Annotated in this window: 55 protein-coding genes and 3 tRNA genes (2 of these 58 cut by a window edge); 34 read left to right on the forward strand and 24 right to left on the reverse strand. The window is 69.3% G+C overall.

Going from position 1 to position 56,166, the window contains the following annotated elements; all coding sequences use genetic code 11:
• The 4 genes in view from yidC to rpmH are tightly spaced (at most 18 nt apart) and all read right to left on the reverse strand, a layout consistent with a single transcriptional unit that may run on beyond the window.
• Positions 1 to 422, reverse strand: the start of a protein-coding gene (yidC, locus tag ABZ622_RS07375) for a membrane protein insertase YidC (RefSeq protein ID WP_360541282.1). 841 nt of this gene lie to the left of the window's left edge; 422 of the gene's 1,263 nt are visible here — the first part of the coding sequence; it begins with the start codon at positions 420 to 422; its stop codon lies beyond the left edge, outside the window.
• Between the two features lie 3 nt (positions 423 to 425).
• A complete protein-coding gene (gene yidD, locus ABZ622_RS07380; RefSeq protein ID WP_124719872.1) occupies positions 426 to 785 on the reverse strand; it encodes a membrane protein insertion efficiency factor YidD in 360 nt (119 codons plus the stop codon).
• Positions 782 to 1,153, reverse strand: a complete 372-nt coding sequence (gene rnpA, locus ABZ622_RS07385; RefSeq protein WP_360541284.1) for a ribonuclease P protein component — start codon at positions 1,151 to 1,153, stop codon at positions 782 to 784. The genes yidD and rnpA overlap by 4 nt, the downstream gene beginning before the upstream one ends.
• An 18-nt stretch (positions 1,154 to 1,171) precedes the next feature.
• Positions 1,172 to 1,309 carry a 50S ribosomal protein L34 gene (gene rpmH / locus ABZ622_RS07390; protein WP_030930485.1) on the reverse strand — a complete coding sequence of 46 codons (138 nt, stop codon included), beginning with the start codon at positions 1,307 to 1,309 and terminating at the stop codon, positions 1,172 to 1,174.
• Between the two features lie 380 nt (positions 1,310 to 1,689).
• Here rpmH and dnaA point away from each other — a divergent pair, with 380 nt between their 5' ends.
• From dnaA to ABZ622_RS07440, 10 genes are all read left to right on the forward strand, one after another.
• Positions 1,690 to 3,489 (forward strand): chromosomal replication initiator protein DnaA, encoded by a 1,800-nt coding sequence (gene dnaA / locus ABZ622_RS07395; RefSeq protein ID WP_360541286.1) that lies wholly within the window; start codon positions 1,690 to 1,692, stop codon positions 3,487 to 3,489.
• A gap of 1,067 nt (positions 3,490 to 4,556) precedes the next feature.
• Positions 4,557 to 5,687 (forward strand): DNA polymerase III subunit beta, encoded by a 1,131-nt coding sequence (gene dnaN / locus ABZ622_RS07400; protein WP_072487582.1) that lies wholly within the window; start codon positions 4,557 to 4,559, stop codon positions 5,685 to 5,687.
• 148 nt (positions 5,688 to 5,835) lie between these two features.
• A complete protein-coding gene (gene gnd / locus ABZ622_RS07405; protein WP_093895043.1) occupies positions 5,836 to 6,714 on the forward strand; it encodes a phosphogluconate dehydrogenase (NAD(+)-dependent, decarboxylating) in 879 nt (292 codons plus the stop codon).
• Between the two features lie 84 nt (positions 6,715 to 6,798).
• Positions 6,799 to 7,929, forward strand: coding sequence for a DNA replication/repair protein RecF (gene recF, locus ABZ622_RS07410; protein ID WP_360541289.1), 1,131 nt, complete (start codon positions 6,799 to 6,801; stop codon positions 7,927 to 7,929).
• Positions 7,926 to 8,498, forward strand: coding sequence for a DciA family protein (locus tag ABZ622_RS07415; RefSeq protein WP_360541291.1), 573 nt, complete (start codon positions 7,926 to 7,928; stop codon positions 8,496 to 8,498). The genes recF and ABZ622_RS07415 overlap by 4 nt, the downstream gene beginning before the upstream one ends.
• Positions 8,499 to 8,912: 414 nt before the next feature.
• Positions 8,913 to 11,018 (forward strand): DNA topoisomerase (ATP-hydrolyzing) subunit B, encoded by a 2,106-nt coding sequence (gene gyrB / locus ABZ622_RS07420; protein WP_360541293.1) that lies wholly within the window; start codon positions 8,913 to 8,915, stop codon positions 11,016 to 11,018.
• 46 nt (positions 11,019 to 11,064) lie between these two features.
• The gene (gyrA, locus tag ABZ622_RS07425) at positions 11,065 to 13,695 is read left to right on the forward strand and encodes a DNA gyrase subunit A (protein WP_360541295.1); all 2,631 of its coding nucleotides are present in this window, start codon (positions 11,065 to 11,067) and stop codon (positions 13,693 to 13,695) included.
• A gap of 93 nt (positions 13,696 to 13,788) precedes the next feature.
• Positions 13,789 to 14,391 (forward strand): DUF3566 domain-containing protein, encoded by a 603-nt coding sequence (locus ABZ622_RS07430; RefSeq protein ID WP_360541297.1) that lies wholly within the window; start codon positions 13,789 to 13,791, stop codon positions 14,389 to 14,391.
• A gap of 71 nt (positions 14,392 to 14,462) precedes the next feature.
• A tRNA-Ile gene (locus ABZ622_RS07435) sits at positions 14,463 to 14,539 on the forward strand.
• Between the two features lie 96 nt (positions 14,540 to 14,635).
• Positions 14,636 to 14,989 carry a hypothetical protein gene (locus ABZ622_RS07440; RefSeq protein ID WP_360541299.1) on the forward strand — a complete coding sequence of 118 codons (354 nt, stop codon included), beginning with the start codon at positions 14,636 to 14,638 and terminating at the stop codon, positions 14,987 to 14,989.
• 82 nt (positions 14,990 to 15,071) lie between these two features.
• On the opposite strand, the gene ABZ622_RS07445 is transcribed toward ABZ622_RS07440, so the two are convergent.
• Positions 15,072 to 15,443: a DUF6344 domain-containing protein gene (locus ABZ622_RS07445; protein WP_360541301.1), complete on the reverse strand. Its 372-nt coding sequence runs from the start codon at positions 15,441 to 15,443 to the stop codon at positions 15,072 to 15,074.
• A gap of 308 nt (positions 15,444 to 15,751) precedes the next feature.
• Between ABZ622_RS07445 and ABZ622_RS07450 the strand changes: the two genes are divergently transcribed.
• The 4 genes from ABZ622_RS07450 to ABZ622_RS07465 all read left to right on the forward strand — a co-directional run bounded on the left by ABZ622_RS07450 (position 15,752) and on the right by ABZ622_RS07465 (position 19,241).
• On the forward strand, positions 15,752 to 15,886 hold the full coding sequence (locus ABZ622_RS07450) for a DLW-39 family protein (protein WP_003958712.1): 135 nt from the start codon (positions 15,752 to 15,754) through the stop codon (positions 15,884 to 15,886).
• Positions 15,887 to 15,997: 111 nt separating this feature from the next.
• A complete protein-coding gene (locus ABZ622_RS07455) occupies positions 15,998 to 17,575 on the forward strand; it encodes a VWA domain-containing protein (RefSeq protein WP_360541303.1) in 1,578 nt (525 codons plus the stop codon).
• Positions 17,542 to 17,898, forward strand: a complete 357-nt coding sequence (locus ABZ622_RS07460) for a hypothetical protein (RefSeq protein WP_360541305.1) — start codon at positions 17,542 to 17,544, stop codon at positions 17,896 to 17,898. Before ABZ622_RS07455 ends, ABZ622_RS07460 begins: the two co-directional genes overlap by 34 nt.
• The gene (locus tag ABZ622_RS07465; RefSeq protein WP_360541307.1) at positions 17,898 to 19,241 is read left to right on the forward strand and encodes a hypothetical protein; all 1,344 of its coding nucleotides are present in this window, start codon (positions 17,898 to 17,900) and stop codon (positions 19,239 to 19,241) included. The genes ABZ622_RS07460 and ABZ622_RS07465 overlap by 1 nt, the downstream gene beginning before the upstream one ends.
• A gap of 63 nt (positions 19,242 to 19,304) precedes the next feature.
• Here the strand turns inward: ABZ622_RS07465 and ABZ622_RS07470 are convergent, their stop codons facing one another.
• Positions 19,305 to 20,669 (reverse strand): serine/threonine-protein kinase, encoded by a 1,365-nt coding sequence (locus ABZ622_RS07470; RefSeq protein ID WP_360541309.1) that lies wholly within the window; start codon positions 20,667 to 20,669, stop codon positions 19,305 to 19,307.
• 84 nt (positions 20,670 to 20,753) lie between these two features.
• Positions 20,754 to 21,302, reverse strand: a complete 549-nt coding sequence (locus ABZ622_RS07475; RefSeq protein ID WP_360541311.1) for a helix-turn-helix transcriptional regulator — start codon at positions 21,300 to 21,302, stop codon at positions 20,754 to 20,756.
• Between the two features lie 169 nt (positions 21,303 to 21,471).
• On the opposite strand from ABZ622_RS07475, the gene ABZ622_RS07480 reads away from it, so the two are divergent.
• A tRNA-Ala gene (locus ABZ622_RS07480) sits at positions 21,472 to 21,544 on the forward strand.
• Positions 21,545 to 21,710: 166 nt separating this feature from the next.
• On the opposite strand, the gene ABZ622_RS07485 is transcribed toward ABZ622_RS07480, so the two are convergent.
• Complete coding sequence (locus tag ABZ622_RS07485; RefSeq protein WP_360541313.1) at positions 21,711 to 22,445, reverse strand: DUF5324 family protein; 735 nt, start codon at positions 22,443 to 22,445, stop codon at positions 21,711 to 21,713.
• Positions 22,446 to 22,839: 394 nt separating this feature from the next.
• On the opposite strand from ABZ622_RS07485, the gene ABZ622_RS07490 reads away from it, so the two are divergent.
• Together ABZ622_RS07490 and ABZ622_RS07495 are read left to right on the forward strand one after the other, a co-directional pair.
• Entirely contained in the window at positions 22,840 to 23,367 is a 528-nt protein-coding gene (locus ABZ622_RS07490) for a peptidylprolyl isomerase (RefSeq protein WP_360541315.1), read from the forward strand.
• 156 nt (positions 23,368 to 23,523) lie between these two features.
• Complete coding sequence (locus ABZ622_RS07495) at positions 23,524 to 24,426, forward strand: rhomboid family intramembrane serine protease (RefSeq protein WP_360541642.1); 903 nt, start codon at positions 23,524 to 23,526, stop codon at positions 24,424 to 24,426.
• Between the two features lie 342 nt (positions 24,427 to 24,768).
• Here the strand turns inward: ABZ622_RS07495 and crgA are convergent, their stop codons facing one another.
• Positions 24,769 to 25,023, reverse strand: coding sequence for a cell division protein CrgA (gene crgA, locus ABZ622_RS07500; protein ID WP_093548084.1), 255 nt, complete (start codon positions 25,021 to 25,023; stop codon positions 24,769 to 24,771).
• Positions 25,024 to 25,163: 140 nt separating this feature from the next.
• Here crgA and ABZ622_RS07505 point away from each other — a divergent pair, with 140 nt between their 5' ends.
• The 6 genes from ABZ622_RS07505 to ABZ622_RS07530 are packed head-to-tail and all read left to right on the forward strand — an operon-like array spanning position 25,164 to position 29,908.
• Complete coding sequence (locus tag ABZ622_RS07505; protein ID WP_360541317.1) at positions 25,164 to 25,934, forward strand: DUF881 domain-containing protein; 771 nt, start codon at positions 25,164 to 25,166, stop codon at positions 25,932 to 25,934.
• A 53-nt stretch (positions 25,935 to 25,987) separates the two neighbouring features.
• Positions 25,988 to 26,704, forward strand: a complete 717-nt coding sequence (locus tag ABZ622_RS07510; RefSeq protein WP_360541319.1) for a class E sortase — start codon at positions 25,988 to 25,990, stop codon at positions 26,702 to 26,704.
• A gap of 56 nt (positions 26,705 to 26,760) precedes the next feature.
• Positions 26,761 to 26,943, forward strand: a complete 183-nt coding sequence (locus ABZ622_RS07515) for a hypothetical protein (RefSeq protein ID WP_266914546.1) — start codon at positions 26,761 to 26,763, stop codon at positions 26,941 to 26,943.
• Positions 26,940 to 27,578 (forward strand): aminodeoxychorismate/anthranilate synthase component II, encoded by a 639-nt coding sequence (locus ABZ622_RS07520; protein WP_360541321.1) that lies wholly within the window; start codon positions 26,940 to 26,942, stop codon positions 27,576 to 27,578. The genes ABZ622_RS07515 and ABZ622_RS07520 overlap by 4 nt, the downstream gene beginning before the upstream one ends.
• Entirely contained in the window at positions 27,575 to 29,152 is a 1,578-nt protein-coding gene (locus ABZ622_RS07525; protein WP_360541323.1) for a class E sortase, read from the forward strand. Before ABZ622_RS07520 ends, ABZ622_RS07525 begins: the two co-directional genes overlap by 4 nt.
• A gap of 27 nt (positions 29,153 to 29,179) precedes the next feature.
• On the forward strand, positions 29,180 to 29,908 hold the full coding sequence (locus ABZ622_RS07530; protein WP_360541325.1) for a class E sortase: 729 nt from the start codon (positions 29,180 to 29,182) through the stop codon (positions 29,906 to 29,908).
• Between the two features lie 141 nt (positions 29,909 to 30,049).
• Here ABZ622_RS07530 and pknB read toward each other — a convergent pair whose 3' ends face one another.
• The 6 genes from pknB to ABZ622_RS07560 all read right to left on the reverse strand — a co-directional run bounded on the left by pknB (position 30,050) and on the right by ABZ622_RS07560 (position 38,114).
• The gene (pknB, locus tag ABZ622_RS07535) at positions 30,050 to 32,032 is read right to left on the reverse strand and encodes a Stk1 family PASTA domain-containing Ser/Thr kinase (RefSeq protein ID WP_360541327.1); all 1,983 of its coding nucleotides are present in this window, start codon (positions 32,030 to 32,032) and stop codon (positions 30,050 to 30,052) included.
• Positions 32,033 to 32,199: 167 nt separating this feature from the next.
• Positions 32,200 to 33,657 carry a penicillin-binding transpeptidase domain-containing protein gene (locus ABZ622_RS07540; protein ID WP_360541329.1) on the reverse strand — a complete coding sequence of 486 codons (1,458 nt, stop codon included), beginning with the start codon at positions 33,655 to 33,657 and terminating at the stop codon, positions 32,200 to 32,202.
• On the reverse strand, positions 33,654 to 35,054 hold the full coding sequence (locus ABZ622_RS07545) for an FtsW/RodA/SpoVE family cell cycle protein (RefSeq protein WP_266914558.1): 1,401 nt from the start codon (positions 35,052 to 35,054) through the stop codon (positions 33,654 to 33,656). The genes ABZ622_RS07540 and ABZ622_RS07545 overlap by 4 nt, the downstream gene beginning before the upstream one ends.
• A 23-nt stretch (positions 35,055 to 35,077) precedes the next feature.
• Entirely contained in the window at positions 35,078 to 36,586 is a 1,509-nt protein-coding gene (locus tag ABZ622_RS07550) for a PP2C family serine/threonine-protein phosphatase (protein WP_360541331.1), read from the reverse strand.
• A gap of 132 nt (positions 36,587 to 36,718) precedes the next feature.
• Positions 36,719 to 37,234 carry an FHA domain-containing protein gene (locus ABZ622_RS07555; RefSeq protein ID WP_072487556.1) on the reverse strand — a complete coding sequence of 172 codons (516 nt, stop codon included), beginning with the start codon at positions 37,232 to 37,234 and terminating at the stop codon, positions 36,719 to 36,721.
• A gap of 10 nt (positions 37,235 to 37,244) precedes the next feature.
• A complete protein-coding gene (locus tag ABZ622_RS07560) occupies positions 37,245 to 38,114 on the reverse strand; it encodes an FhaA domain-containing protein (protein WP_360541333.1) in 870 nt (289 codons plus the stop codon).
• 326 nt (positions 38,115 to 38,440) lie between these two features.
• On the opposite strand from ABZ622_RS07560, the gene ABZ622_RS07565 reads away from it, so the two are divergent.
• Positions 38,441 to 38,523, forward strand: a tRNA-Leu gene (locus tag ABZ622_RS07565).
• A 185-nt stretch (positions 38,524 to 38,708) separates the two neighbouring features.
• Here ABZ622_RS07565 and ABZ622_RS07570 read toward each other — a convergent pair.
• A complete protein-coding gene (locus tag ABZ622_RS07570; RefSeq protein WP_360541335.1) occupies positions 38,709 to 39,176 on the reverse strand; it encodes a MarR family winged helix-turn-helix transcriptional regulator in 468 nt (155 codons plus the stop codon).
• A gap of 90 nt (positions 39,177 to 39,266) precedes the next feature.
• On the opposite strand from ABZ622_RS07570, the gene ABZ622_RS07575 reads away from it, so the two are divergent.
• The 4 genes from ABZ622_RS07575 to ABZ622_RS07590 all read left to right on the forward strand — a co-directional run bounded on the left by ABZ622_RS07575 (position 39,267) and on the right by ABZ622_RS07590 (position 43,529).
• The gene (locus ABZ622_RS07575; protein ID WP_360541337.1) at positions 39,267 to 40,418 is read left to right on the forward strand and encodes a hypothetical protein; all 1,152 of its coding nucleotides are present in this window, start codon (positions 39,267 to 39,269) and stop codon (positions 40,416 to 40,418) included.
• Positions 40,419 to 40,566: 148 nt separating this feature from the next.
• Entirely contained in the window at positions 40,567 to 42,018 is a 1,452-nt protein-coding gene (locus ABZ622_RS07580) for a DUF2252 domain-containing protein (RefSeq protein ID WP_360541339.1), read from the forward strand.
• A 58-nt stretch (positions 42,019 to 42,076) separates the two neighbouring features.
• On the forward strand, positions 42,077 to 43,138 hold the full coding sequence (locus ABZ622_RS07585) for a J domain-containing protein (protein WP_360541341.1): 1,062 nt from the start codon (positions 42,077 to 42,079) through the stop codon (positions 43,136 to 43,138).
• Between the two features lie 46 nt (positions 43,139 to 43,184).
• Positions 43,185 to 43,529, forward strand: coding sequence for a rhodanese-like domain-containing protein (locus ABZ622_RS07590; RefSeq protein ID WP_360541343.1), 345 nt, complete (start codon positions 43,185 to 43,187; stop codon positions 43,527 to 43,529).
• Between the two features lie 164 nt (positions 43,530 to 43,693).
• Here ABZ622_RS07590 and ABZ622_RS07595 read toward each other — a convergent pair whose 3' ends face one another.
• From ABZ622_RS07595 to paaA, 6 genes are all read right to left on the reverse strand, one after another.
• The gene (locus tag ABZ622_RS07595) at positions 43,694 to 44,905 is read right to left on the reverse strand and encodes an acyl-CoA dehydrogenase family protein (RefSeq protein WP_360541345.1); all 1,212 of its coding nucleotides are present in this window, start codon (positions 44,903 to 44,905) and stop codon (positions 43,694 to 43,696) included.
• 104 nt (positions 44,906 to 45,009) lie between these two features.
• Positions 45,010 to 46,068, reverse strand: coding sequence for a 2Fe-2S iron-sulfur cluster-binding protein (locus ABZ622_RS07600; RefSeq protein WP_360541347.1), 1,059 nt, complete (start codon positions 46,066 to 46,068; stop codon positions 45,010 to 45,012).
• Positions 46,069 to 46,575: a 1,2-phenylacetyl-CoA epoxidase subunit PaaD gene (paaD, locus tag ABZ622_RS07605; protein WP_360541349.1), complete on the reverse strand. Its 507-nt coding sequence runs from the start codon at positions 46,573 to 46,575 to the stop codon at positions 46,069 to 46,071.
• On the reverse strand, positions 46,569 to 47,270 hold the full coding sequence (paaC, locus tag ABZ622_RS07610; RefSeq protein WP_360541351.1) for a 1,2-phenylacetyl-CoA epoxidase subunit PaaC: 702 nt from the start codon (positions 47,268 to 47,270) through the stop codon (positions 46,569 to 46,571). Before paaC ends, paaD begins: the two co-directional genes overlap by 7 nt.
• The gene (gene paaB / locus ABZ622_RS07615; RefSeq protein WP_093548044.1) at positions 47,267 to 47,557 is read right to left on the reverse strand and encodes a 1,2-phenylacetyl-CoA epoxidase subunit PaaB; all 291 of its coding nucleotides are present in this window, start codon (positions 47,555 to 47,557) and stop codon (positions 47,267 to 47,269) included. The genes paaC and paaB overlap by 4 nt, the downstream gene beginning before the upstream one ends.
• Positions 47,554 to 48,558 (reverse strand): 1,2-phenylacetyl-CoA epoxidase subunit PaaA, encoded by a 1,005-nt coding sequence (gene paaA / locus ABZ622_RS07620; protein WP_360541353.1) that lies wholly within the window; start codon positions 48,556 to 48,558, stop codon positions 47,554 to 47,556. The genes paaB and paaA overlap by 4 nt, the downstream gene beginning before the upstream one ends.
• Before the next feature lie 115 nt (positions 48,559 to 48,673).
• On the opposite strand from paaA, the gene ABZ622_RS07625 reads away from it, so the two are divergent.
• From ABZ622_RS07625 to ABZ622_RS07635, 3 genes are all read left to right on the forward strand, one after another.
• The gene (locus ABZ622_RS07625) at positions 48,674 to 49,435 is read left to right on the forward strand and encodes a DUF5819 family protein (RefSeq protein ID WP_360541355.1); all 762 of its coding nucleotides are present in this window, start codon (positions 48,674 to 48,676) and stop codon (positions 49,433 to 49,435) included.
• Positions 49,432 to 50,685, forward strand: coding sequence for an HTTM domain-containing protein (locus tag ABZ622_RS07630; protein ID WP_360541357.1), 1,254 nt, complete (start codon positions 49,432 to 49,434; stop codon positions 50,683 to 50,685). Before ABZ622_RS07625 ends, ABZ622_RS07630 begins: the two co-directional genes overlap by 4 nt.
• Before the next feature lie 83 nt (positions 50,686 to 50,768).
• Positions 50,769 to 51,455 (forward strand): TrmH family RNA methyltransferase, encoded by a 687-nt coding sequence (locus tag ABZ622_RS07635; protein WP_360541359.1) that lies wholly within the window; start codon positions 50,769 to 50,771, stop codon positions 51,453 to 51,455.
• A 136-nt stretch (positions 51,456 to 51,591) separates the two neighbouring features.
• Here ABZ622_RS07635 and paaN read toward each other — a convergent pair whose 3' ends face one another.
• Positions 51,592 to 53,292: a phenylacetic acid degradation protein PaaN gene (gene paaN / locus ABZ622_RS07640; protein WP_360541361.1), complete on the reverse strand. Its 1,701-nt coding sequence runs from the start codon at positions 53,290 to 53,292 to the stop codon at positions 51,592 to 51,594.
• Positions 53,293 to 53,415: 123 nt separating this feature from the next.
• On the opposite strand from paaN, the gene ABZ622_RS07645 reads away from it, so the two are divergent.
• Positions 53,416 to 54,009 carry a TetR/AcrR family transcriptional regulator gene (locus ABZ622_RS07645; RefSeq protein WP_259930212.1) on the forward strand — a complete coding sequence of 198 codons (594 nt, stop codon included), beginning with the start codon at positions 53,416 to 53,418 and terminating at the stop codon, positions 54,007 to 54,009.
• Positions 54,010 to 54,156: 147 nt separating this feature from the next.
• On the opposite strand, the gene ABZ622_RS07650 is transcribed toward ABZ622_RS07645, so the two are convergent.
• Positions 54,157 to 54,678 carry an Lrp/AsnC family transcriptional regulator gene (locus ABZ622_RS07650; RefSeq protein WP_360541364.1) on the reverse strand — a complete coding sequence of 174 codons (522 nt, stop codon included), beginning with the start codon at positions 54,676 to 54,678 and terminating at the stop codon, positions 54,157 to 54,159.
• Positions 54,679 to 54,927: 249 nt separating this feature from the next.
• Between ABZ622_RS07650 and pdhA the strand changes: the two genes are divergently transcribed.
• Positions 54,928 to 56,091, forward strand: coding sequence for a pyruvate dehydrogenase (acetyl-transferring) E1 component subunit alpha (pdhA, locus tag ABZ622_RS07655; RefSeq protein ID WP_360541366.1), 1,164 nt, complete (start codon positions 54,928 to 54,930; stop codon positions 56,089 to 56,091).
• On the forward strand, positions 56,088 to 56,166 hold the beginning of the coding sequence (locus ABZ622_RS07660; protein ID WP_360541368.1) for an alpha-ketoacid dehydrogenase subunit beta. It continues 953 nt past the right edge of the window; the window shows 79 of its 1,032 coding nt (coding positions 1-79); its start codon is at positions 56,088 to 56,090; the stop codon falls past the right edge of the window. The genes pdhA and ABZ622_RS07660 overlap by 4 nt, the downstream gene beginning before the upstream one ends.

The raw sequence follows: 56,166 nt of genomic DNA on the forward strand, positions 1-56,166 counted from the left end.
AGCAGCGCCTGGTCGATCTCACCGATCTTCTTGTTCGAGGCGATGGCCGACAGCACGTGGTACAGGGCGAAGAAGAACGGCGACTGCGCCAGGATGGGAAGGCACGAGGAGAGCGGGTTGGTACCCGTCTCCTTGTACAGCTTCATCATCTCTTCGGACTGACGCTGCTTGTCGCTCTTGTAGCGCTCCTGGATCGCCTTCATCTTCGGCTGGAGCACCTGCATGTTGCGGGTCGACTTGATCTGCTTGACGAAAAGCGGGATCAGGCAGATCCGGATCAACACCACCAGCGACACGATGGACAGGCCCCAGGCCCAGCCGGTGTCAGGGCCGAAGATCGCCCCGTACATCTTGTGGAACTGGACGATGACCCATGAGACGGGCCAGGTGATGAAGCTGAACAGACTGGCAATCGTGTCCACTAATCAGGCTCCTTGAGCATTGGGCGAAGTCTCTGCGGCCTGGCTCGGGGATTCGGAGACCGATCCCCGGACAGGCACATCAGCGGCGGAGTCCCCGCCCTTGCCACCGCGCATGGCATTACGCAGCAGTTCATGCCAACGCGGACGTTTGCGTGGTGGAACATGGTCCACGCCGCCGGGTGACCACGGATTGCACCGAAGGATGCGCCAGGCCGTCAGCGCGGTTCCCTTGATCGCTCCGTGCCGGTCGATCGCCGTATATCCGTAGTGGGAACACGACGGGTAGTAACGGCAGACAGGCCCGAGAAGTGGGCTGATCGTCCACTGATAAAGCTTGATAAGAGCCAGCAGCGGGTACTTCATCGCGCGCCCCCTCCCAGCAGCCGCTGCAAAGCGGCGTCCAGGTCTCGGGCCAGCTGTTCATGGTCGGCGTCGCCCGCTCCGGGCAGCGCTCGTACGACAACCAGGCTACCGGGGGGCAGCAGGGCAAGCCGTTCGCGGACCAGATGGCGAAGCCTGCGCTTCACGGCTGTGCGCACAACCGCTCCACCCACTGCTTTGCTGACAACGAAACCCGCACGCGGCGGGGGAACATTCTCCCCAGTCACGTGCGGGTCCGTTGCACCGCTGCGTAGATGAACGACGAGTAGCGGGCGGCCGGCCCGGCGTCCTCGGCGTACTGCGGTCGCGAAGTCCTCGCGCCGCCTCAGCCGATTCTCGGTAGGCAGCACGTCATGACCTGTATGCGATCAGGCGGACAGGTTGGCGCGACCCTTGCCACGGCGGGACGCGAGAATCGCGCGGCCGGCACGGGTGCGCATACGCAGCCGGAAGCCGTGGGTCTTCGCGCGGCGGCGGTTGTTCGGCTGGAAGGTGCGCTTGCTCACTAGGGGGCTCCAGAAATGACTCGTGTGTTGGCGGGACATCGCCTGGCTGTCACCGTGCGCCCACGAGAGACTCGCGTAAACGCTCTAGTGCACCGCTTCACAATCACAGATCGTGATCATTGCCCATCGGAGGCAGGCGGCAGCAGCCATCGACAACTCGACCTGGTCACGGTACGCGCGGCTACGCCATCCGGTCAAACCGGCTCCACAGCACCCCCCACTGTGCACAGGCTGTGGACAACAACTTGAACCACGCGGGTCGCCCTGACTACCGTGGCTGAGCTCCGGTTCTTTTCTTACTGCCTGCCGGTCCTCACCCGTCCCGACCCATCCCGTCCCGAGAACCACACATTCGTGGGACCAGCGAGAGAGCGTGCCCTGTGGCTGACGTACCTGCCGATCTTGCCGCAGTGTGGCCGCGAGTGCTGGAGCAACTCCTCGGGGAGGGCCAGCAGGGGATCGAGCCGAAGGACAAGCAGTGGATCGAGCGCTGCCAGCCGCTCGCCCTGGTCGCCGACACGGCGCTGCTCGCAGTACCCAATGAATGGGGCAAGCGCGTCCTGGAGGGCCGGCTCGCGCCGCTCATCAGCGAGACGCTGAGCCGCGAATGCGGCCGCCCCATCCGCATCGCGATCACCGTCGACGACTCCGCGGGCGAGCCGCCGAGCCCGCCCGCGCCTCCGATGCACCAGCCCCAGCAGCCTCAGCAGCACCGCTACCAGGGGCCGCAGCACGACGAACGGCAGCACAACGACGCGTACGACGGGTACGGACACCGGCCCTCCGACGACGGCATGCCGACCGCCCGGCCGGCCTACCCCGACTACCAGCAGCAGCGCCCCGAACCCGGCGCGTGGCCGCGCACCCAGGAGGACCTTTCCTGGCAGCAGCCGCGGCTCGGCGGATTCCAGGACCGCGAGGCCCCCGCGGAGCAGTGGCGCGAGCCGTACGCCGGCGGCCGCCAGCAGCCGCAGCGCGACTACCGGCCGCAGCCGCCCGAGCGCCAGGGTTACGAGCGGCAGCGCGCCGAGCACCACGACATGCAGGAGCCCCAGCACCGGCAGGGCGGCGCCGGCACCGGACGGCCCGGCGGCGCCACCGGGCCGATGGGCTCGCAGCCCACTCCCACGCCCGGACCCGGCGAGCCGGCGGCACGGCTGAATCCGAAGTACCTCTTCGACACCTTCGTCATCGGCGCGTCCAACCGGTTCGCGCACGCGGCCGCGGTCGCGGTCGCCGAAGCCCCCGCCAAGGCGTACAACCCGCTCTTCATCTACGGGGAGTCCGGGCTCGGCAAGACCCACCTGCTGCACGCCATCGGGCACTACGCCCGCAGCCTCTACCCCGGCACCCGGGTGCGGTACGTGAGCTCCGAGGAGTTCACCAACGAGTTCATCAACTCGATCCGCGACGGCAAGGGCGACACCTTCCGCAAGCGGTACCGGGACGTGGACATCCTGCTCGTCGACGACATCCAGTTCCTGGCGAGCAAGGAGTCGACGCAGGAGGAGTTCTTCCACACCTTCAACACTCTGCACAACGCGAACAAGCAGATCGTGCTGTCCTCCGACCGGCCGCCCAAGCAGCTGGTGACCCTGGAGGACCGGTTGCGGAACCGTTTCGAGTGGGGCCTGACCACCGATGTGCAGCCGCCCGAGCTGGAGACGCGGATCGCGATCCTCCGTAAGAAGGCGGTGCAGGAGCAGCTCAACGCCCCGCCGGAGGTACTGGAGTTCATCGCCTCCCGCATCTCCCGGAACATCAGGGAGCTGGAGGGGGCGCTGATCCGGGTCACGGCCTTCGCCAGCCTCAACCGGCAGCCGGTGGACCTCGGACTGACCGAGCACGTGCTGAAGGACCTGATCCCGGGAGGCGAGGACTCGGCCCCGGAGATCACGGCGACGGCCATCATGGCCTCGACGGCGGACTACTTCGGTCTCACGGTGGACGATCTCTGCGGGACCTCGCGCAGCCGGGTGCTGGTGACGGCCCGCCAGATCGCCATGTACCTCTGCCGGGAGCTCACCGATCTCTCGCTGCCCAAGATCGGCGCGCAGTTCGGAGGCCGCGACCATACGACGGTGATGCACGCGGACCGCAAGATCCGCGCGCTGATGGCGGAGCGGCGCTCCATCTACAACCAGGTCACCGAGCTCACCAACCGCATCAAGAACGGCTGACGCACCGCACGCGCCGGAAGGGCGCCCGAGCAACCCTCGACAGGGTTTCTCGGGCGCCCTTTCCGTTGTCCGGAGAGCAACCCGGAATCAGCCCCGAGCCGGCTCAGAGCCGGTCCTCAGCCGGTCCTCAGTCGGCCTTCAGCCGGTCGTCAGCCAGCCCCGAGCCGGTCCTGAGACCGCCCTGAACCGGCCCTGAGACCTCCTGAATGCCGCCTCGGAGCCGTCCGCAGCCGCCTCAGCCCCCGCCCCGAGACCCGCCCCCGAGCCGCTGCCGCCGGTCCGACGCCGCCGCGGTGTTCGAATACCTGCCGCTGACCGCCGGTTCTCCACAGATCTGGGGAGTTTTCTTCCTCCACAGCCTGGGGATCCGGAAGTTGTCCATATTGCTTCCACAGGGGCGACTGCCGATACTCCATCAGGCCAGGTCAAGGGGTTGGGGATTTGTGGTCAACAATGATCCACAGCCTGTGGACAAAATATTCGTCCACAGGGCGTGGATGAAGTTGTCCACCGGCGACCCACAGGCCGAGCCGTCTTGTCCCCAGCTCCGCGCCGCTTCTCCACACCTCTGTCCACTGTTCGGCAACGCGGCACCGCCTTTCACCGCGCCGAGTGAAAGGCGTCACACCAAGAGGGTCGGTTGGGCTGTGGGGAACCTGGGTAAAGCTGGGGACAGCCCTGGGGAGAAACCCCCCTGTCCTGTGCATCGGGTGTGCAGAACTTTCCTGTGTCCACAGAAGCGCCGTGTTGTCCACCGGTGCCACCCACAGGGGCAGTGGATAAAAAACATGACCTGACCTGCGGAAACGACGTTATCCACGGTTTCCACAGGCCCTACTACTACTGCCACATAGAGTTAGCCCGGAATCCGCTTCGAAGTGGGGCCTGTGCACAACTCGGCGCCGGAGCTCTCCGAACCTCTTGTCGCGACTTGACCCCGAGCAGCACCGAGTGTCGGTGCCGTACGTCAGACTGGTCCCCGGCGTCCTCGCTGCCTCGGCGGCAAAAGACGCGATCAGACGACGAAGGCCAGCAGGGCGAGCGAGCAACAGCAGGAGGCGGTTCCGGTGAAGATCCGGGTGGAGCGCGATGTACTCGCGGAGGCTGTGGCCTGGGTGGCCCGTAGCCTCCCGGCCCGTCCGCCGGCGCCCGTTCTTGCGGGCCTTCTGCTGAAGGCTGAGGACGGCGCCCTCAGCTTCTCCAGCTTCGACTACGAGGTCTCGGCCCGGGTCTCGGTGGACGCCGAGGTCGAGGAGGACGGCACGGTGCTGGTCTCCGGCCGGCTGCTCGCCGACATCTGCCGCGCCCTCCCCAACCGCCCGGTGGAGATTTCCACAGACGGTGTACGGGCGACCGTGGTCTGCGGCTCCTCGCGATTCACACTCCACACCCTTCCTGTGGAGGAGTACCCGGCACTCCCCGAGATGCCGACCGCGACCGGCACGGTCCCCGGCGAGGTCTTCGCCTCGGCCGCCGCCCAGGTCGCCATCGCCGCGGGCCGCGACGACACGCTGCCGGTGCTGACCGGTGTGCGGATCGAGATCGAGGGCGACACCGTCACCCTGGCCTCGACCGACCGCTACCGCTTCGCGGTCCGCGAGTTCCTCTGGAAGCCGGAGAACCCGGACGCCTCCGCGGTCGCCCTGGTGCCCGCCAAGACGCTGCTGGACACCGCCAAGGCCCTGACCAGCGGTGACACGGTCACCCTGGCGCTGTCCGGCTCTGGTGCCGGTGAGGGGCTGATCGGTTTCGAGGGCGCCGGCCGGCGTACGACCACACGGCTGCTCGAAGGTGATCTGCCGAAGTACCGCACGCTCTTCCCCACCGAGTTCAACTCGGTCGCGGTCATCGAGACGGCGCCGTTCGTCGAGGCCGTCAAGCGCGTGGCCCTCGTCGCCGAGCGGAACACCCCGGTGCGGCTCAGCTTCGAGCAGGGCGTGCTGATCCTGGAGGCCGGTTCCAGCGACGACGCACAGGCTGTGGAGCGGGTCGACGCGGTGCTGGAGGGCGACGACATCTCGATCGCCTTCAACCCGACCTTCCTGCTGGACGGGCTGAGCGCGATCGACTCCCCGGTCGCCCAGCTCTCGTTCACGACGTCCACCAAGCCCGCGCTGCTCAGCGGCCGCCCGGCCGTGGACGCCGAGGCGGACGACGCGTACAAGTACCTGATCATGCCGGTCCGCCTCTCCGGCTGATCCGCCTCCCCGGCCGATCCGGTCAACGGTCCTGTCACGGCGGTTCCCGACGGGCACGCTCGGCGCCGAGCATGCCCGTCGATCCGTCCCCGGCCGGGCGTAGGCTCGTCCTCGGGTACGAATCGGCACAACGCTTAAGGAATCTCTGATGGAGCTCGGTCTCGTCGGCCTCGGCAAGATGGGCGGCAACATGCGCGAGCGCATCCGCCGCGCAGGCCACACCGTCATCGGTTACGACCGCAACCCGGACGTCTCCGATGTCCACAGCCTCGAAGAGCTTGTGGGCAAGCTGAAGGGCCCCCGGGTCGTCTGGGTCATGGTTCCGGCCGGCGCCCCGACCCAGGCCACCATCGACGAGCTCGCCGGTCTCCTCTCGCCCGGCGACATCGTCGTGGACGGCGGGAACTCCCGCTGGACCGACGACGAGAAGCACGCGGTCGAGCTGGGCATCAAGGGCATCGGCTTCGTGGACTGCGGCGTCTCCGGCGGCGTCTGGGGCCTGGAGAACGGTTACGCGCTGATGTACGGCGGCGACGCCGAGAACGTGGCGAAGGTCCAGCCGGTCTTCGACGCGCTGAAGCCCGAGGGCGACTTCGGTTCCGTCCACGCGGGCAAGGTCGGCGCCGGCCACTTCGCGAAGATGGTCCACAACGGCATCGAGTACGCCATGATGCAGGCCTACGCCGAGGGCTGGGAGCTCCTGGAGAAGGTCGACTCCGTCACCGATGTGCGCGAGGTCTTCCGCTCCTGGCAGGAGGGCACGGTCATCCGTTCCTGGCTGCTCGACCTGGCGGTCAACGCGCTGGACGACGACGAGCACCTCGACAAGCTGCGCGGCTTCGCCGCCGACTCCGGCGAGGGCCGGTGGACGGTGGAGGCCGCGATCGACAACGCGGTGCCGCTGCCCGCGATCACCGCGTCGCTCTTCGCGCGTTTCGCCTCGCGCCAGGACGACTCCCCGCAGATGAAGATGATCGCCGCGCTGCGCAACCAGTTCGGTGGCCACGCGGTCGAGAACAAGAAGTAGCGCGACGGGAAGCGGGCCGGGCCACGGCGGCCGGTCCGCTCCACGAAGCACGGAGCAGGAAGCCGGGAAGGTCGGCGTACACCCATGCATGTCACGCATCTCTCGCTGGCCGACTTCCGCTCGTACGCCCGGGTCGAGGTACCTCTCGAACCGGGCGTCACCGCTTTCGTGGGGGCCAACGGCCAGGGCAAGACGAATCTGGTCGAGGCGGTCGGCTATCTCGCGACGCTCGGCAGCCACCGGGTCTCCTCCGACGCGCCGCTGGTGCGGATGGGCGCCGACCGGGCCGTGATCCGCGCCGCCGTGACACAGGGGGAGCGTTCGCAGCTGATCGAGCTGGAGCTCAATCCCGGCAAGGCCAACCGGGCGCGTATCAATAGATCGTCGCAGGTCAGGCCCCGTGACGTGCTGGGGATAGTACGTACGGTGCTGTTCGCGCCGGAGGATCTGGCGCTGGTCAAGGGCGACCCCGGGGAGCGCCGGCGCTTCCTCGACGAGCTGGTCACGGCCCGTTCGCCGCGGATGGCCGGGGTGCGCTCGGACTACGAGCGGGTGCTGAAGCAGCGCAACACCCTGCTGAAGTCGGCGGCGATGGCGCGCCGGCACGGCGGCCGGTCAATGGACCTGTCCACGCTCGACGTGTGGGACCAGCACCTGGGCCGGGTGGGCGCGGAGCTGCTGGCGCAGCGGCTGGATCTGATCGCCACTCTTCGGCCGCTGGCGGACAAGGCGTACGCGGATGTCGCGCCGGGCGGCGGCCCGTTGACGCTGGAGTATCGCAGCTCGGTGGGGCCGGGCGTGGAGTCCGCGCGTACCCGTGAGGAGCTGTACGAGCAGTTGATCGCCGCCCTGGCGGAGGTCCGCAAGCAGGAGATCGAGCGGGGCGTGACGCTGGTCGGGCCGCACCGCGACGATCTGCTGCTGGGGCTGCGGTCCATGCCGGCCAAGGGGTACGCGAGCCATGGCGAGTCCTGGTCGTACGCGCTGGCGCTGCGGCTGGCCTCGTACGATCTGCTGCGCAGCGAGGGCAACGAGCCGGTGCTGGTGCTGGACGACGTCTTCGCGGAGCTGGACTCCCGGCGCCGGGAGCGGCTGGCCGAGCTGGTGGCCCCGGGTGAGCAGGTGCTGGTGACGGCCGCGGTGGACGACGACGTTCCGGGGGTGCTGGCGGGGACCCGGTTCGCGGTGTCCGCGGGTGAGGTGGAGCGGCTGTGACCGGCCGCGGCGACGGAGCCGGGGAGCCGGGCCAGGAGCGTGCCGGCGGGGACAAGGCTCCGGAGCCCTCGGGCGTGGACCTGGCGCGGGTCGCCCTGCGCGCGGCGAAGGAGCAGGCGCGGGCGCGCGGCGCCGCCGCGCAGCAGAAGAAGCAGGCCCGGCGGGGCGGCGGGCTGCGGTCGGGCGCGCGGGCCGACGGGCGTGATCCGCTGCCGCTGGGCTCCGCGATCAACCGGCTGATCACCGAGCGCGGCTGGGAGACCCCGGCGGCGGTGGGCGGGGTCATGGGGCGCTGGCCGCAGATCGTGGGTGAAGATCTGGCCAAACATTGTGTGCCTTTGAAGTACGACGAGGACCCGGACGAGCGGGTGCTGACGGTGCAGTGCGACTCGACGGCGTGGGCGACGCAGCTGCGGCTGCTGGCGCCCCAGCTGGTGGCCCGGCTGAACGCGGACCTCGGGCAGGGCACGGTCAGGTTGATCAAGGTGCTGGGGCCCGGTGGCCCGCAGCGCAGGTTCGGTCCGCTGCGGGCGCCGGGGAGTACCGGCCCGGGCGACACATACGGCTGACCTGCGCTTTTCCCGTGGCTGACCGGCGTCCGGGCTGTTCTCGGGCGTTGTATGGACCCCCTTCCCGGCTCTGCCGCGGCTGCGTGCTGTCCGCCCGGGACGCTTGTCCGCCGGGTCCGTGTTGTACGGGTCTGCGGTGGTTGAAACCACGCGGTGAGAGTGGGGTGTCCCTCACGGTAGCGGGAGGTTGACAGGCCGAAGCGCTCAAGGCCCGTGTGAGCCTCCTGAAGGCCCTTCCCGAATATGGGGAGTCGTCAGCCGCTCATTCAGGGCGGCACATGCGTACTCAGGTACCGGCAAACCCCCATTCATGTCGGCGCTACCGGTAGACTGATGGACAATCCCGCATCCTTGCGGGAGTCGTCGATACAAGCCGAACGACGCAGCCGCTCCCGTTTGCCCGGAGAACGGCCTGTGCTGTGCCAGAAAGGGCGCTTCGTGGCCGATTCCGGCAACCCCAACGAGAACATTCCGTCCACACCCGGTGAGAGCGCCGAGGTCACCGCCTCCGGCGAGGCGGTCGGCTCGGGCGAGGCCACGTCCTCGTACGACGCCAGCGCGATCACCGTCCTTGAGGGTCTGGACGCGGTCCGCAAGCGACCTGGCATGTACATCGGTTCGACCGGTGAGCGCGGCCTCCACCACCTCGTGTACGAGGTCGTCGACAACTCGGTCGATGAGGCTCTGGCCGGGCACGCGGACACGATCGACGTCACGATCCTCGCCGACGGTGGGGTCCGCGTGATCGACAACGGCCGAGGCATCCCGGTCGGCATCGTGCCGTCGGAGAAGAAGCCCGCGGTCGAGGTCGTGCTGACGGTGCTGCACGCCGGCGGCAAGTTCGGAGGGGGCGGCTACGCCGTCTCCGGCGGTCTGCACGGTGTCGGTGTCTCCGTGGTCAACGCGCTGTCGTCGCGGGTCTCGGTCGAGGTCCGGACGGACGGTTACCGCTGGACCCAGGACTACAAGCTCGGTGTGCCGACCGCTCCGCTGGCCCGTAACGAGGCCACCGAGGAGACAGGCACGTCCGTCACCTTCTGGGCCGACGGGGACATCTTCGAGACGACCGAGTACTCCTTCGAGACCCTGTCGCGCCGCTTCCAGGAGATGGCGTTCCTCAACAAGGGTCTGACGATCAAGCTCACCGACGAGCGCGAGTCGGCGAAGGCGACGCTGGGCGCGGAGGTCGCCGAGGTGGCCGAGGTCGCCGAGGCGGAGCAGGCCCGCACGGTCATGTACCACTACGAGGGCGGCATCGTCGACTTCGTGAAGTACCTGAACTCCCGCAAGGGCGATGTCATCCACCAGTCGGTGATCGACATCGAGGCCGAGGACAAGGAGCGCCTCCTCTCGGCCGAGATCGCCATGCAGTGGAACACGCAGTACAGCGAGGGCGTCTACTCCTTCGCGAACACGATCCACACGCATGAGGGCGGTACCCACGAGGAGGGCTTCCGCGCCGCGCTGACCACGCTGGTCAACAAGTACGCGCGCGAGAAGAAGCTGCTGCGCGAGAAGGACGACAACCTCACGGGCGACGACATCCGCGAGGGTCTGACGGCGATCATCTCGGTGAAGCTGGGCGAGCCGCAGTTCGAGGGCCAGACGAAGACCAAGCTGGGCAACACGGAGGCGAAGACCTTCGTCCAGAAGGTCGTCCACGAGCAGCTCACGGACTGGTTCGACCGCAATCCGAACGAGGCGGCCGACATCATCCGCAAGGGCATCTCGGCGGCCACGGCCCGCGTCGCGGCCCGCAAGGCGCGTGATCTGACCCGTCGCAAGGGGCTCCTGGAGAGCGCCTCGCTGCCGGGCAAGCTGAGCGACTGCCAGTCCAACGACCCGACGAAGTGCGAGATCTTCATCGTCGAGGGCGACTCCGCCGGTGGTTCGGCGAAGTCCGGCCGTAATCCGATGTACCAGGCGATCCTGCCGATCCGCGGCAAGATCCTGAACGTCGAGAAGGCCCGGGTCGACAAGATCCTCCAGAACACCGAGGTCCAGGCGCTGATCTCGGCCTTCGGTACCGGGGTCCACGAGGACTTCGACATCGAGAAGCTGCGCTATCACAAGATCATCCTGATGGCGGACGCCGACGTCGACGGTCAGCACATCAACACCCTGCTGCTGACGTTCCTCTTCCGCTTCATGCGTCCGCTGGTCGAGGCCGGCCACGTGTACCTCTCCCGCCCGCCGCTCTACAAGATCAAGTGGGGCCGGGACGACTTCGAGTACGCGTACTCGGACCGGGAGCGCGACGCCCTGGTCGAGCTGGGCAAGCAGAACGGCAAGCGGATCAAGGAAGACTCGATCCAGCGCTTCAAGGGTCTCGGCGAGATGAACGCCGAGGAGCTGCGCGTCACCACGATGGACATCGACCACCGGGTTCTCGGCCAGGTCACGCTGGACGACGCGGCGCAGGCCGACGACCTCTTCTCGGTGCTGATGGGCGAGGACGTCGAGGCGCGGCGCTCGTTCATCCAGCGCAACGCCAAGGACGTCCGCTTCCTCGACATCTGAGTCGGCCGTACCAGCAAGCCGCCGCCCGAAAGGACTTTGACCAGCAATGGCCGACGAGAACACCCCTGTGACACCCGAAGAGGAGCCCGCCGCCGCGGTGGGCATGCGTGTCGAGCCCGTGGGGCTCGAAACGGAGATGCAGCGCTCCTACCTCGACTACGCGATGTCCGTCATCGTCTCGCGTGCGCTGCCGGACGTACGGGACGGTCTCAAGCCCGTCCACCGCCGGGTGCTGTACGCAATGTACGACGGCGGCTACCGGCCCGAGAAGGGCTTCTACAAGTGCGCCCGTGTCGTCGGTGACGTCATGGGTACGTACCACCCGCACGGTGACTCGTCGATCTACGACGCTCTGGTGCGTCTGGCGCAGCACTGGTCGATGCGCATGCCGCTGGTGGACTCCAACGGCAACTTCGGTTCTCCGGGCAACGACCCGGCCGCCGCCATGCGGTACACCGAGTGCAAGATGATGCCGCTGTCCATGGAGATGGTCCGGGACATCGACGAGGAGACCGTCGACTTCCAGGACAACTACGACGGCCGCAACCAGGAGCCGACGGTCCTGCCGGCGCGCTTCCCGAACCTGCTGGTCAACGGTTCGGCGGGGATCGCGGTCGGCATGGCGACCAACATCCCGCCGCACAACCTGCGCGAGGTCGCGGCCGGTGCGCAGTGGTACCTGGAGCACCCGGAGGCCTCGCAGGAGGAGCTCCTGGAGGCGCTCATCGAGCGGATCAAGGGCCCGGACTTCCCGACCGGCGCGCTCGTCGTGGGCCGCAAGGGCATCGAGGAGGCGTACCGCACCGGCCGTGGCTCGATCACGATGCGCGCGGTCGTCTCCGTCGAGGAGATCCAGAACCGGCAGTGCCTGGTCGTCACGGAGCTTCCGTACCAGACCAACCCCGACAACCTCGCGCAGAAGATCGCCGACCTGGTGAAGGACGGCAAGGTCGGCGGGATCGCGGACGTCCGTGACGAGACGTCGTCGCGTACCGGTCAGCGCCTGGTCGTCGTGCTGAAGCGGGACGCGGTCGCCAAGGTCGTACTGAACAACCTGTACAAGCACACCGACCTGCAGTCGAACTTCGGCGCCAACATGCTGGCGCTGGTCGACGGGGTGCCGCGCACGCTGTCGATCGACGCGTTCATCCGCCACTGGGTGACGCACCAGATCGAGGTCATCGTCCGGCGTACGAAGTTCCGGCTGCGCAAGGCCGAGGAGCGGGCGCACATCCTGCGCGGTCTGCTCAAGGCGCTGGACGCGATCGACGAGGTCATCGCGCTCATCCGGCGCAGCCAGACGGTCGAGGTGGCGCGCGAGGGCCTGATGGGCCTGCTGGAGATCGACGAGATCCAGGCGAACGCCATCCTGGAGATGCAGCTGCGCCGACTGGCCGCGCTGGAGCACCAGAAGATCACCGCCGAGCACGACGAGCTCCAGGCGAAGATCAACGAGTACAACGCGATCCTGGTGTCGCCCGAGCGGCAGCGGAAGATCGTCAGCGAGGAGCTGGCGGCGATCGTCGAGAAGTTCGGCGACGACCGGCGTTCCAAGCTGGTGCCCTTCGACGGTGACATGTCCATCGAGGACCTGATCGCCGAGGAGGACATCGTCGTCACGATCTCGCGCGGCGGCTATGTGAAGCGCACCAAGACGGACGACTACCGCTCGCAGAAGCGCGGCGGCAAGGGTGTGCGCGGTACGAAGCTCAAGGAAGACGACATCGTCGACCACTTCTTCGTGTCGACGACGCACCACTGGCTGCTGTTCTTCACCAACAAGGGCCGGGTCTACCGGGCGAAGGCGTACGAGCTCCCGGACGCCGGCCGCGACGCCCGCGGTCAGCACGTCGCCAACCTGCTGGCCTTCCAGCCGGACGAGCAGATCGCGCAGATCCTGGCGATCCGCGACTACGAGGCCGCGCCCTATCTGATCCTGGCCACGAAGGGCGGTCTGGTGAAGAAGACCGCGCTCAAGGACTACGACTCGCCGCGTTCCGGTGGCGTCATCGCGATCAACCTCCGGGAGATGGCGGACGGCGCCGAAGGCACCGCCGACGAGCTGATCGGTGCGGAGCTGGTTTCGGCCGAGGACGACCTGCTGCTCATCAGCAAGAAGGCCCAGTCGATCAGGTTCACCGCGACGGACGATGCGCTGCGCCCGATGGGCCGTGCTACCTCGGGTGTCAAGGGCATGAGTTTCCGCGAGGGCGACGAACTGCTCTCGATGAATGTTGTCCGGCCGGGTACGTTCGTGTTCACTGCCACCGACGGTGGGTACGCGAAGCGGACCCCTGTCGACGAGTACCGGGTTCAGGGCCGTGGCGGTCTGGGCATCAAGGCTGCCAAGATCGTCGAGGACCGGGGCTCACTGGTCGGTGCGCTGGTGGTCGAGGAGACGGACGAGATTCTCGCCATCACGCTCGGCGGTGGTGTGATTCGCACGCGAGTCAATGAAGTCAGGGAGACGGGCCGTGACACCATGGGCGTCCAACTGATCAATCTGGGCAAGCGCGATGCCGTTGTCGGTATTGCCCGTAACGCCGAAGCCGGTCGTGAGGCCGAAGAGGTCGAGGGGTCCGAGGACTCCGAGCCCGCTGCGGCGGAGGGTGCCGAGAGCACGGTCGAGGGCAATGTCGAAGGCACGTCGCCTTCGGCCGGGGAGCACGAGGAGTAGAGCGTGAGTGGAGCCACGGGCGCCGGTTCGGCCGCTTCCGGAGCAGGAGCGAACGGTGCCCGTGGCCCTGCCACGGACTCCCGAGGGGGCATTGTGACGGATTCCCGGGGGCCTCAGCCCCAGTACGAGGGCTATGCGACCGGGCCGTTGCCGGGTGAGCGTGAGCCCGCGCCGGCGCAGGCGAGCGGGCCGTACCACCCGCCGCAGGCGTATCCCTCGCCCGCGGGCGGGACCCAGGGCGGCCGGCCGCAGGGCACACAGGGCGGTGCGCAGGGCGCCGCGCAGGCGTCCCGGCGGCCGCGGACGGGGGCGCGGACGACCCCGCGTACCCGCAAGGCACGGCTGCGGGTGGCCAAGGCCGATCCGTGGTCGGTGATGAAGGTCAGCTTCCTGCTCTCCATCGCGCTCGGCATCTGCACGGTGGTGGCGTCCGCGGTGCTGTGGATGGTGATGGACGCGATGGGCGTTTTCTCCACCGTGGGCGGCACGATCAGCGAGGCCACCGGTTCGAACGAGGGCAACGGCTTCGATCTCCAGTCGTTCCTGTCGCTGCCGAGGGTGCTCATCTTCACCTCGGTCATCGCGGTCATCGACGTGGTCCTGGCGACCGCGCTGGCGACGCTGGGCTCCTTCATCTACAACTTGTCGGCGGGTTTCGTGGGCGGTATCGAGCTCACGCTGGCCGAGGACGAGTAGGGCGCCCGGTATCGATTTTGGGACTGGCCCCGACGTGCGCTAATCTTCAGAAGTCAGCGCAGCAGCGCGGCGGGGCTATAGCTCAGTTGGTTAGAGCGCATCCCTGATAAGGATGAGGCCACAGGTTCAAATCCTGTTAGCCCCACCAGCACGAAGGCCCCTCACCGGAAACGGTGGGGGGCCTTCGGCATTGCGGCCGGCATTACGGCTGACGGCCATGACCGGCGTAAGTAGGTTGGCCGCAATGCCCTCCGTACTTGTTGTCGGTTACGACCCGCAGGCACTGCCCGGTACCGACGCGGAGACCGTTCGCGCGGCTCTCGACGGGTCGCTGAAGCGGTTCGCCGAGATCGGGGTCGAAGCGGCCATGACGCTGGTCGTGTTCGACGAGTCCGCCGAGCCCGCGCTCGTCGCGTCGCTGACCGAGCGTCCGCGGGACGTGGTGGTCGTCGGGGGCGGGATCCGCAAGACCGAGCAACTGCTGCCGCTCTTCGAGCAGATCGTGAATCTGATCCGCCGCCATGCGCCGCAGGCCGCCATCGCGTTCAACACCGGTGCCGCCGATACCGTCGAGGCGGCGCAGCGCCGGCTCGGGTAGCCGAGAAGGCTGCTGAGGGCACGGAGAAGCCCCCGTCCGGTGTGAACCGGCCCGGGGGCTCAGTGGGTCAGTGGAGCGGCTCTCAGGGGGGCAGCAGGGACGCGTCCCCCGCCGGGGCACCGTGGCTGGTGCGGGCGGCGTTCCTGGTATCCGTGGTGTCCGCGGCATCCGCGGACAGATGGCGGGTGGCGGGCGAGGAGCCGTGTGCCTCGGCGCGGATGCGCTGCTTCATCGTGGGTGGCAGCGCCCGGTCGCGCGGAAGGGTCCATCGCACCGACGGGGTGGTCGCGGTTGCCGCGGTCGAACCCGTGTGCTCCTGGTTCGTGGTGGTCGGCTCCGTGGCGCTCTGCTCCGTGGCCGCCGCCGGGGTGCTCATGAATCCCAGCGCGGCGAGCAGGGCGAAGAGGGCGGTGACGAAGGCGGTCCAGATGCTCTTGGGCTTGAAGGTGCTCATGGCCCCTCGCTTTCGGGTGGTCCGGTTTGCTTACCTTTCTGATGATGTGGATGTGGCTCCCGATTTCATGGACCGACGCCACCGATCCGCCGATCTTCGGATGAACACCACTCGTATGGTTCAACCGGAGTTGACGGGCTCGTACCGGACCGAGGGCCGGGCCCGTTCCGCCGGGCCGGAGCGCTCTTCGGAGGGCCGCTCCTCCCCGGGCGCCAGTTGGGTCGCGGGCAGGTCACCGGTTGATATCGGCCGGTGTGTATAGTCGGGCGGCAGAAGTCCCCTACGTCAAGGAAAGACGAGGTCGCGCGGTGAAGAAGCTTCTCCTGGTCGCACTGGCCGCCATCGGCGGGCTCCTCGTGTACCGCCAGATCCAGGCGGATCGCGCCGAGCAGGATCTGTGGACGGAGGCGACTGACTCCGTGCCCGCAGGTTCGGGTGTGTGAGACAGAACAGCCTGATTGCGGGCCCCGGTCGCTGAGCGGCCGGGGCTTCGTGCTGTTGCGGGACCGTGACACCTGCGCTCTTGAGTTCACCTGAGCAAATCAATACGTTGCGTGAGCAAAGTATCCGGGTGGGTCGAGGGGGCACGGGTGAAGGCACGGGACCGATTTCGTGGCGCGGTCGCGGCGGCGTGGATCGGCGGGGCGCCGCTCGCCCTGGTCGCGGGCGCGACACCGGCCGTGGCGGCGCCCCCGGGCGGTGCGGCCGCCGGACCGGAGCCGTCCGGGGCCGACCGGAACGGCGGTCTGGTCATGGTCCTCGACTCGTCCGGCTCCATGGCGGACGACGACGGCACGGGGCGCTCCCGCATGGAGAGCGCCCGTACGGCCGTCGGGACCGTCGTCGACGGCCTTCCCGACGGGTATCCGACCGGGCTGCGGGTGTACGGAGCCGACCGCGCCCGGGGCTGCACGGACACCCGGCTGGTGAGGCCGGTGCGCGGACTCGACCGGGTGGCCCTGAAGCGGGCCGTGGCGGCCGTACGGCCCCGGGGTGACACCCCCATCGGTCTGTCGCTGCGGAAGGCCGCCCAGGACCTTCCGCGGCCCTCGGTCGGCGCCGTCGGCACGCGTACGGTCCTGCTGGTCTCCGACGGCGAGGACAACTGCGGTGCGCCGGGGCCCTGCGAGGTCGCCGAGCAGCTCGGCAAGGAGGTCCCCGGGCTGCGGAGAGTTGTGAGGGGCGCGGCCCGCGAGCAGCTCGAATGCGTCGCGGCGGCGGGCAACGGCCGCTATTACGACGCGCCGGACGCCGATTCGCTGGCCAGGCAGCTCCAGCGGGCCTCACAACTCTCCGCGGACGGCTACCGGTTCCGCGGCGAGCGGGTCGCGGGCACGGCGACGGGCGCGGAGGCACCCGTGCTCGTACCGGGGCAGTACCTCGACACCATCGGGCCGGGCGAGAAGCGGTACTACGCGGTCGACCTGGACGACGTCTCGACGGCGGACTTCTCGGTCACGGCGGCGCCGCAGGCCGGGGCGGCCGTCGACACCTTCGACGCGATGCGTACCAGCATCGCGTACGGCGCTGACAATTCCTGCGGTTCGGAGACCGCGCTTTCTCCAGAAGGAGGGGGCGACCCCGCTGACCTCGGCGATCGCCCGCGTCCCCTCGGTGCGGGGCGCGGGCCCCTGCGACCGGGCGGGGCGGTACTGGCTGGTGATCGAGCGGGAGAGCAAGAAGGGCTCCGACGCCGCGCGTTGGCCGCTCGAACTCGTCCACGCGGTGGAGCGGCCCCTGAAGGAGGGCGTCGTGCCCGCCCAGTCGCGGCCGGAGTACGGCAAGGGCGGCGAGGGGGCCGTGCTGCCCTCGACCGGATCCTCCCGGCGCAGACCCGCTGGTACAAGGTCCCGGCCGGCTGGGGCCAGCAGGTGCGCTACGACGTGGAGTTCGCGAACGAGCCCATGGTGGAGCGGGGCGGCTCCACGTACTCGTACGGGGCGACGCAGCTGTTCACGCCGGCCCGGTTCCCGCTCACCGGGGGCGGCGAGTTCACCCCCCGACGACGATGTACAGCGGCCGGCCGGCGGCGATCAGGATGGGCGGCGTACCGGTCGCCTGGACCAACCGCTACGAAAACGCCTCCCAGGTCCGGCCCGTGCACGCCGGAGGCGACTTCTACATCTCGGTGACGCTGGGGGCGCGGGCCGCGGACATGGTACGGAACGCGCGGATCGGTGTGGTGCTGCGGGTGTCGGTCCTCGGCGACGAGTTGGCCGGGCCCGAGCACAACGCCCCTGTCGCAGCCGGGAAGGCGGGCGGGGCTGTGGACAAGAATATGGACAACAAGGGCAATTCGAGCGGTGCCGGAGACAGCGACGGTACGGGCGGGGCAGGATGGACCGGCATTGGGGCCGCTGCCGGGGCGGGCGCCGTGGTGGTGGTGATCGCAGGGCTCGTGTTCGTACGCGGGCGTCGCGGGCGGACCGCACAGACGACGAGGGGAAGCGCGTGATGAGGCAGCGCAACAGGGGCCGGGTGGCGCTGGCCGCGGTCGCGGCGATGTGCGCGGCGGTGGCGCTGCCGGGGCAGGCGTACGCGGCCGGGGAGCCCGCCGCGTACACCTTCGATCCCGAGGCGAAGAAGGTCGACGGCGCGGAGGCCAGCACCGACGCGTCGGCGCTGACGCCGGGATCGGTCTACCGGAGTTCGATCAAGCCCGGCCAGAAGCTCTACTACCGCCTGAATCTCGACGCGAGGACGAACGGCTACGTCTCGGCGGTGGCCGTGCCCAGGGGGGCCGGCCAGGTCGCCTACGGGGACGGCGTCACGGTCAGCATCCGCGACAGCTCGGACCTCCAGTGCGGTTCGCAGGACGCCCGGTTCGAGTCGGCGGAGTTCCCGCGCCCGATCGCGGCGTACGCCTACCGGACCGTGGCGAAGGGCAGCAGCACCTGCCAGGAAGCCGGCACGTACAACGTCCTGATCGAGCGGGAGAGCAAGGAGACCTCCGCCCCCGACGAGTGGGATCTGGAGCTGCGCTACGAGTCGGAGCCGCAGTTGAAGTCGGCCGGTTCGATGCCGACCGACGCGCCGGAGAACTGGCCGTCGGCCTCGCCCGTGCCGCCCACCACCGCCCCGCAGAAGCGGTCCGGCGGCACCAGCTACTACGACGCGACCGGCCTGGAGACCGGCGAGTGGAAGGAGGAGGGCGGCATCAGGCCGGGACAGACCCTCTTCTACCGCGTGCCGGTGGACTGGGGCCAGCAGATCTTCGCCACCGCCACCCTGAGCAACAACAACGCCTCGGACAAGTACATCGGCAGCGCGCTCGCACTGTCCCTGGACAATCCGGCGCACGGCCACGTCGACTCCGCGTCGCCGCTCTCGTACTCCGGCAAGCCCACGTCCGTCTCGCTGGATCCGCTGCCCCCGGTGAAGTACGAGAACCGGTACGACTCCACCAGCAGCGTCAGCGCCATGCGGTTCGCCGGCTGGTACTACCTGTCGGTGACGCTCAGCCCGGAGATCGCGAAGTCGTACGGCAAGAAGGGGATTCCGCTGACCCTCAGCGTCAAGGTCGAGGGGGCGGCCGGGAAGTCGCCGTACGCGGGGGACGCCGGGGTCTTCTCGGTCACGCAGGACGACAGGGACATGGCAGAGAAGGGCCTGGCCGGCCCGCAGGCGGCCAGGAACGACCGGATGAAGATGATCGGCGCGGCCGGGATCGGCACGGGTTCGGTGCTGGTGCTCGGGCTCGGGGTGTGGACGCTGCTGGCCCGGCGCCGCGCCGCCACCGCCCCCGCGGCCCCGTCCGGCGGCAGCCTGCCGTACGGGGGCCCGCCGCAGGCCTGGTAGCCGAGGAGGGGCCCGGCACGGCCCCGGGTCCCGTACGGCGTGGACCCGGGGCAGCCGCCGGGCTCAGCTCTGGGTCAGGGCCCAGATACCCACCGCGAAACAGATCAACGCGACCACCAGCACCGGGACCGCCACCTTCGGGGACGGTCCCGGACGCCTCTGCGGGGCGTGCGCGTACGCCGGAGCAGGCACCGGTGAATGCGCCTGCGCCGGTGGCTGCGCCTGTGGCTGTCCAGTGGTGTACGCGCGGGTGAGCGCCGGTTCGTGCTGCACGGCCGCCGTGGCCGCCTGCGAGGGATCCGGGACGGGAGCGGCGTACGGGGACGCGGCGGGCGCCGGAAGCGGGGTGTGCGGCGTGACCGGCTGGGCCGGCTGAATCTGCTGGGGCGGCGGTGTGGGCTGTTGCGGAGGAGGCGGGAGGTGGAAGCTGCCTGTCTCCGACATCGGGACCGGCGACTGGGCGTAGGGCTGCTGGGCGGCCTGCGCGTGCTGGGCCTGCTGGGCCTGTTGGTCGTGTTGGTCGTGCTGGGCCTGCTGGGCGGGGGCCGGGGCCGGTCCATCGGGGCCGAAACCGGCGGGCAGCGGCCCGATTTGGTCGAAGACCTCGACCGGCTCGTCCTCGGCCCCAGGCTCCGGCAGCATCTCGACCGCGGCCGTCAGCGCCTTGCGCGCACCCGTGGCCGTACGGAACCGGGCCTGCGGATCCGGCTGCAACAGCCCCGCGAGGACCTGCCACAACGGCTCGGGGATCCCCTCCGGGGCGGCGGGCGTGCCGTACGAGGCGAAGTGCTCGACGAGCGCCTGCGCGTCGGGCTTCTTGCCCTGGAGCAGATACAGCGCGACGAGTCCGACCGCGAACAGGTCCGCGGGGAAATCGGGTTCCGCGCCCATCATCTGCTCGGGCGCGAAGTAACCGGGCGTACCCACCACGTAGTTGGTCTCGGTGAGGCGCGGTTCTCCCTTGCGCATGGAGATGCCGAAGTCGGACAGCCGCAGATGCGGCCGTCCGGTACCGGTCGCCTCCATCAGGATGTTGGCCGGCTTGATGTCCCGGTGCACGACGCCCTCCGCGTGCACCGTGGACAGCCCGGACAGCAGCTGGTCGAGGAGCGTGCAGACGAACCGGGGCGGCAGCGGTCCGTAGTCGCCGATGACATGTGCCAGCGAACCGCCGCTCACCAGATCCATGGTGAACAGGACCTTGTCGTCGTCCGCGGCCCAGCTCGCCGGGGCGAGCACATGCGGATGCTCGATCCGCAGCGCCTGCTCGCGGACGAAGCGCAGCAGCGTGTGCGCGTCGCTCTGCTGGAGGACCTTGGCCGCCACATAGCGGCGGCGCCGGTGGTCCCAGGCCCGCCAGACGGCGCCGACCCCACCACGTCCGATCGGATCGATCAGTTCGTACCGACCGGCGAAGACCTCACCCATTGCGCTGCGCCCGCTCCCAGTTCCTGTTTCGGCCCACGGCCGGCTTTCGGGGGACAGTGCCCGGACAGACCCGGACGAACGGTCCTAGCTCTGGTGTCCCTCGTAGTGCGCCACCGCGTCCGCGGTGCGCCCGGCGCCGTACACCCTGAGGAACTCTGCCAGTTCCGGGTGGGTCGGGGCGAGGGAGTCGGCGGCATCGATGATGTCACCGGCCGCCGCGACCGACCGCATCAGCGACTGGATCTCACGGACCACTCGCCGGACGGTGGGGGCGCCGCCGGTGTGCGAGGCCTGGCCGGTGCTGGTCAGCACGGAGCCGCCCTGGGACTTCTTGATCTCTTCCATGCGGTCGGTGGCCTCGCCCGCGCTGACGCTGCCGTCCGCCACCTGACCGGCCAGCTCCTGGAGCGCCTGGACCCGCTGGACGACCGCCGGGTTGCCGATCTTCGCCCGCTGGCCGCTCATCAGCTGGGAGAGCATGGGGGCGGACAGCCCGAGGGCGGCGGCGAGCCTGGCCTGGTTCAGGCCGAGATCATCGATCAGGCGGCGGAAGAGCGCACCGAGGGGCTCCCCGTACCAACTGCGCTGAAGCTCCCTGGCTCTGGCCGTTGCCTCTTGCTGCGCTGCGTCCATGGCGTCTCCCCTTCGCTGCGGCTTCGCTGCTGCGAACCTCGACGAGCATCTTACGGAGAGTGGTCGCCGACCGGGAGCCCCCATCTTTTTGCGGGATTCCGGGGAGTACCCGGTACTGTTGTCTGCGGCGGTGGCCGGAACGCCGGGCGTTCGGGGCTGTCCGTTGTTCGGGGCCTTAGCTCAGTTGGTAGAGCGCTGCCTTTGCAAGGCAGATGTCAGGAGTTCGAATCTCCTAGGCTCCACGCGAAGAAAATGCCCTCCGATCTGCGGAAACGCAGTATCGGAGGGCATTTTTCGTGCCGTGGGAGTCCGAGTGCAAGGGGCGGGGCCGCCGGCCCTGAGTGCTTCGGGCCGGTTCCGGGCGGGGTCTCTCCCGTCGGGTCCCTGCCGGTCGTCGCGCCGCGCGGCTCAGCGGTGGTCGTCCGGGCCGGAGCCGTTCACGCCCTCCGGGCCGTCCGTCCCGTCGGCCTCCGCATCGGCCTGCTTGGCCCGGACCTCGGGGTCGAGCGAGGTCGGGCCGCTGCCGTCGACCGAGGTCAGCGGTGCGCGGTCGGAGACCTCCGTGGCGGCGGGCGGCTCGACCAGCCAGTCGGGGTTGGCCTGCTTGTCCCACCACCGCCAGGCGGCGTAGGCGGCGCCCGCCACGAGGCCGGTCACGACGAGCCCCTTGAACAGCCGGCCGGCCCTCGCGCGCCGTTCGTGCTTCCTGATCAGCTGCTTGATCTCCTGCGCCGTGACCTGGCCGCGCAGTGCGGCCAGTGCGGCGGCGCTGCGGGCCGAGGCCTCCTCGGCCATCGGCTGGGCGACGGCCATCGCGTGCTCGACGCGCGGCACCGTGTAGTCCGCGGCGGTCCGTGCCGCCCGGCGGGTGCGGCGTGCGGCGCGCCGGCCGGCCTCGTCGACCTTGGGGGGCACATGGGTCAGGGCGAGTTCGATACGTGGTGCCAGATGCGCGTCGTACTGGACGCGGGCCTGCTGGGCCGCCCTGGACACCTTCGGCGCGAGCCGCGTGCGGGCCTCGTGCGCGAGATGTGCGGCCTGGTCCTTGGCCGTGTCGGCGTAGGGCGCCACCACTTCCGCGGCGTGCTGCACGCTGTCCTTCGCCGAGTCGGTTGCGGCGCGCACGCTGTCGATGCGGGTCACGGGATCCTCCTCCTTGGTGGCGGGTAGACACTCCGCCTTTCCACCCATTTCGAGATCATGCCTGCCGAATTCCGGTATGGCATGCGGGGGCGGGCATCCGGGTTATTCAGGTCATGAGTTGATGCATCGGGCAATGTGGTGCAAGGGGAGCTTGTCGACGACAATGCCACGGTTCGCCCCGGCCCGCGCCGCTTCGTCACGCACTTGGCCGCATTTGTTGCTGCGGACCGCGGAATGCGGAATGCGGAATGGGGCAGGAAGGTGAGTGCCGTGCGCCCGGCGGTGGTGGCCGGGCGCCGGAACGTACGGTCCGTGCGAGGATCGGTGGCGTCACTGAGGACGCAACGTCACCGAAGAAGACTCAACGTAACCGAAGACTTACGGAAGGCAGATCGTGGCCGAGCAGCTTTACGCCACCTTGAAGACCAATCAGGGCGACATCGAGATCCGGCTTCTGCCGAACCACGCGCCCAAGACGGTCAAGAATTTCGTCGAGCTCGCCAAGGGTGAGCGTGAGTGGACGCACCCCGAGACCGGCGAGAAGTCGACGGACAAGCTGTACGACGGCACCGTCTTCCACCGTGTCATCAGCGGCTTCATGATCCAGGGCGGTGACCCGCTCGGCAACGGCACCGGTGGTCCGGGGTACGAGTTCGCGGACGAGTTCCACCCCGACCTCGCCTTCACCAAGCCGTACCTGCTGGCCATGGCCAACGCCGGCCCGGGCACCAATGGCTCGCAGTTCTTCGTGACCGTTTCGCCGACCGCCTGGCTGACCGGCAAGCACACCATCTTCGGCGAGGTCGCCAACGACGCCGGCAAGAAGGTCGTGGACGCCATCGCCGGGGCCCAGACCAATCCCCGCACCGACCGCCCGGTGCAGGACATCGTGATCGAGTCGGTCGTCATCGAGACCCGTTGATCACCTGTGGTCATCGGCTGATCACACACTGATGGCCCGTTCGGGAACCAACCGCCCTGCCCGTCCGTACTGATACATAGCGGACGAGCAGGGCGGCGTCGTGCGCGCCGTGCCCGTCATGACCAGGACCGAAGGGACCGGGAAGCGATGGGACCGATGGACCGGCAGCCGCCGGGAGGCAGTGACCAGTCCGCTGCCGCGGACGGCTCGCTCAGCTGCTACCGCCACCCCGGTCGCGAGGCGAACATCCGCTGCACCCGCTGCGAGCGCCCGATCTGCCCCGAGTGCATGATCGACGCCTCGGTCGGCTTCCAGTGCCCGGACTGTGTCCGCCAGGGGGCGGGTACGGGACACGGGCCCGCCGTCGGCCGGCCGCGCACCGTCGCGGGCGGCAGCATCACGGCCGATCCCCGCCTCGTCACCAAGATCCTGCTCGGCATCAATGTCGCGGTGTACCTCGCGGTGCTGGCGAAGGGCACCGCGCTGGTCGACGACCTGATACTGCTCGGCCGGGCCTCGACCTATTACGGCGGTCCGCCCGAAGGTGTCGCGGAAGGCCAGTGGTACCGGCTGGTGACGTCGATGTTCCTGCACCAGGAGATGTGGCACATCGCGTTCAACATGCTGGGGCTGTGGTGGCTCGGCGGGCCGCTGGAAGCGGCGCTCGGCCGCGCCCGCTACCTCACGCTCTACCTGGTGTCCGGGCTGGCCGGCAGCGCCCTCACATACTGGCTCTCCGCACCCCAGCAGGGTTCGCTCGGAGCCTCCGGGGCGATCTTCGGACTGCTGGGCGCCACCGCCGTGCTGATGCGCCGGCTCAACTACGACATGCGCCCGGTCCTCGCGCTCCTCGCGGTGAACCTGGTCATCACCTTCAACCCCTGGGGCGGGATCGCCTGGCAGGCGCATGTCGGCGGTCTGGTCGCGGGCACGCTGATCGCGATCGGCATGGTGCACGCACCCCGCGAGCGGCGCGCACTGGTGCAGTACGGCACCAGCGCCCTGGTCCTTGCGGCCGTGATCCTCGTCGTCGTCATCAGAACGGCCGCGCTCACCTGAGCGGACATTGTCCCCGGACCACGCGTCCACAGCTCTGGTTGTCCACAGCAGGTGCCGGATCTTGTGCATTCTGTGGGAACAACTGTGCCCCTTGTCGCTGAGCTGGGTTTTTCCAGCAGGGACAAGGGGCGTGCCATCCCCCGATGGGGGAGACTGCAGTCACATCGGCGTCAACCGCCAGGGAGTTATCCACAGATCGTCTGACCTTTTCCCCCGCCTGTGGATAACACTGTGGGTAACTCGGGGCAAGGGTTGCGGGACAGGGCTCCGCTGTGCAAAGGGGCAACGCGACCACGAGGACTGCGGTGCTGCCTCCGCCGCGGTACTACTTCCGCCGCGGTGCTACTTCCACTGTGTGGAGACGCCGAAGCCGCCGGCGATGAAGCCGAAGCCGACGACGATGTTCCAGTTCCCCAGGTCCTTGATCGGCAGGTCGCCGTCCGTCACATAGAAGACGACGATCCAGGCCAGACCGATCAGGAAGAGCGCCAGCATCACCGGCGCCACCCAGCTGCGGCTGGTCAGCTTTATGTTGGTTGCCTGCTTCGCCGGAGGGGGCGTGAAGTCGGCCTTCTTGCGGATACGTGACTTCGGCACGAGGAACTCTCCTGTCGATGCGCTGCGTGACCGCGCAGGGAACTGTGGCTGGCGCCGGGGCGGAGCTCGAGGAGAATGCTGCCTACCTCGGGCGTCCGTTAGCGTAGTGCTTCCCTGGCGCCGAAGGAGATAAGGGTACGTTGAGCAATTCTGCCGACTCCCCCCAAGGCCCGGTCCGGCGTACCTTCCGGCACCCGGCCCGTGTGCTCACCGCTGCCGTCTTCGCGCTCGCCGGACTGATCTTCGTCACCAGTGCCAACACGGCCAAGGGCACCAATATCCGGACCGACTCCTCGCTGCTGAAGCTCTCCGACCTCATCCAGCAGCGCAGCAACAAGAACGCCCAGCTGGACGAGACCACCGCGGCCGTGCGCGACGACATCGACGCCCTCGTCCGGCGGGACGACGGCAGCACCGAGGCGGAGGAGGCCCGGCTCAAGGAACTGGAGCGGGCCGGCGGAACCACCAAGCTCACCGGCCGGTCGGTGTCCGTCACCCTCAACGACGCGCCGCCCAACGCCACCGCCAACCCCGGCTACCCCGACCCGCAGCCCAACGACCTGGTCATCCACCAGCAGGACCTCCAGGCGGTCGTCAACGCCCTCTGGCAGGGCGGTGCCCGGGGCATCCAGGTCATGGACCAGCGGCTGATCTCCACCAGCGCGGTGCGCTGCGTCGGCAACACCCTGATCCTCCAGGGCCGGGTCTACTCCCCGCCGTACAAGATCACCGCGGTCGGCGACCCGGGCAGGCTCAGGCAGGCGCTCGACAACTCCCCGGCGATCAGCAACTACCTGCTGTATGTGAAGGCGTACGGGCTCGGCTGGAAAGTCGATGAGCACGAGGCGGTGACTCTTCCCGGCTACTCGGGCACAGTGGACCTCCACTACGCGGAGCCCGTGGAGCAGTAGCGAGCGGCCGTGAAGCTGTGAATCGGCGAGCGGCTGTGGGGGAGGCCGGCCAGGTGTCGGTGCGACTGATCGTCAGGACGTTCAGCGAACTCTGCATCACCGTCGGCGCCCTGATCGTTCTCTTTGTGGTGTACGTGCTGTTCTGGACCGGAGTGAAGGCGGCCGACGCCACCGCAGGGCAGATCGACGACCTGCGCAGCCGGTGGGCGCAGGGGCCGGTGTCCGCACCCGGGCCGAGGCCCTCCCCGACGTCGAGGACGCCGGATGCGCCCGAGCAGCCTCCCGCTCCCGCCGCCTACCGGGACGGCAAGCCGTTCGCGATGCTGTACATACCCCGCTTCGGCAAGGACTGGGAGTGGCCCGTCCTGGAGAACACCGGGGTCCGGACCTTGCAGAAGGGCCTCGGCCACTACTCGGGGACCGCCCGCCTCGGCGCGACGGGCAATTTCGCGGTGGCCGGGCACCGCCGTACGTACGGCGACCCGTTCAAGGACTTCCCGAAGCTGCGTCCGGGCGACGCGGTGGTGCTGAGCGACGGCACGACGTGGTTCACGTACCGCATAGACAAGCCGCCCTACCGGACCGTGCCGAGCGACATCGGGGTCATCGACCCCGTCCCGCGCAAGTCCGGATTCGACGGGCCCGGCCGCTATCTCACGCTGACCACCTGTGACCCGGAGTGGGGCAGCAGCCACCGGCTGATCGCCTGGGCCCACCTCGATGCCACCCGGCCCGTGTCCGAAGGCGAGCCGGCGGCTTTCCACAGCTGACCCACGCTTCTGCCCCGGCCCTTTAGTCTGGTCTCGTACCGAATGGAGGGGACAACATGTACGGCTGGATCTGGCGGCATCTGCCGGGCAACGCATGGGTGCGTGCGCTCATCTCGCTCGTGTTGGTACTGGCTGTTGTCTACGCGCTTTTCCAGTACGTCTTCCCCTGGGCGGAGCCGCTGCTTCCGTTCGGTGATGTGACGGTCGACGGCTCGACCGGGACGGAGGGCGGCCAGTGAGTGCCCGCATTCTCGTCGTGGACAACTACGACAGCTTTGTCTTCAATCTCGTCCAGTACCTCTACCAGCTCGGTGCCGAGTGCGAGGTGCTGCGCAATGACGAGGTGTCCACGGCACATGCCCAGGACGGCTTCGACGGCGTCCTGTTGTCGCCCGGTCCCGGCACCCCGGAGCAGGCGGGCGTCTGCGTCGAGATGGTGCGCCACTGCGCGGCCACGGGCGTCCCGGTCTTCGGGGTCTGCCTCGGGATGCAGTCGATGGCGGTGGCGTACGGCGGCGTGGTGGACCGCGCCCCCGAGCTGCTGCACGGCAAGACCTCGAAGGTGACCCACGAGGGCACGGGCGTCTTCGCCGGCCTCCCGTCCCCCTTCACCGCGACCCGCTACCACTCGCTCGCCGCCGAACCGGACACCGTCCCGGCGGAGTTGGAGGTGACGGCGCGGACCGCCGACGGGATCATCATGGGGCTGCGCCACCGTGAGCTGCCGGTGGAGGGCGTGCAGTTCCACCCGGAGTCGGTGCTGACCGAGCACGGGCACCTGATGCTGGCCAACTGGCTGGTGCAGTGCGGCGACACGGGGGCCGTCGCGCGGTCGGCGGGGCTCGCGCCGGTGGTGGGCAAGGCCGTCGCGTGACTTCGCACCGCCCCGAACCCGACGCCGGTCAGGACGGCCCGTACGAGCGAGGAGCGTACGGGGCCGCCGGCGAGTTCGAGGCGGCGGTCGACCGGCTGGCGGACCCGTTGAACGATCCGCTGCCGGGGCCGCGCACCTCGCCGTGGTTCAGGGCGGACGATGTTCCGGCCCGGTCGACCGAGTCGGCCGAGCCACCGGCTGCCGGTCCGGGACAGCACCGTGCCCCGGACGGACCGGCACAGCCGCAGCAGGGGCCGCCCCAGGGGCCGCCGGCCCAGGCACAGGCGTCGTACGGGGCACAGAGCCCCCAGGGCGCCCCGCAGGAGTGGTGCGACCCCGAGGGGTTCGCACGGGACTGGTACGGCCCGCAGACGGCTGTTTCGGCACCCGAGCCGACGCCCGTCCCGGAGCAGTCGGCGCGGCCTGTGCCGCCGCCCATGGCGCAGCCCGTTCCGCAGCAGCCGGTTCCGCGGCAGCCCGTTCCGGAGGAATTGACGCAGCCCCTTGCCGTTGCCTTCCCGGTCGGCGACGAGACGGTCGGTGCACGGACGGCCGGTGCCCACCGGCCGGACGGCCGGGCGACGGCGACGGCCGGGCGGCCGGTTCCGGTCCCGGATCCGGCGGGCGACACGGAGAGCTTCGCGGTATCGGCGGTATTCGCGGAATCAGCGGCGGACGCCGACTCGTACTCCGCGACTCCGCGCGCTGCGCCGGACCCCGGTCCGGACTCCGACAACACCGATTCGGAGCCGCGTACCGGAGGTCGCGCCGAGCGCCGTCGCGCCGCCAAGGGCCGGGGCCGGCGCCGTGCCGATCAGCGGCCGGAGGCGGCGACGGCCGCCACGCAGCCCGAGAAGCCGATGTCGCGCGTCGAGGCACGGCGTGCGGCCCGTGCGGCCAAGGACAGCCCGGCCGTGGTGGCCAGCCGGGTCACCGGCGAGCTGTTCATCACGCTCGGCGTGCTGATGCTGCTGTTCGTCACCTATCAGCTGTGGTGGACGAATGTGCGCGCCGACCAGTACGCCGGCAAGGAGACGCACAAGATCCAGGACGACTGGGCGAAGGGCGACCGCAGCCCCGGGGAGTTCGAAGCGGGGCAGGGATTCGCCATCATCCACATCCCCAAGCTGGATGTGGTCGCTCCGATCGCCGAGGGCATCAGTAAGGAGAAGGTCCTCGACCGGGGCATGGTCGGCCACTACAGCGAGGGCACGCTCCGCACCGCGATGCCCTCGGCCAAGAAGGGCAACTTCGCTCTGGCCGGTCACCGCAACACGCACGGCGAGCCGTTCCGCTACATCAACCGGCTGAACGCCGGCGACCTGATCGTGGTCGAAACGCAGGACGCGTACTACACGTACGAGACGGCCAGGACTCTGCCGCAGACATCGCCGTCCAATGTCTCGGTGATCGACCCGGTGCCGCGTGATTCCGGGTTCAACGGGCCGGGCCGGTACATCACTCTGACGACCTGTACGCCGGAATTCACGAGTACGTACCGTTTGATCGTCTGGGGCAAGATGGTCGACGAACGACCGCGCAGCGAGGGGAAGCCCGACGCGCTCGTGGGCTGAATCATCATCACGACAGGGACGGGTGCGGTGACAGCGAGGACCGAGCACGAAGAGGGAACCGGCGAGTCCGCGCCCCCGCCCCGGCGCAGGGGCCGCCATTCCGTCGCGACCGCGGTCAGCCTCTTCGGTGAACTCCTGATCACCGCGGGCCTGGTGCTCGGACTCTTCGTCGTCTACTCCCTCTGGTGGACGAATGTGCTCGCCGACCGTGAGGCCACCAAACAGGGCCACACCATCCGCGACCGCTGGGCGGGCGGACCGGGTGCGCTGGACACCAAGGACGGCATCGGCTTCCTGCACGTCCCGTCGATGAAGAACGGCGAGGTGCTGGTCAAGAAGGGCACCGACACCGAGAACCTGAACGACGGCATCGCGGGCTACTACACGGACCCGGTGAAGTCGGCTCTCCCGTGGGACAAGAAGGGCAACTTCACCCTGGCCGCCCACCGCGACGGGCACGGCGCCAAGTTCCACAACATCGACAAGGTGAAGACCGGGGACGCGGTCGTCTTCGAGACCAAGGACACCTGGTACGTCTACAAGGTCTTCAAGGAGCTCCCCGAGACGTCGAAGTACAACGTCGACGTGTTGCAGGAGGTGCCGAAGGGCTCGGGCGCGAAGAAGCCCGGCCGCTACATCACGCTGACGACCTGCACGCCGGTCTACACGTCGAAGTACCGCTACATCGTGTGGGGCGAGCTGGTGCGTACGGAGAAGGTGGACAAGGACCGCACGAAGCCGGCGGAGCTGCGCTGACAGCTGCCCCGCAGCCCCCGCCGGGGCGCCCGGCAGACACGGTTTTCGGCGGGCACGGTCTTCGGCAGGCAACCCGGTGCGCATGAAGAAGGGCCCCGGTCGCCGTGTGGCGCCGGGGCCCTTCAAGGTGGTGCGTCGGGGTCAGCGCCGTCTGCCGGACGGGCCGCCGAAGATGTTGCCGTCTCCGCCGCCCGGCATGGTCACCACGTTGACCGCGCTGTTCTTGTCGACCGGCTGGCCCACGCCGGGCTGGAAGGTGACGACCTTCGCGTTGTCGTCGTTCGGTCCCTGCACCTGGCCGAGTTGCAGTCCGGCCGCGGTGAGCAGGCCCTTGGCCTCCCCAAGCGTCTTGCCCTGGAGATCCGGAACCGTGGTCTGCTCGGGCTGCTGCGGGCCCTTGGAGACCGTCAGCACGATCTGGGCGGTCAGTGGCTGCATCGAGTCGGGGGGCGGTGTCTGGCTGATCACCTGGTTCGCCGGCTTCTCCGAATCGACGTCGGTCCTGGAGACGTTGGTGAAGCCGAGGCCGTTGAGCTGGGCCACCGCGGCGTTGTAGTCCCGGTCGGCGACGTTCGGCACCTTCTGGGTGGCCTGCTTGGCGACCGTGATGGTGACTTCGGAGTTCTTCTCGGCCTTCGTGTTGCCCTCGGGGTTCTGCTTGATGACCGTACCGGCGGTCTTCTCGGACTCGACCGCGGTGACGTTCACCGTGAAGCCCTTGGCTTCGAGGTCCTTGCGGGCCGTCGCCTCGGTCTTCTCCACGACGTCCGGGACATCGACCTTCGGCGCCCCGGTGGAGACGACGACCGTGACGGTGTCCTTCTTCGCCATCTGGTCGTCGGGGGTCGGGGTCTGGCTGCAGATCTTGCCCTTGGGCTGGTCCTCGCACGGTTCGCGCGAGCCGATCTTCAGGACGACGCCGGCGTTGTCCGCGAGCCTCTCGGCTTCCTTCACGGTCGAACCGACCATGTTCGGCGCATCGAACTTGTCGGCGCCGCTGTCGCGGTTGCTGAACACCGACTGGCCGATCAGGATCGCGCCGATCAGCACCAGGACACCCGCGACGATCAGCAGGATCGTCGAGGTGTTGCTCTTCTTCTGGCGGCGGCGGTCCGGGCGGTCGTCGTAGCCGTAGCCGCCGTCGTCCGGGTTGACCGGGGGCAGCATCGACGTCTGCGCGCCGTTCTGGTCCGCGGCGCGCAGCGCGGTGGTCGGCTGGTCGTTGCCGTATCCGTCGTAGCCGCCGTAACCGGCCGCGCCCATCGCCGCGGTGGCGGCGACCGGCTGGCCGTCGAGGCAGGCCTCGATGTCGGCGCGCATCTCGTCGGCCGACTGGTAGCGGTAGTCGGGATCCTTGACCAGGGCCTTCAACACGATCGCGTCCATTTCGGGCGTGATCTCGGGGTCGAAGTTGCTGGGCTTCTGCGGCTCTTCCCGTACGTGCTGGTAGGCGACCGCGACCGGTGAGTCACCGATGAACGGCGGCCGTACCGTCAGCAGTTCGTAGAGCAGACAGCCGGTCGAGTAGAGGTCGGAGCGCGCGTCGACCTGCTCGCCCTTGGCCTGCTCCGGGGAGAGGTACTGGGCGGTGCCGATGACGGCGGCGGTCTGGGTCATCGTCATTCCGGAGTCGCCCATGGCGCGGGCGATGCCGAAGTCCATGACCTTGACCTGACCGGTGCGCGTCAGCATGACGTTCGCCGGTTTGATGTCGCGGTGGACGATGCCGGCGCGGTGCGAGTACTCCAGCGCCTGGAGGATGCCGACGGTCATCTCAAGGGTGCGTTCGGGCAGCAGCTTGCGGCCGGAGTGCAGTAGCTCCCTGAGCGTCGACCCGTCGACGTACTCCATCACGATGTACGGGATGGAGACCCCGTCGACGTAGTCCTCGCCGGTGTCGTAGACGGCGACGATCGCCGGGTGGTTGAGCGAGGCGGCGGACTGGGCCTCACGGCGGAACCGGGCCTGGAAGGACGGATCGCGGGCCAGATCGGCGCGGAGCGTCTTCACGGCTACGGTGCGGCCGAGCCTGGTGTCGTGTGCGAGGTAGACCTCGGCCATGCCACCACGGCCGAGCACCGAGCCCAGCTCGTACCGGCCGCCGAGGCGACGCGGCTCTTCCATAACAGTTCCAGCCCTCTCCGTCAGTCCCGACCGCACCGGTGTGTGGTCCGGCGGTGTGCTGCTCGCGCATACGCTACCGGCCGCGCCCTACCTGATCGGCCCGGAGTCCGGACCTGATACCTGACCGGTATCCCGATGTGCAGGTATGGCGCCCGATGTGATGGGCGTCACTTCTTGCTGTCGATGACCGCCTTCATCACGTCCCGCGCGATCGGGCCGGCCAGGCCGCCACCGGAGATGTCGTCGCGGTTGGCCTCGCTGTCCTCGACGACCACGGCGACGGCGACCGGGGAGCCGCTGTCGGTCTTGGCGTACGAGATGAACCAGGCGTACGGGTTCTCACTGTTGTTCAGGCCGTGCTGTGCGGTACCGGTCTTACCGCCGACAGTGACGCCGTCGATGAGGGCCTTGGTTCCCGTGCCGTTCTTGACGACGGTTTCCATCATCTGCTGGAGCTTCTGCGCGTTCTCACCCGAGAGGGGCTGGCTGAACTGCTCCTTCTCGTGGGTGTAGATCGCGTCCAGGCTGGGGGCCTGGCGCTCGGCGACCATGTACGGCTGCATCAGCTTGCCGTCGTTGGCCACGGCCGCGGCGACCATCGCCATCTGGAGCGGGGTGGCGCGGTTGGACGCCTGGCCGATGCCGGCCATGGCGTTCTGCGGACGGTTGTCCTTGGGGTAGACGCTGGCGTCGGCGCGTACCGGGGTGAAGATCTCCTTGTTGAAGCCGAACTTGCCGGCCTCGTCGATCATCTTCTGGTTGCCGAGGTCATCGCTGATCTTGCCGAAGACGGTGTTGCAGGACCACCGCAGCGCCTCCCGGAGCGTGGCGTTCTCGCACGGGATGCTGCCCTCGTTCACGAGGTTGCCGGTGGTCAGCGGGAGCCGCCAGGGCAGCGGGGAGTTCGTCTTGTCGTCGATCCCCTTGTACAGCCCGTTCTCCAGGGCCGCGGCGGCGGTGACGACCTTGAAGGTCGAGCCGGGCGGGTAGGTCTCGCGCAATGCCCGGTTGAGCATCGGCTTGTCCTTGTCCTTCAGGAGGTGCTGCCGGGCTTCGGCGTCCTTGAGGGAGTTGCCCGCGAAGACCGACGGGTCGTACGAAGGAGTGCTGACCAGGGCCAGGATGGCGCCGGTCTGCGGGTCGAGCGCGGCCACGGCGCCCTTCTTGTCGCCGAGTCCCTTGAAGGCGGCCTTCTGGGCGGCACCGTTGAGGGTCGTGACGATGTTGCCGCCGGTCTTGTCCTTGCCGTTGAAGAGGGACAGCGTGCGGTCGAAGAACAGCTGGTCGCTGTTGCCGGTGAGGATTCCGTCCTCAAGGCTCTCCAGCTGCGAGGCGTCGAACGCCTGCGAGGAGTACCCGGTGACGGGGGCCCACATGGGGCCGTTCTTCCAGACCCGCTTGTACTTGAAGTCGCTGCCCTTGGTCTCGACGGACCCGGTGATGGGAGCTCCGTCGACGATGATGTTGCCGCGCTCGTGGGCGTACCGCTCGATCTGGACACGGCGGTTGTGCTCGTTCCCGTTCAGCTCGTCGGCGCGGACGTACTGGAGCCAGTTGACGCGTACCAGGAGAGCGAGGACGAGCAGCCCGCAGAAGATCGCAATCCTGCGAAGGGGCTTGTTCACGGTCGGACCACCTGGGTCATCTCGGCGTCGGGTGAGGGCGCCGGTGCCGGGGCGGGGCGGCGCGCGGTGTCGCTGATGCGGAGCAGGATGCCGATCAGGGCCCAGTTGGCGATGACCGACGACCCGCCTGCCGCGACGAACGGCATGGTCATACCGGTCAGCGGAATGAGCCCCATGACACCGCCGGCGACGACGAAGACCTGGATGGCGAAGGAGCCGGAGAGCCCGATCGCGAGGAGCTTGCCGAATGGGTCGCGGGCGGCGAGGGCGGTGCGGACGCCGCGCTCCACGATCAGGCCGTAGACGAGCAGGATGGCCATCATCCCGGCGAGGCCGAGCTCCTCGCCGACGGTGGCGAGGATGAAGTCGGAGTTCGCGGCGAAGCCGATCAGGTCGGAGTTGCCCTGTCCGAGCCCGGTGCCGAGGGTGCCGCCGGAGCCGAAGGCCATCAGGGACTTGGCCATCTGCTCGCTGGCCGCCAGCTTGCCCCAGCCGTCGAACGGGTCCAGCCAGGCGGTCACACGCTGCTGTACGTGGGGCTCGAAGGTGGCCACACCGACGGCGCCGGCCGCGGACATCAGCAGACCGAAGACGATCCAGCTGGTGCGCTCGGTGGCCACGTACAGCATGACGACGAACATGCCGAAGAACAGCAGGGACGAACCCAGGTCGGTCTCGAAGACCAGGATCAGGATCGAGAAGGCCCAGACCATGAGGATGGGGCCGAGGTCACGGCCGCGAGGAAGGTAGAGGCCCATGAAGCGGCGGCTGGCCAGGGCCAGGGCGTCCCGCTTGACCATGAGGTATCCGGCGAAGAACACCGCGATGATGATCTTGGCGAACTCCCCCGGCTGGATCGTGCCGACACCGGGGATCTTGATCCAGATCTTGGCGCCGTTCACCGCGGGGAAGAACATCGGAAGGATCAGGAGGAACAGCGCCACCAGCATGGAGATGTAGGTGTAGCGCTGCAGAATGCGGTGGTCCTTGAGGGCCAGCAGAACGATGACCAGCAGCGCGACGCCCGCAGCCGAGAACATCAGCTGCTTGGAGGCGGCGGCTACGAAGTTCGGGGTTGCCTGGAACCGTTCGGACTGGTCCAGACGCCAGATGATGGCCAGTCCCAGTCCGTTCAGCAGCGTTGCCAGCGGCAGCAGCAGCGGGTCCGCGTACGGGGCGAACTTGCGGACGGCGAGGTGGCCGATGCCGCCGAGCAGGGCGAGTCCGAGCCCGTATCCGAGCATGCCGGAGGGAAGTTCGCCGTTGAGGGCGAGTCCGACGTTGGCGTAGGCGAACACCGAGATGGCGACGGCGAAGACCATCAACATCAGTTCGGTGTTGCGACGGCTCGGTGCGTCGATCGCGCCGATCGTGGTCGTATTGGTGACAACGCTCATGGTGCTGAAGGCCCCCTACGGCTTTACTGCTTACCGCACTGCGGGACCAGCTTTTTCTCTTCCTCCGAGAGGCTGGGACCAGGAGTGGGAGTTTTGGTCGGTTTGGTCTTGGCGGTGTCGGACGTCTTCGCGCCGCTGGTGGTCCCGGATGCCTCCGCGTCCGTACCCGGTGCCTGGGCCTCGTCGGCGCCGGCCTTCTCGGCGGCTCGTCGTTCGGCGTTCTTCTTGCAGGCGGACGCCTGGACGGAGAGTTCGCCGATCTTCTCGCGGGCGGCGGAGATGTTGCCCTCGGCGATGGTGGCCTCGACCTGCTTGCGCTGGTAGGGCGGGAGGTACTTGAGTTCGATCTCGGGGTGGTCCTTCTCGACTTCCGAGAGCGAGACCCAGGCCAGATCCTGGCTGATGCCGCGGAAGAGCGCGACGTGCTCGTTCTTCGCACCGACGTAGAACTGGCTCTGTGTCCAGCGGTAGCCGCCGTAGAGGCCGCCGCCGATGACGGCGAGCGCCAGCACTGTGTACAGGGACCTCTTCAGCCACTTGCGACCGCCGCCGGGCTTGACGAAGTCGTCGTCGGTGTACGCGTCGAAGGAGTCGTCGGGCATCCCGCCGTATCCGCCGTCGCCGCTTCCGGGCGGGCCGAAGCCCCCCGAGGGCGGCGGTACGGGCCGGCCGAGGCCGGCCGCCCGTCCGGCGGGGGTCTGCATGGCGGCCGTGCTCTCGGCGTCGCTCATCTGCGCCGCCTGGTTCTCGGCGACCGCGCCGACGATGACCGGGGTGTCGTTGAGCTGAGCGGCCAGGGTGTCGTTGCTGTCGACGTCGAGGACGTCGGCGACGATGCAGGTGATGTTGTCGGGGCCGCCGCCGCGCAGAGCGAGCTGGATGAGGTCCTGGATGGTCTCCTGCGGACCCTGGTAGCTGGCGAGCGTCTCTTCCAGGGTCTGATGGGAGACGACGCCGGACAGCCCGTCGGAGCAGATCAGATAGCGGTCGCCGACCCGGACCTCACGGATGGAGAGATCGGGCTCGACGTGCTCGCCACTGCCCAGTGCCCGCATCAGCAGGGCGCGTTGCGGGTGGGTGGTGGCCTCTTCCTCGGTGATCCGGCCCTCGTCGACCAACCGCTGCACCCACGTGTGGTCCTGGGTGATCTGGGTGAGCACGCCGTCGCGCAGCAGGTACGCGCGGGAGTCGCCGACATGGACGAGGCCGAGGCGCTGGCCGGTCCAGAGCAGGGCGGTGAGCGTGGTGCCCATGCCCTCCAGCTGGGGGTCTTCCTCGACCATCACGCGCAGCTGGTCGTTGGCCCGCTGGACCGCGGTACCGAGCGAGGTGAGGATGTCCGAGCCCGGGACGTCGTCGTCGAGCTGGACGAGCGTGGAGATCACCTCGGAACTGGCGACCTCACCGGCTGCCTGGCCGCCCATGCCGTCGGCGATGGCGAGAAGGCGCGGCCCGGCGTAGCCGGAGTCCTCGTTGCCCTCCCGGATCATGCCCTTGTGCGATCCGGCGGCGAAGCGCAGGGAAAGACTCATGCGCACCTCTCCCGTCGGCTCGGGGTATAGCCGGTCTCGAGCCACACTGCCCACCCTCCGGTCGGGAGCCGGAAGGCGGGGGCCGTTGTCCGGACCGCCGCGGCTCGCTCGCTCCGCTCGCTCATTGTCGTACTACTTCCGCAGCTCGATGACGGTCTTGCCGATCCGGATCGGCGCGCCCAGCGGAACGGGTGTCGGGGTGGTGAGTCGGGTCCGGTCGAGATACGTGCCGTTGGTGGACCCGAGATCCTCGACGATCCACTGGCCGTCACGGTCGGGGTAGATCCTGGCATGCCTGCTGGACGCGTAGTCGTCGTCCAGCACGATTGTTGAATCGTGCGCCCGGCCCAGCGTGATGGTCTGCCCCTGGAGCGCCACCGTGGTGCCGGTGAGGCTGCCCTCGGAGACGACCAGTTTTGTGGGTGCCCCCCGGCGCTGCCGCCCCGGCTGCTGGCGTTGCTGCGGCGGCGCCGCAGCATTCTGGCGTGCCTGTGGAGGCCGCGCGTCGTTCGCAGTGCGGCGTGAGCCGCGCTGCGTGACGCGCGTTCCGAACAGGTCACTGCGAATGACCTGAACGGCCACGATCACGAATAGCCACAGAACAGCCAGGAAACCTAGCCGCATGACCGTCAGGGTCAGCTCTGACATTGCCCCCGCTTCACCCTTCGGCTTGCCGGTAAACGATGGTGGTGCTGCCCACGACGATCCGCGAGCCGTCGCGGAGCGTAGCGCGGGTGGTGTGCTGCCCGTCTACCACGATGCCGTTGGTAGACCCGAGATCCTGGATCGTCGAGGGCGTTCCGGTCCGGATCTCACAGTGCCGGCGCGATACGCCGGGGTCGTCGATCCGCACGTCGGCGTCGGTGCTGCGTCCCAGCACCAGCGTCGGGCGGGAGATCTGATGGCGGGTGCCGTTGATCTCGATCCAGCGTCGCACCTGCGCGTTCGGCAGGGGGCTGGGCCCGGCCGGCGGGTGCCGGTCGGTGCTGGGTGCTCCGGGCCTGCCGGTGCCCGGCGGCGGGGCCGCGGGCATGGGCGGGGTGGAGCTGGGCGGGTATCCGTAGCCGCCGGTGGGCTGAGCGGACCGGCCGGGACCCGGGTGGGGGGGCTGGCCCTGCAGTCCTTGGCGGCCCTGGGGGTCCTGCTGTGACGAACTCGACGCCAGGGTGCGGCTGCGTACCCGGTAGAGCCCGGTGTCGAGGTCGTCGGCCTTCTCCAGGTGGACCTTGATGGGGCCCATGAAGGTGTACCGCTGCTGCTTGGCGTAGTCGCGGACCAGCCCGGAGAGTTCGTCGCCCAGCTGGCCCGAGTACGGGCTGAGCCGCTCGTAGTCAGGGGTGCTGAGCTCGACGATGAAGTCGTTGGGGACGACGGTCCGCTCGCGGTTCCAGATCGTCGCGTTGTTGTCGCACTCGCGCTGGAGGGCTCCCGCGATCTCGACCGGCTGGACCTCGGACTTGAAGACCTTGGCGAAGGTGCCGTTGACCAGACCTTCGAGACGCTGCTCGAAACGCTTCATGACTCCCATGGGGCACCTCCTCCGTTGTAGTCGTCCCTGTACTGCTTACTGATCGTATCCACGCGTGGGGAAATCGGCTGGTTCCCCTTGTCTGCCCTGTGGATGAGTGTCACCTCTCACACGGATCGTAGAGGCGGCCTCCTCACAGTGTCCCGCACCCGGGGTGCACTGAGGAGGAGTGGGGGCGGCCGCTCGGCGTTCCCGGTCGCCTTCAGTCGGTTCAGTCGGTCGGTGAATCAACGGATGTGAATCCACCCTGTCCAGCGTGCTAATCTTCCGGATGTCGCCAGGCAATCGCACCAAACGGTGAGGGAGAGTCTGGAAACACCACTCTTGCGCGAGTGGCGGAACGGCAGACGCGCTGGCTTCAGGTGCCAGTGTCCTTAGGGACGTGGGGGTTCAAATCCCCCCTCGCGCACAAGTAGGAAGCCCCACAGGCCAACGGTCTGTGGGGCTTCTTCGTTCCCGGGATCTGGTCGCACGCTGTCTTGCGAGTTCGCACCCAAATTCTTGTTTCACGTGAAACATCTGGTTTGAGACTTCCTGCGCTCCGATGGGGCTGATGCGACCGATGCGACCGATGGGGCTGATGGGGCTTTCGGGTCAGGTTCGCGGTGTCTGTTCGGTGGTCGTGGCGGTGCCGGCCGAGTTGTAGCGCAGCAGGTACTCCGCGAACCGGGCGAGATCCTCCTCCGTCCAGTCCGCGAGGCGTTCCTGGTAGGCCGTGCGGCGGCTGGCCTGGGTGGAGGCGAGTGCCTGGGTTCCGGCCGCGGTGGGATGCAGTACCTGGATCCGGTGGTCGTCCGGGTCCGGATGGCGCTCGACCAGTCCGAGCTTCTCCAGGGTGGCGATCTGCCGGCTGACCGTCGATTTGTCCAGCATGTAGTGGGCGGCCAGATCCGTCGCGCGGCAGCCGTGCCGGTCCTCGATGTGTGCCAGCAGCGTGTACGAGACCAGCGGAAGCTCCGGATGGAGGCGGGCTGCGGCGGCTCGGGCGCGGCGTGCGAATGCGGTCAGTTCCCGCTGGATGACATCCAGCGACTCCTCGCGTTCCTCTGGGGTTCCGGGCACCGTTCCGCCTTCCGTCTCGCGGTTCTCGATTTTCAGTTGTATAGTACAACGAGTTAGGAGTTGTAAAAGCCAACTATTGGAGTGTTCCGCATGTCCGCAGGCCCAAGTGCCGCCCCCGGCTCCACCGCCGCAGCTCTCCGTCATGTGCTGGGCCATTTCGTCACGCCGCTGCTGATGTGCATCGGCATGGGGCTCGCCTACCTCGGGGCCTTCCACGCCCCGGAGCCGCACGATCTTCGGGTGGACGTGGTCGGTTCGGGGCCGAGCGCGCAGGTGCTCGCGCAGACGCTGCAGGACAAGAGCGACGGGGCGCTGAGCGTACGTACCGTTCCCGACCGGGCCGCGGCGGTGGACCACCTGAAGACGCAGGCGAGTTACGGCGCCTACCTGCCGGGAAAGCACCCCGAGCTGCTCGTGGCCGGCGCTTCCTCGGACACCACCGCCACGGTGGTCGAGAAGGTGTTCACCCAGGTCGCCGCCGGACAGGGTGACCCGCTGGAGGTGACGGACACGGCGCCGACCGCGGACGGCGATCCGACCGGGCAGGGCATTTTCTTCCTGCTGGTCGCGGTGAGCATCGGCTCGTACGCGTCGGTCGCGGTCATCGGTGGCGCGGGTGCCGTGCTGGCACTGCGGATCAGGGCCGCACTGGCCGTTGCCGCTTCGCTGGTGGTGAGCGTGATCGGAGTGGTGTTCGCGGGGCCGGTGTTCGGCCTCGTGGACCATGGGCTCGGCGGTCTCTGGGCGATGGCCTGGCTGTACTCCGCGGGCATCCTGCTGATCGGCGTCGGACTGCACACCTTCCTCAAGCGGTGGACGACGCTCGGCCTGATGGTGCTGTTCGTGATGCTCAACTTCACCAGCTCCGGCGGCATCTTCCGGCCCGAACTCCAGCCCGGCTTCTTCGCCTCGCTGCACTCTTTCTGGAACGGCGCGGGCTTCGTCGAGGGAGTACGCAGCCATGTGTACTTCGGCGGACACGCGCTCGGCGGGCATGTGCTGGTGCTCGCGCTCTGGTTCGTGGCGGGCCTGGCCCTGATCGGCCTGGCGGGCCTGGCCGAGTCGAGGCGGCGGAAGGCCGCGGTGGAGACGGCGGCCGACACCGGTGCTGTCGCGGGTCCTGCCGAGGCCGGCGGGGCGCACGGGCCCAAGCACGCGGCCAGGGCCGGGGCCGGAGCCCGGACCGAGGCGGGCGACACGGAGGAGATCGAGGAGGAGTTGGAGGAGACCGTAGGCGTCTGACCAGGGCGGATCGTTGTCCACAGGCGGCGAGGCGGGTTTTCCACAGGGGCAGACGGTTTCCGGTCGACGGCGGTACCTTCGTCGCAATTGATCTGCGACAGGGCGTCGGGCCGGAAGCGCAGGGCGAGAGCGGGGGAGGCTGCGCGCCATGGGTGACATCGAAGCGACAGTGCCGGTCCAGCGGGCCGTGACGGGTGTTCCGCGGATTCCGGTCGTGCCCGGATTCGCGCGGCGGGCGACTGCGGCGGGCGGGGGCGCGGCGCGGTCGCCGAGGGCGGTGGGCAAGGGGATGCGGGAGCGGGTGCCCAGGGCCTCGCACGCGTTTCTGGACCTGCCGGCCGGGCGGCCCGATGCGGTGCGGGCGGTCGAGGAGTCGAGCCGGGACAGAGTGCCCGCTCTCGCCCCGATCCGGGTGGGGCGGATGGCGGCCACGCCCTTCGCCTTCCTGCGCGGTTCGGCCGGGCTGATGGCCCATGACCTGGTGGGCACACCGGTCAGCGGGGTGGGCGCCCAGCTCTGCGGCGATGCGCACGCGGCCAACTTCGGGCTGTACGGCGATGCGAGGGGCAGCCTGGTCATCGATCTCAACGATTTCGACGAGACCGTGTACGGCCCGTGGGAGTGGGACCTCAAGCGTCTGGCCACCTCGTTGGTGCTCGCGGGGCGCGAGGCCGGGGCGGACGAGGACACCTGCCGGCAGGGCGCGTACGACACGGTGGGCGCGTACCGGCGGACGATGCGGCTGCTGGCCAAGTTGCCCGCGCTCGATGCCTGGAACGCCATCGCGGACGAGGAGTTGGTCTCGCACACGGATGCGCGGGATCTCCTGGGCACCCTGGAGCGGGTCTCGGAGAAGGCCCGCAACAACACCAGTGCCCGCTTCGCGGCCAAGTCCACCGAGGACTCCGGGGACGGCGGACGCCGCTTCATGGACGCGCCGCCGGTGCTGCGGCGGGTGCCGGACGAGGAGGCCGCGGCGGTCGCGGCGGGGCTCGGCGACTATCTGGGCACGCTCTCGGAAGACCGGATTCCGCTCCTTGCCCGGTACGCGATCCACGACGTGGCGTTCCGGGTGGTCGGTACCGGGAGCGTCGGCACCCGGTCGTATGTGGTGCTCCTGCTCGATCACCGCGGCGAGCCCCTGGTGCTCCAGGTGAAGGAGGCTCGGCCCTCCGTGCTGGCGCCGCACTTGCCGGCGGCCGGCTTCGATGTGCCGGAGGTGGCGCACGAGGGGCGCCGGGTGGTGCTCGGGCAGAAGCGGATGCAGGTGGTCAGCGACATCCTGCTGGGCTGGGCGACGGTGGACGGGCGCCCGTTCCAGGTCCGGCAGTTCAGGAACCGCAAGGGCAGCGTGGATCCGGCGGCGCTGGCGGCCGACCAGGTCGACGACTACGGCCGGATGACCGGTGCGCTGTTGGCGCGGGCCCATGCGCACACCGCGGATCCCCGGCTGATCGCGGGCTACTGCGGCAAGAACGAGGAATTGGACGAGGCGGTGGCCGCGTTCGCGGTCACCTACGCGGACCGTACGGAGGCGGATCACGCCGAGCTGGTGAGGGCCGTCGGATCGGGGCGGATAGCCGCCGAACTGGGCGTCTGAGGGGCATCGGGCCGACCGCGCGTCCTCGGGACGTGGAAGGTGGCCATACGCTGGACGGGTGACCCACGAAGCCGCCGGGGTGCCGACCACCCGGAACGACGATGACCGGCAGGACAACGACCGGCAGCGCGAGCAGCATGCCCCGAACGAGCAGCTTGAGCAGCAGGGGCAGGGCGAGCCGTTCGAGCAGCACGGACCGGCCGGTGCCGATGGTGGTTCCGGCTCCGCTGCGAGCAGCGCCGGGGACGGGGCCGCCGATGCGGCCGCCGGTGGGTTGGTGGGCGGGGACGCCGGCGGGTCGGAGACCGGTGCCGACGGTGGTGGGACGGGCGGCCGTGCCGAGGGGGAGCGGCCCGAGGCTCGGCTCGCGAGGGCGGTTCGGGTGGCGGAGCAGGCGCTGATCGAGTTCGAGATCGCGGTGGAGACCTTCCGGGTCGAGGTGGAGAACTTCTCCCGGCTCCATCACCAGAAGCTCGGGCCCATGTACACCCGTCTCGATGAGCTCGACGCACAGATCGCGGAGGCCCGGGCGGCCAGGACGGGCGACCCGGAGGACATCCGCAAGGCGCAGGAGGCCCGGGCGGTCGTGATGCCGATGCCGGGTGTCGAGGAGCTGTTCCACGACTGGATCGACTCCGACGGGCTGTCCCCCGAGGCTGCGGCGATGCTGACCGAGCAGCCGGTCCGGCCGCCCAAGCGGGTCCGGCCGACCGAGGAGGCGCGCAAGCTCTACCGCGACCTGGCGCGCCAGGCCCACCCGGACCTGGCACAGGACGAGACGGAGCGGGCCCGCCGGGACGAGTTCATCGCTCGGGTGAACGCCGCGTACGGGCGGGGGGACGAGGCGCTCCTGATGGAGCTGGCGCAGGAATGGGCGGCGGGCCCGGCGGCCCCGGAGACGGAGCTCAGCGAGAGCGAGGAGCTCTACGCCCGGCTGAACTGGCTGACCCAGCGCAAGGAGCTTCTGACGGTGCTCGCCCAGGAGCTGGAGGAGAGTGCGATCGGGTCCATGCTGCGGATGGCGCCGGACGATCCGGACCGGCTGCTCGACGAGATCGCCGAGCAGTTGCTGGGCGAGGTCGTACAGCGCGAGGCCGAGCTGGCGGGCATGGTGCAGTAGCGTTCCGGGTGACTCTGGAGCGTACGTACGAGAGAAGGCATGACCCATGAATTTCGCCCCGCTGCCCTCGGTGGACGTCGCGGCGGTGCCGTCGGACGGCTTCGTGCTGGACGTCCGGGAGGACAACGAATGGGTGGCCGGGCACGTCGAGGGCGCCCTGCACATCCCGATGAGCGACTTCGTGGCCCGTTTCGGTGAGCTGACCGAGGCCGCCGACGACGGCCGGCGCGTGCACGTCATGTGTCGGGTCGGTGGCCGGTCGGCCCAGGTCACCCAGTACCTGGTGCAGCAGGGCATCGACGCCGTGAACATCGATGGCGGGATGCTCGCCTGGGACGGCGCCGGACGCCCGATGGTCACGGACGGCGGCGCCCCGGCCTTCGTGCTCTGAGCCGGAGAGCTGTTCCGGGCTGCTGACCCGTTCCGCGCTGCTGACCCGTTCCGGCCGGGGCGCTTCCGACCGGGGCGGCGCCGGCCGGAGCGGCCCCGTTGTAGATCGGCTGTTGGCCGGCTGCCGGGTGGGCTTTCGGGCGGGCTGCCTGTCGTTCGACCGGGTCAGTCGAGCAGGTGCGCGGCCAGAAGGTCGCCCAGTGCCTCCTCGTGTGCCGCCGCCGGTCCGAGGGACAGCTCGATCTGCTTCGCCCAGGCGTGAAAGCGGTGCAGCGGGTAGTCCGTGTCCGCGCCGAAACCGCCGTGAAGATGCTGTGCCGTCTGCACGACGCGGCGGATGCCGTCCGATGCCCAGATCTTCGCCACCGCTGTGTCGCCCTCGGCAGGCAGCGCCCCGGCGGCCCCGGTGGAGATCCGCCAGGCCGCCTGCCAGAGCGTCACTTCCATGGCGCGCAGGTCGATGTACCGGTCCGCCGCCTGTACCGCGACGGACTGGAACGTTGCCACCGGGAAGCCGAACTGCTCGCGTTTGCCGGTGTATTGGCTCGTCATGGCGAGCACGGCCTCACCCAGGCCCAGTGCGAGCGCGCACGTCCCGGTGGTGAGGATCGCGCGCAGCCACTCCCAGGCCCCGGCGCCGTCGATCAGTGCGCGGTCGTCGATACGTACCGACTCCAGCCGGACCTCGGCGAACCGTTCGCCGCTGGTGGAGACCTGCTCGGCCAGGGTGACGCCGTCCTGGGCGGGCCGCACCAGGGCGACGACCGCCCGGCCCTCGTCCGTGTGGGCCGGAATCGCGATCCAGTCCGCCGCCTGCGCCCACGGCACCGCTGACTGCATCCCTTCGAGCACCCAGCCACCAGCGGCACTGGCAGGGGCGGTGACGGCCCCGCCCGTGGCCATGTCCGGGGCCGTGTCCTTCCCGGCGGTTCCCGTCCTCGCCCTACGGCGGGCCTTGACGGCGAGTTCGGCCGGATCGTGGCCGGAGCGGCCGTTGGACCCGGCGGTGAGGACCAGCTCGCCCCGGCCGATCCGGGGCAGCAACTCGGCGGTCAGCCGCGGGTCTCCGTACCGCTGGAGCGCCATCGCGACCGCGCACGTCTCCAGCAGCGGCACTCTCGCGAGCACCTTGGCGGACTCGCGCAACACCAGGCACAGCGCGACGAGATCGAGCCCGGCACCCCCGTGCTCGGGCAGCAGCGTCAGGCTCAGCAGGTCGCTCGACGCGAGCCCGGCCCACAGCGGGCGGTCGATGTCCTCGGCCACCGCGCCCGGCACCAGAGCGGGGCTGGGAACCCCGTCCGGTACGACTCCCGAGAAGACCGCGCGCGCTGCCTCCGCGGCCGCCTGCTGTTCCTCGGTGAAGGTGAAGTCCACTGTCCCTGCCTCCCGTTGACCGACGCCCGCTCGAATCTGACGGACCGTCAAGATAGAACAGGTTCTATGAGAAGGGAACACGGGAGGAGAGGCGACGACGTCGGTCAGCGGTCGAAGTCGAGCTCCACCTCCGGCGTGACCGGATGCGACTGGCACGCCAGCACATAGCCGGCGCCCGTCTCCTCGGGCTCCAACGCGAAGTTGCGGTCCATCCGCACCTCGCCCGAGACCAGGAACGCCCGGCAGGTCCCGCACACCCCGCCCTTGCAGGCGTACGGTGCGTCGGCACGGCTGCGCAGCACGGTCTCCAGCAGCGATTCGCCCTCCTCCACGGGCCAGGTGCCGGAGCGGCCGTCCAGGGTCGCGGTGAGTCTGCTGTGGGCCGGTGATTCGATCCGGGGGCGGGCGGACGCGCTCGGGCCGTCGTCCACATGGAAGATCTCCTGGTGGACGCGGGTCCGGTCGACACCCAGGCCGCGCAGTGCCCGGTCCGCGGCCAGGACCAGCCCGAACGGCCCGCAGAGATACCAGCCGTCCACCTCGGCCGTCGGAAGCAGCGCGGGCAGCAGCCCGGTGAGACGGTCCTGGTCCAGCCGGCCGGAGGGAAGACCCGCCTGCTGCTCCTCCCGGGAGAGCACCGTGACCAGCTGGAACCGGTCCGGATAGCGGTCCTTGAGGTCGGCGACCTCGTCCAGGAACATCGTCGACAGCGCTGTCCGGTCGCTGCGGATCAGGCAGAAGTGGGCGTCGGGCTCCCGCGCCAGCAGCGTGGCCGCGATCGACAGCACCGGCGTGATCCCGCTGCCTCCGACGATCGCGGCGAAGCGCCCGGCGCGGGGCTCCAGCACGAAGCGGCCCATCGGGGACATCGCCTCGACCACATCACCGACGGCGAGTTCCTTCAGGGCGTACGTGGAGAACGCGCCGCCGTCGACGAGCCGGATGCCCACCCGCAGCACCGGATCGGCCGGCTCCTCGACTGCCGGGGAGCAGATCGAGTACGAGCGGCGGATCTCCTCGCCGTCGACCGTGTACCGCACATTGAGATGCTGGCCGGGCCTGTGGCGGAAGGTCTCACGCAACTCGGGCGGCACGGCGAGGGTGACGGCCACAGAGTCGTCCGTGAGCCGTTCGACGGTGCGGACCCGGAGCGGATGGAACATCTACAACTCCTTGAAGTGGTCGAACGGTTCGCGGCACGTCACGCAACGGCGCAGCGCCTTGCACGCGGTGGAGGAGAACCGGCTCAGCAGCTCCGTGTCGGTCGAGCCGCAGTGCGGGCAGCGCACCGAGAGTGTGAGCGGCACCGGGCCGCCCGCGGGGGCCGTGACGTCGTGCGGGCGTGGGGGCGCTATGCCGAACTCCGCCAGCTTGCGCCGTCCTTCCGCGCTGATGTCGTCCGTGGACCAGGCCGGTGAGAGCACCTTGACCACGGAGACCTCCGGTATGCCGTGGTCGTGCAGCACCCGCTCGATGTCCGCGGACATGGCCTCGATCGCGGGGCAGCCCGTGTAGGTCGGGGTCAGGCGCACGGTGACCCTGCCGGGGGCGAGGACTTCCACGCCCCGGAGCACGCCCAGCTCGTCCAGGGTCAGCACCGGCAGTTCGGGGTCGGGCACGGAGCCTGCGAGGCGGTGCAGCTCCTCCTCCAGGAGCGTCTCGGTCACCATGACGCCCCCGGGTGGCTGCGATGCAGATGCTGCATCTCGGCGATCATGCGGCCGAAGGGTTCCGTATGGATGCCCTGGCGCCCCGCACCCGCCGTCCACGCCCCGGACTGCGGACCGGCCGGCAGCGTCAGCGTGGCCCGGTCCAGCACCGCGGAGACGGACTCCAGCCAGTCGCTCCGCAGCGACTGCCAGTCGATCTCCAGCCCCTCGACGGGTTCGAACAGCTCGTCGGTGAACCGCCAGAGGGCGTCCACGCCGCGCTGCATCCGGTCGTGGCTCTCGTCCGTGCCGTCGCCGAGCCGCAGTGTCCAGTGCTCCGCGTGGTCATGGTGGTACGCGACCTCCTTGACGGCCTTCGCCGCCAGACCGGCGAACGCGCTCCCGCCCGAGGCCAGCTGTTCGTACAGCGGCCGCTGGTAGGCGGAGAAATAGAGCTGGCGGGCGATGGTGTGGGCGAAGTCGCCGTTCGGCTGCTCGACCAGCTGGACGTTGCGGAAGGCACGTTCCTCGCGCAGGTAGGCCAGCTCGTCCTCGTCACCGGCCATGGAGAGCAGCAGCCGGGCCTGGCCCAGCAGGTCTAGGGCGATGTTGGCCAGCGCCACTTCTTCTTCCAGCACGGGCGCATGGCCCGCCCACTCCCCCAGCCGGTGCGAGAGCACCAGCGCGTCGTCGCCCAGGGCGAGGGCCGCGGTCACAGGTGCTTCACCCCTTCCGGGATCTCGTAGAACGTCGGATGCCGGTACGGCTTGTCGCCGGCCGGCTCGAAGAAGGAGTCCTTCTCGTCCGGGGAAGAGGCCGTGACCTGTGCGGACGGGACCACCCAGATCGAGACGCCCTCGGAACGGCGGGTGTACAGATCGCGCGCGTTGCGCAGGGCCATCTCCGCGTCCGGGGCGTGCAGGCTGCCGGCGTGGGTGTGGGAAAGACCGCGGCGGGAACGCACGAACACCTCCCACAGTGGCCATTCGGTCGAGCTGCTCATGCTGTCGCCTCCCCGTTCCTCGCTGCTGTGTGCTTCTCGGCGTAGGCAACCGCCGCGTCCCGGACCCAGGCGCCCTCCTCGTGCGCCCGGCGGCGCTGGGTGAGGCGCTGTTCGTTGCACGGGCCGTTGCCCTTGAGGACCTCCTGGAACTCCTTCCAGTCGATCGCGCCGAAGTCGTGCTGTCCGCGCTCCTCGTTCCACCGGAGGTCCGGGTCCGGGAGGGTGAGCCCCAGCGCCTCGGCCTGCGGGACACAGATGTCCACGAAGCGCTGTCGCAGCTCGTCGTTGGAATGCCGCTTGATCTTCCAGGTCATCGACTGCGCCGAGTGGGCCGAAGCGTCGTCCGGCGGCCCGAACATCATCAGGGACGGCCACCACCAGCGGTTCACCGCGTCCTGTGCCATCTCGTGCTGCGCCGGGGTGCCGTTGCTGAGGGTGAGCAGCAGCTCGTACCCCTGGCGCTGGTGGAAGGACTCCTCCTTGCAGATGCGGACCATCGCCCGGGCGTAGGGGCCGTAGGAGCAGCGGCAGAGGGGCACCTGGTTGGTGATCGCGGCGCCGTCCACGAGCCAGCCGATCGCGCCGACGTCCGCCCAGGTCAGCGTCGGGTAGTTGAAGATCGATGAATACCTCTGGCGGCCCGCGTGGAGCTTGTCGAGCAGCTCCTCGCGGCCGGTGCCGAGAGTCTCCGCCGCGCTGTACAGGTAGAGCCCGTGGCCCGCCTCGTCCTGCACCTTGGCCATGAGGATCGCCTTGCGGCGCAGCGAGGGCGCGCGCGAGATCCAGTTGGCCTCCGGCTGCATGCCGATGATTTCCGAGTGGGCATGCTGGGCCATTTGCCTGACCAGCGAGGCCCGGTACGCATCGGGCATCCAGTCGCGTGGCTCGATGCGCTCGTCCGCCGCCACCGCGGCGTCGAACACCGCCTTCAGGGCCTTGTCCGCCCCTTCGGGCCTGTCCGCTCCCGCCTGCGCTGTCTGGTCCGCAGTCACTGCCGCCATCCCGGGCTCCCTACCGACCGATCGTTCGGTTCAATGTCTTCAATGGTGAGTCGGGGGCCCGTAGGGTGTCAACCCTGTGGATAACTGACCGGGGATCGACGGGGATCGGGGCGGGATGGATTCGTACGACGACAGGGGCTCCGAAAGCGGGGACGGGAGCGCCGAGCCGGGGCCGGATCGGCGCGAGGAAGAGCCCTCCGGTGCTGGTCAGGCCCTGGAATCAGGTCCTCGTACCGGGATGGCCGCACTGTCCCTTCCGTACCAGATCGTTGCCGCGGTCGCACTGTCGGTCATCGGGTTGGTCGCCTGTGGACAGCTGGTCATGGTGTTCCTGCACGTCGCACCCTCCAACACCCTGACCAAGCAGCACGGTGAAGCGGTCGACGAGTGGGTCTATCCCGAGTTCGAGCAGAACTGGAAGCTCTTCGCCCCGAATCCGCTCCAGCAGAACATCGCCGTTCACGTACGGGCCGAGATATCAGGCGCGGACGACCGCCGCACCACCCCCTGGATGAGTCTTTCCGGTGAGGACGGCAAGGCGATACGCGGCAATCTCCTCCCCAGCCACGTCCACCAGAACGAACTCCGCCGCGGCTGGGACTTCTACCTCAGCTCCCACGACAACGAGAACCGGGCCAACGGCCTGCGCGGACAGCTCTCCGAGCGCTACATCCGCCGCATCGTGATGCTCCGCCTCGGCGAACACGACTACGGCGGCACCGTCGAGCGCATCCAGGTCCGTTCCGAGGTGCGGTCCGTCGCGGCGCCCGCGTGGAGCGAGGAGAAGATCAGTACGCGGCCGTCGTACCGGGTACTGCCGTGGTGGACGGTCACTCCCGATGACCTCCCCGAGAGCGCCCGGGGGGCGGACAAGTGAGTGCTGCCGTCCTCGACCGCAAGATCGACCACAAGGTCGCCCGCGGTATCCAGCGCATCACCTCCACGGCCCTCGGCCAGTACCAGAGTGCCGTCATCCGGATCGGCTTCTCGGCCACCTATCTGTTCTTCCTGCTGCGCGAGCTGCCGCACCGCCACGAGATGTACGGCCCCGACGCCCCGTGGCGCTGGGATATGGCGCAGCAGCTCATATCCGGCAACCAGTCGTTCACCGCGCTCATGTGGTCGGACAGCACGGTCTGGTTCGAGATCGTGTACGCGGTCGCGCTGATCTCCGCGGCGCTGCTGATGGTCGGCTGGCACACCCGCGCCATGTCGGTCCTCTTCATGGCCGGGGTGCTCTCCCTGCAGAACCGCAGCATCTTCATGGGCGACGGCGGCGACAACGTCATCCACCTCATGGCGATCTATCTGGTGCTCACGCGGTGCGGACGGGTCTGGTCGCTGGACGCCCGGCGGGCGGCACGGCAGGAGCGGGCGGAGGCGGACGGGCAGCGGCGCCCGGTGTGGGGGAACGTGGCCGGTCCGGTCCTCTGGGCGGTCCTCGGCCTCGTCCTGATCGTCGCCAGTGTGACGGACGGGCTCGGCGGCACCTGGTGGCTGCCGACCCTGCTCTGGTTCCTGTGGGTCGGCGAGGGGGCCTGGTGGGTCGTGAACCGCTTCGCACCGCGGAGCCAGTCGCGGATCCTGCTCGATGTCGTCGCCAATCTCGCCCACAACGCGACCCTCGTCGTGATCATGGCCGAGGTCTGTCTGATCTACGCCACCGCGGGGTGGTACAAGATCCAGGGTTCGCGCTGGCAGGACGGCACGGCGCTGTACTACCCGCTCAAGCTCGACTACTTCACGCCCTGGCCGGGACTGTCGGACATCCTGGCCTCCAACGGCGTCATGGTGATGGTCCTCACGTACGGCACGGTCATCGTTCAGGTCGCCTTTCCGTTCACCCTCTTCAACCGGCGGGTCAAGAACGTGCTGCTCGTCGCCATGATGTTGGAGCACGCCGGCATCGCCCTGCTGCTCGGGCTGCCTTTCTTCTCCATGGCGATGATCGCCGCCGACTCCGTCTTCCTGCCGACCCTCTTCCTGGTCTGGCTCGGCGGCCGGGTGACCCTCGCCCGGGGGCTGCTGTTCCCGGGCCGGAGCAAGGTGCCCGGGCCGCGGCGTGGCGAGGATGACGAGGAGGCCCCGCAGCACAGCGACGACGGGGGCCATACGCTCGTCGGGTGAGCAGTGAGAGCGGCAGTACGGGCAGTGGCAGTGGCGGCGGGGAATCGTTGACCGAGGGGGCCGCCGGGATTGAGGTGCCCGTCGTGTCCGCGGCACCGGCGGGGCCCGGTGCGGACGGGGAACCGGTGCAGTACGACGACGGGTTCGCACCGGAGATCGGCGTCGGGCCGCACCCGCTGCCCTGGCCCGTGGACGCGCGGTACGACCCCGAGCTGCTCGCCCACGGCGACCGGCGCAATGTGGGCGACGGCTACCGGTACTGGACCCGGGAGGCGATCGTCGCCGATCTGGATCTGCGGCGCCACGACTTCCACGTCGCGGTCGAGAACTGGGGCCACGATTTCAATATCGGCTCCGTGGTGCGTACCGCGAACGCCTTTCTCGCCAAGGAGATCCACATCGTGGGGCGGCGGCGCTGGAACCGGCGCGGTGCGATGGTCACCGACCGGTACCAGCATGTGCGACACCATCCCGACACGGAGTCGCTGACCGCATGGGCCGCGTCCGAGGGCCTGCCGATCATAGGGATCGACAATCTGCCGGGGGCGGTGCCGCTGGAGCGGACCGAGCTGCCCCGGCGCTGTGTACTGCTCTTCGGGCAGGAGGGGCCCGGACTCACCGAGGAGGCCCGCAAGCACGCGGCGATGGTGTGCTCCATCGCGCAGTTCGGTTCGACGCGGTCGATCAACGCGGGGGCCGCGGCCGCCATCGCCATGCACGCGTGGGTACAGCGGTACGCGGAGATCCCCGAGGCGGGACAACCCGGCTAGGGCCTCGCATTTGGGGTCAGGCCGGTCCAGGGGCCCCGGGCCCCTGGACCCCTGGCCTCTGCGCCCCTGCTGCCCGGGGTCCCTGCTCCCCGAGCGCCGTGGAGGCCGAGGGGGAGCGGGGCCGAGGGGGCCGTGGCTATGCCTGGCGGCGGACCTCCACCATGCGGAAGCGGTTCGATACGAAGGCTCCGTCGCACAGCGCCGCGTTCGCCGCCGGGTTGCCGCCCGAGCCGTGGAAGTCGGAGAAGGCCGCGGTCTGGTTGACGTACACCCCGCCGGTCAGATTCAGCGACAACTGGGCCGACTCGTCCAGGCAGACGTCCTCCACCGCGCGCTCCACCTCCGGTGAGGTGGTGTACGCGCCGACCGTCATCGCGCCCCGGTCGCGGACCGTACGGCGGAGCAGCTCCACGGCGTCGGCCGTCGAGCCGACCGCTACCGCGAAGGCGACCGGACCGAAGCACTCCGACAGGTAGTGCTCCTCGTCGTCCGGCTTGGTGGCGTCCAGCTTGATGACGACGGGGGTGCGGACCACGGCGTCCGGGAACTCCGGGTTGGCCACCTCGCGGGAGGGCAGGGCGACTTCGCCGAGATCCGCGGCCGCCTCCAGACGGGCCTTCACGTCGGGGTTGACCAGGGCGCCGAGCAGCGCGTTCGCCCGGGTGTCGTCGCCCAGCAGGCCGGTGACCGCGGCGGCGATGTCGGCGACCACTTCGTCGTACGTCTTGTCGCCGGCGTCGGTGGTGATGCCGTCCCGGGGGATCAGCAGGTTCTGTGGGGTGGTGCACATCTGGCCGCTGTACAGGGACAGGGAGAACGCCAGGTTGGACAGCATGCCGCGGTAGTCGTCAGTGGAGTCGAGGACGATCGTGTTGACCCCGGCCTTCTCCGTGTAGACCTGGGCCTGGCGGGCGTTGGTCTCCAGCCAGTCGCCGAAGGCGGTCGACCCGGTGTAGTCGATGATCCGGATCTCGGGCCGGAGGGCGAGGGCCTTCGCGATGCCTTCGCCCGGTCGTTCGGCGGCCAGGGCGACCAGATTGGGATCGAAGCCCGCCTCGGCGAGCACCTCGCGGGCCACCTGCACCGTGAGCGCGAGCGGAAGCACGGCGCGGGGGTGCGGCTTGACCAGGACGGGGTTGCCGGTGGCCAGGGAGGCGAAGAGGCCCGGGTAGCCGTTCCACGTGGGGAAGGTGTTGCAGCCGATCAGGAGCGAGATGCCGCGCGGGGCCGCGGTGAACGACTTCTGCAGCTGGAGCGGGTCGCGCTTGCCCTGCGGTTTGGACCAGTCGGCATTCTGCGGGGTGCGGATCTGCTCCTCGTACGCGTACGTCACCGCCTCCAGGCCGCGGTCCTGGGCGTGCGGGCCGCCCGCCTGGAACGCCATCATGAAGGCCTGGCCGCTGGTGTGCATTACGGCGAGACCGAACTCGTGGGTCCTGGCGCTGATCCGCGCGAGGATCTCCAGACAGACCAGGGCCCTGGTCTCCGGGCCGGCCGCACGCCAGGCGGGCATGCCCGCCCGCATCGCCGGAAGCAGGACGTCCAGGTCGGCGTGCGGATATTCGACGCCGAGCTCCGGACCGTACGGCGAGACCTCTCCGCCCGTCCAGCCGTCGGTGCCGGGCTGGCCGAAGTCGAGCCGGGTGTTCAGCACGGCGTCGAATGCGGCCTTGCCCTCGGCGGCGCTCAGGCTGCCGGGGGCGCCGCCCTCGCCGTAAGCCTTCGGATGCTCGGGGTGCGGGGACCAGTAGGCGCGCGTACGGATCGCGTCGAGGGCCTGGTCGAGCGTGGGGCGGTGCTTCTCGGACAGCAGTTGCGGGGAGAGCTCGGCGGCCATGACGGACCAACTCCTCATCGAGCTGGGCAGGGACGGGCGGACAGAGTTAGAGTAACCGAACGATCGGTCGGGACAAGGGGGCCCGCCAAACCTGTGGACAACTCGTAGGGGAGGATCGCGGACATGACCACGGCCAAGCGGGACACGTACACCCCGGAGACTCTGCTCACCGTTGCCGTCCGTGTCTTCAACGAGCGCGGCTACGACGGCACGTCCATGGAGCACCTCTCCAAGGCGGCGGGCATCTCCAAGTCGTCCATCTACCACCACGTCGCGGGCAAGGAGGAGCTCCTGCGCCGCGCGGTCAGCCGTGCGCTGGACGGGCTCTTCGGGATTCTCGACGAGCCGGGGGCGACTCAGGGGCGTGCGATCGAGCGGGTCGAGTACGTCACCCGCCGCACCGTCGACGTGCTGATAGCCGAACTGCCCTACGTCACGCTGCTGCTGCGGGTGCGGGGCAATACGAAGACCGAGCGCTGGGCCATGGAGCGGCGGCGCGAGTTCGACCACCGGGTGACCGATCTGCTCAGAGCTGCGGTCGCGGACGGCGACCTCCGCTCCGACGTGGACATACGGCTGGTGACCCGGCTGCTCTTCGGCATGGTCAACTCCCTGGTGGAGTGGTACCGGCCGCTGCCCGACGGCGGGGCCGACGGCGAGCGCCTGGCGGACACGCTCGTCCGCGTGGCCTTCGAGGGGATGCGCTCCAGTCGTTGAACCGTTGAACCATTGACGGTCGCAGGCCGCCCGTGCGCCGGGGCGGCGGGCTGCCCGTGCACCGGGGCGACGACGGGCTGTCCGTACACCGGGGCGACAGTGCTTCGGTGCACGGACCGATTCTTCGGTGATTGCGAGACGACGCGCTCAGCTCAGCTCGGTGGGCCTGTCCGTGCCCGGGGTCAGGTCCGTCTCCTCGAACACCAGGAGTGTGCGAGTGGAGAGCACCTCCGGGATGGCCTGGATCTTCGTCAGGACCAGTTCGCGCAAGGACCTGTTGTCCTGGGTGTGCACCAGCAGCAGGACGTCGAAGTCGCCGCTGACCAGCGCGATGTGGGTCGCCCCCGGCAGCGCCTGGAGCTCCTCGCGCACCGTGCGCCAGGAATTCTGGACGATCTTGAGAGTGATGTACGCGGAGGCTCCCTGCCCCGCCCGCTCATGGTCCACGCGCGCGGTGAAGCCACGGATCACACCGTCGTCGATGAGCCGGCTGATCCGGGCGTAGGCGTTGGCCCGGGACACGTGGACGCGGTCGGCCACCGACCGTATCGAGGCGCGGCCGTCCGTCTGGAGCAGCCGCAGGATGCCGCGATCGATGGCGTCGAGCGGCCGCGCGGGCGGTAGCCGCACGGGATCCTCGCCCCCGTCGGCCATTTGTTCAGCTGACATGTGCCCCCGCCTCCCTGTCCTGGACGACCTGCCTCTATCCCAGGCTGTGGAGAACCGTTTGTCCACAGGCTGAAGGTGCCTGTAGCCAAAATGCGCTCGCGACCGAACAATCGGTAGGTGAGGCGTCCCACACTCGCGCCTCGGACAGCGCTCGACATTTCGAAGTATTTCGACACCCCTCGGCATCGGACGATCCCCTGATGCCGACAGACGCCGCTCGAAAACCCTCGATGCCAGGAGGTGCTTGTCATGACGGTCCAAGAGCTGCCCGGCGCGGCTGCTTACCGGCCCACGCCGCCCCCGGCCTGGAAGCCGCTCACCGATCCCGCGCCGCTGCTCCCGGACCCCGAGCCGTATCGCGTGCTCGGTACGGACGCCGTGGCCGATGCCGACCCCGAGCTGCTGCTGAGGCTCTACGCGGAGCTGGTCCGCGGCCGGCGGTACAACGCGCAGGCCACCGCGCTCACCAAGCAGGGCCGGCTCGCCGTCTACCCGTCGAGCACGGGGCAGGAGGCCTGCGAGATAGCGGCCGCGCTGGTGCTGGAGGAGCGGGACTGGCTCTTTCCCAGCTACCGGGACACTCTTGCGGCGGTGGCGCGCGGCCTGGACCCGGTCGAGGCCCTGACGCTGCTGCGCGGCGACCGGCACACCGGTTACGACCCGCGCGAGCACCGCATCGCGCCGCTCTGCACGCCCCTGGCCACCCAGCTGCCGCACGCCGTCGGTCTTGCCCATGCGGCGCGCCTCAAGGGTGACGACGTGGTGGCGCTCGCCATGGTCGGCGACGGCGGGACCAGCGAGGGCGATTTCCACGAGGCGCTGAATTTCGCGGCCGTCTGGCGCGCCCCGGTCGTCTTTCTCGTGCAGAACAACGGCTTCGCGATCTCCGTGCCGCTGGCGAAGCAGACCGCCGCCCCGTCCCTGGCGCACAAGGCCGTGGGGTACGGGATGCCGGGCCGGCTGGTGGACGGGAACGACGCGGCCGCGGTGCACCAGGTCCTCGGTGAGGCGGTGGCGCGGGCCCGGAGCGGCGGCGGGCCGACGCTCGTCGAGGCGGTGACGTACCGCATGGACGCCCATACGAACGCCGACGACGCCACCCGCTACCGCGTCGACAGCGAGGTGGAGGCCTGGCGCGCGCACGACCCGATCCAGCTTCTGGAGCGGGAGCTGACGGGCCGGGGGCTGCTCGGCGACGAGGCGATCGAGGAGGCGCGCGCGGCCGCGGAGCGGATGGCGGCGGCGCTGCGCGAGCGGATGAACGCCGATCCGGTGCTGGACCCGATGGACCTGTTCGCCCATGTCTACGCGGAACAGACCGCACAACTGCGGGAGCAGGCAGCCAGGTTGCGGGTCGAGCTGAATGCCGAGCTGGACCAGCACGGCCAGGACGACGTGGAGGAAGGGCGATGACCACCGTAGCGGCGACGGCCGGAGAGCGGACGGCGAAGGCCAAGCCCGCCACGATGGCGCAGGCGCTCGGGCGGG

The sequence above is a fragment of the Streptomyces sp. NPDC007164 genome, from assembly GCF_040634135.1.
Taxonomy (GTDB): domain Bacteria; phylum Actinomycetota; class Actinomycetes; order Streptomycetales; family Streptomycetaceae; genus Streptomyces; species Streptomyces sanglieri.

Excerpts from the sequence above, each read along its gene's own strand:
- yidD (WP_124719872.1), bottom strand. The coding sequence starts at position 785 with ATGAAGTACCCGCTGCTGGCTCTTATCAAGCTTTATCAGTGGACGATC.
- gnd (WP_093895043.1), top strand. The coding sequence starts at position 5,836 with ATGGAGCTCGGTCTCGTCGGCCTCGGCAAGATGGGCGGCAACATGCGC.
- recF (WP_360541289.1), top strand. The coding sequence starts at position 6,799 with ATGCATGTCACGCATCTCTCGCTGGCCGACTTCCGCTCGTACGCCCGG.
- gyrA (WP_360541295.1), top strand. The coding sequence starts at position 11,065 with ATGGCCGACGAGAACACCCCTGTGACACCCGAAGAGGAGCCCGCCGCC.
- ABZ622_RS07440 (WP_360541299.1), top strand. The coding sequence starts at position 14,636 with ATGCCCTCCGTACTTGTTGTCGGTTACGACCCGCAGGCACTGCCCGGT.
- ABZ622_RS07445 (WP_360541301.1), bottom strand. The coding sequence starts at position 15,443 with ATGAGCACCTTCAAGCCCAAGAGCATCTGGACCGCCTTCGTCACCGCC.
- ABZ622_RS07465 (WP_360541307.1), top strand. The coding sequence starts at position 17,898 with ATGAGGCAGCGCAACAGGGGCCGGGTGGCGCTGGCCGCGGTCGCGGCG.
- ABZ622_RS07470 (WP_360541309.1), bottom strand. The coding sequence starts at position 20,669 with ATGGGTGAGGTCTTCGCCGGTCGGTACGAACTGATCGATCCGATCGGA.
- ABZ622_RS07475 (WP_360541311.1), bottom strand. The coding sequence starts at position 21,302 with ATGGACGCAGCGCAGCAAGAGGCAACGGCCAGAGCCAGGGAGCTTCAG.
- ABZ622_RS07495 (WP_360541642.1), top strand. The coding sequence starts at position 23,524 with ATGGACCGGCAGCCGCCGGGAGGCAGTGACCAGTCCGCTGCCGCGGAC.
- ABZ622_RS07515 (WP_266914546.1), top strand. The coding sequence starts at position 26,761 with ATGTACGGCTGGATCTGGCGGCATCTGCCGGGCAACGCATGGGTGCGT.
- pknB (WP_360541327.1), bottom strand. The coding sequence starts at position 32,032 with ATGGAAGAGCCGCGTCGCCTCGGCGGCCGGTACGAGCTGGGCTCGGTG.
- ABZ622_RS07545 (WP_266914558.1), bottom strand. The coding sequence starts at position 35,054 with ATGAGCGTTGTCACCAATACGACCACGATCGGCGCGATCGACGCACCG.
- ABZ622_RS07550 (WP_360541331.1), bottom strand. The coding sequence starts at position 36,586 with ATGAGTCTTTCCCTGCGCTTCGCCGCCGGATCGCACAAGGGCATGATC.
- ABZ622_RS07555 (WP_072487556.1), bottom strand. The coding sequence starts at position 37,234 with ATGTCAGAGCTGACCCTGACGGTCATGCGGCTAGGTTTCCTGGCTGTT.
- ABZ622_RS07560 (WP_360541333.1), bottom strand. The coding sequence starts at position 38,114 with ATGGGAGTCATGAAGCGTTTCGAGCAGCGTCTCGAAGGTCTGGTCAAC.
- ABZ622_RS07575 (WP_360541337.1), top strand. The coding sequence starts at position 39,267 with ATGTCCGCAGGCCCAAGTGCCGCCCCCGGCTCCACCGCCGCAGCTCTC.
- ABZ622_RS07580 (WP_360541339.1), top strand. The coding sequence starts at position 40,567 with ATGGGTGACATCGAAGCGACAGTGCCGGTCCAGCGGGCCGTGACGGGT.
- ABZ622_RS07590 (WP_360541343.1), top strand. The coding sequence starts at position 43,185 with ATGAATTTCGCCCCGCTGCCCTCGGTGGACGTCGCGGCGGTGCCGTCG.
- ABZ622_RS07600 (WP_360541347.1), bottom strand. The coding sequence starts at position 46,068 with ATGTTCCATCCGCTCCGGGTCCGCACCGTCGAACGGCTCACGGACGAC.
- paaD (WP_360541349.1), bottom strand. The coding sequence starts at position 46,575 with ATGGTGACCGAGACGCTCCTGGAGGAGGAGCTGCACCGCCTCGCAGGC.
- paaB (WP_093548044.1), bottom strand. The coding sequence starts at position 47,557 with ATGAGCAGCTCGACCGAATGGCCACTGTGGGAGGTGTTCGTGCGTTCC.
- paaA (WP_360541353.1), bottom strand. The coding sequence starts at position 48,558 with ATGGCGGCAGTGACTGCGGACCAGACAGCGCAGGCGGGAGCGGACAGG.
- ABZ622_RS07625 (WP_360541355.1), top strand. The coding sequence starts at position 48,674 with ATGGATTCGTACGACGACAGGGGCTCCGAAAGCGGGGACGGGAGCGCC.
- paaN (WP_360541361.1), bottom strand. The coding sequence starts at position 53,292 with ATGGCCGCCGAGCTCTCCCCGCAACTGCTGTCCGAGAAGCACCGCCCC.
- ABZ622_RS07645 (WP_259930212.1), top strand. The coding sequence starts at position 53,416 with ATGACCACGGCCAAGCGGGACACGTACACCCCGGAGACTCTGCTCACC.
- ABZ622_RS07650 (WP_360541364.1), bottom strand. The coding sequence starts at position 54,678 with ATGTCAGCTGAACAAATGGCCGACGGGGGCGAGGATCCCGTGCGGCTA.
- pdhA (WP_360541366.1), top strand. The coding sequence starts at position 54,928 with ATGACGGTCCAAGAGCTGCCCGGCGCGGCTGCTTACCGGCCCACGCCG.